The 57,671-nt window shown below is 28.9% G+C and carries 57 protein-coding genes and 2 other annotated features (2 of these 59 running past the window's edge); of the genes, 9 read left to right on the top strand and 48 right to left on the bottom strand.

Features of this window, described 5'->3' with window-relative positions:
• The 8 genes from pheT to infC form a co-directional block, all read right to left on the bottom strand.
• Window positions 1-942: the 5' end (the start) of a phenylalanine--tRNA ligase subunit beta gene (gene pheT / locus JNUCC81_RS02090; RefSeq protein ID WP_454095101.1), read on the bottom strand. The gene continues 1,449 nt to the left of window position 1, outside the view; only the first 942 of its 2,391 coding nucleotides appear in the window; it begins with the start codon at window positions 940-942; its stop codon lies off the left edge, out of view.
• A gap of 16 nt (window positions 943-958) precedes the next feature.
• On the bottom strand, window positions 959-1,978 hold the full coding sequence (gene pheS, locus JNUCC81_RS02085; protein WP_454095100.1) for a phenylalanine--tRNA ligase subunit alpha: 1,020 nt from the start codon (window positions 1,976-1,978) through the stop codon (window positions 959-961).
• A 135-nt stretch (window positions 1,979-2,113) separates the two neighbouring features.
• Window positions 2,114-2,343: a binding site (T-box leader), on the bottom strand.
• Between the two features lie 52 nt (window positions 2,344-2,395).
• The gene (locus JNUCC81_RS02080; protein ID WP_454095099.1) at window positions 2,396-3,193 is read right to left on the bottom strand and encodes a TrmH family RNA methyltransferase; all 798 of its coding nucleotides are present in this window, start codon (window positions 3,191-3,193) and stop codon (window positions 2,396-2,398) included.
• 2 nt (window positions 3,194-3,195) lie between these two features.
• On the bottom strand, window positions 3,196-3,867 hold the full coding sequence (locus JNUCC81_RS02075) for a potassium channel family protein (RefSeq protein ID WP_208334731.1): 672 nt from the start codon (window positions 3,865-3,867) through the stop codon (window positions 3,196-3,198).
• Between the two features lie 43 nt (window positions 3,868-3,910).
• On the bottom strand, window positions 3,911-5,245 hold the full coding sequence (locus JNUCC81_RS02070; protein WP_454095098.1) for a TrkH family potassium uptake protein: 1,335 nt from the start codon (window positions 5,243-5,245) through the stop codon (window positions 3,911-3,913).
• A gap of 319 nt (window positions 5,246-5,564) precedes the next feature.
• Complete coding sequence (rplT, locus tag JNUCC81_RS02065) at window positions 5,565-5,921, bottom strand: 50S ribosomal protein L20 (RefSeq protein ID WP_042277013.1); 357 nt, start codon at window positions 5,919-5,921, stop codon at window positions 5,565-5,567.
• Window positions 5,922-5,975: 54 nt separating this feature from the next.
• On the bottom strand, window positions 5,976-6,170 hold the full coding sequence (gene rpmI / locus JNUCC81_RS02060) for a 50S ribosomal protein L35 (RefSeq protein WP_042277016.1): 195 nt from the start codon (window positions 6,168-6,170) through the stop codon (window positions 5,976-5,978).
• A 27-nt stretch (window positions 6,171-6,197) separates the two neighbouring features.
• Entirely contained in the window at window positions 6,198-6,677 is a 480-nt protein-coding gene (infC, locus tag JNUCC81_RS02055) for a translation initiation factor IF-3 (RefSeq protein WP_454096363.1), read from the bottom strand.
• A 503-nt stretch (window positions 6,678-7,180) separates the two neighbouring features.
• Here infC and JNUCC81_RS02050 point away from each other — a divergent pair.
• Window positions 7,181-8,581, top strand: a complete 1,401-nt coding sequence (locus JNUCC81_RS02050) for an ATP-dependent metallopeptidase FtsH/Yme1/Tma family protein (RefSeq protein WP_208334730.1) — start codon at window positions 7,181-7,183, stop codon at window positions 8,579-8,581.
• Between the two features lie 42 nt (window positions 8,582-8,623).
• On the opposite strand, the gene thrS is transcribed toward JNUCC81_RS02050, so the two are convergent.
• The 13 genes from thrS to queG form a co-directional block, all read right to left on the bottom strand.
• Window positions 8,624-10,543, bottom strand: a complete 1,920-nt coding sequence (gene thrS, locus JNUCC81_RS02045) for a threonine--tRNA ligase (protein WP_454095097.1) — start codon at window positions 10,541-10,543, stop codon at window positions 8,624-8,626.
• 58 nt (window positions 10,544-10,601) lie between these two features.
• Window positions 10,602-10,829, bottom strand: a binding site (T-box leader).
• A 53-nt stretch (window positions 10,830-10,882) separates the two neighbouring features.
• Complete coding sequence (locus JNUCC81_RS02040) at window positions 10,883-11,485, bottom strand: DUF445 domain-containing protein (RefSeq protein ID WP_454095096.1); 603 nt, start codon at window positions 11,483-11,485, stop codon at window positions 10,883-10,885.
• Window positions 11,486-11,659: 174 nt separating this feature from the next.
• Window positions 11,660-12,460, bottom strand: coding sequence for a sporulation protein YtxC (gene ytxC / locus JNUCC81_RS02035; protein ID WP_454095095.1), 801 nt, complete (start codon window positions 12,458-12,460; stop codon window positions 11,660-11,662).
• A gap of 196 nt (window positions 12,461-12,656) precedes the next feature.
• Complete coding sequence (locus JNUCC81_RS02030) at window positions 12,657-13,592, bottom strand: ABC transporter permease (protein WP_454095094.1); 936 nt, start codon at window positions 13,590-13,592, stop codon at window positions 12,657-12,659.
• Window positions 13,592-14,683 (bottom strand): ABC transporter permease, encoded by a 1,092-nt coding sequence (locus JNUCC81_RS02025; RefSeq protein ID WP_454095093.1) that lies wholly within the window; start codon window positions 14,681-14,683, stop codon window positions 13,592-13,594. Before JNUCC81_RS02025 ends, JNUCC81_RS02030 begins: the two co-directional genes overlap by 1 nt.
• Window positions 14,683-16,245 (bottom strand): ABC transporter ATP-binding protein, encoded by a 1,563-nt coding sequence (locus JNUCC81_RS02020; protein ID WP_454095092.1) that lies wholly within the window; start codon window positions 16,243-16,245, stop codon window positions 14,683-14,685. The genes JNUCC81_RS02025 and JNUCC81_RS02020 overlap by 1 nt, the downstream gene beginning before the upstream one ends.
• A gap of 318 nt (window positions 16,246-16,563) precedes the next feature.
• On the bottom strand, window positions 16,564-17,616 hold the full coding sequence (locus tag JNUCC81_RS02015; RefSeq protein ID WP_454095091.1) for a BMP family lipoprotein: 1,053 nt from the start codon (window positions 17,614-17,616) through the stop codon (window positions 16,564-16,566).
• A 263-nt stretch (window positions 17,617-17,879) separates the two neighbouring features.
• Window positions 17,880-18,725, bottom strand: coding sequence for a DegV family protein (locus JNUCC81_RS02010; protein WP_454095090.1), 846 nt, complete (start codon window positions 18,723-18,725; stop codon window positions 17,880-17,882).
• A 44-nt stretch (window positions 18,726-18,769) separates the two neighbouring features.
• Window positions 18,770-19,240, bottom strand: coding sequence for a tRNA (uridine(34)/cytosine(34)/5-carboxymethylaminomethyluridine(34)-2'-O)-methyltransferase TrmL (gene trmL, locus JNUCC81_RS02005; protein ID WP_454095089.1), 471 nt, complete (start codon window positions 19,238-19,240; stop codon window positions 18,770-18,772).
• Between the two features lie 205 nt (window positions 19,241-19,445).
• Window positions 19,446-20,798 (bottom strand): VanW family protein, encoded by a 1,353-nt coding sequence (locus tag JNUCC81_RS02000; RefSeq protein ID WP_454095088.1) that lies wholly within the window; start codon window positions 20,796-20,798, stop codon window positions 19,446-19,448.
• On the bottom strand, window positions 20,785-21,429 hold the full coding sequence (nth, locus tag JNUCC81_RS01995) for an endonuclease III (protein WP_454095087.1): 645 nt from the start codon (window positions 21,427-21,429) through the stop codon (window positions 20,785-20,787). The genes JNUCC81_RS02000 and nth overlap by 14 nt, the downstream gene beginning before the upstream one ends.
• Before the next feature lie 177 nt (window positions 21,430-21,606).
• A complete protein-coding gene (locus tag JNUCC81_RS01990; protein WP_454095086.1) occupies window positions 21,607-23,859 on the bottom strand; it encodes a Lon protease family protein in 2,253 nt (750 codons plus the stop codon).
• Window positions 23,860-24,078: 219 nt separating this feature from the next.
• Entirely contained in the window at window positions 24,079-24,984 is a 906-nt protein-coding gene (queG, locus tag JNUCC81_RS01985; RefSeq protein ID WP_454095085.1) for a tRNA epoxyqueuosine(34) reductase QueG, read from the bottom strand.
• A gap of 64 nt (window positions 24,985-25,048) precedes the next feature.
• Between queG and JNUCC81_RS01980 the strand changes: the two genes are divergently transcribed.
• Window positions 25,049-25,456, top strand: coding sequence for a RusA family crossover junction endodeoxyribonuclease (locus JNUCC81_RS01980; RefSeq protein WP_208332986.1), 408 nt, complete (start codon window positions 25,049-25,051; stop codon window positions 25,454-25,456).
• Window positions 25,457-25,524: 68 nt separating this feature from the next.
• Here the strand turns inward: JNUCC81_RS01980 and JNUCC81_RS01975 are convergent, their stop codons facing one another.
• From JNUCC81_RS01975 to JNUCC81_RS01935, 9 genes are all read right to left on the bottom strand, one after another.
• A complete protein-coding gene (locus tag JNUCC81_RS01975) occupies window positions 25,525-26,520 on the bottom strand; it encodes an aldo/keto reductase (RefSeq protein ID WP_454095084.1) in 996 nt (331 codons plus the stop codon).
• 68 nt (window positions 26,521-26,588) lie between these two features.
• Entirely contained in the window at window positions 26,589-27,431 is an 843-nt protein-coding gene (locus JNUCC81_RS01970; RefSeq protein ID WP_454095083.1) for a deoxyribonuclease IV, read from the bottom strand.
• Between the two features lie 102 nt (window positions 27,432-27,533).
• Window positions 27,534-28,100 carry an ArsR/SmtB family transcription factor gene (locus JNUCC81_RS01965; RefSeq protein WP_208332989.1) on the bottom strand — a complete coding sequence of 189 codons (567 nt, stop codon included), beginning with the start codon at window positions 28,098-28,100 and terminating at the stop codon, window positions 27,534-27,536.
• 82 nt (window positions 28,101-28,182) lie between these two features.
• Entirely contained in the window at window positions 28,183-29,100 is a 918-nt protein-coding gene (glsA, locus tag JNUCC81_RS01960) for a glutaminase A (RefSeq protein ID WP_208332990.1), read from the bottom strand.
• Between the two features lie 94 nt (window positions 29,101-29,194).
• Window positions 29,195-30,862 (bottom strand): nucleoside kinase, encoded by a 1,668-nt coding sequence (locus tag JNUCC81_RS01955; RefSeq protein ID WP_454095082.1) that lies wholly within the window; start codon window positions 30,860-30,862, stop codon window positions 29,195-29,197.
• A gap of 42 nt (window positions 30,863-30,904) precedes the next feature.
• A complete protein-coding gene (locus JNUCC81_RS01950) occupies window positions 30,905-31,666 on the bottom strand; it encodes a sugar phosphate isomerase/epimerase family protein (protein ID WP_454095081.1) in 762 nt (253 codons plus the stop codon).
• A gap of 8 nt (window positions 31,667-31,674) precedes the next feature.
• Complete coding sequence (gene lepB / locus JNUCC81_RS01945) at window positions 31,675-32,208, bottom strand: signal peptidase I (protein WP_454095080.1); 534 nt, start codon at window positions 32,206-32,208, stop codon at window positions 31,675-31,677.
• A gap of 48 nt (window positions 32,209-32,256) precedes the next feature.
• Window positions 32,257-33,048, bottom strand: coding sequence for a hypothetical protein (locus JNUCC81_RS01940; protein WP_454095079.1), 792 nt, complete (start codon window positions 33,046-33,048; stop codon window positions 32,257-32,259).
• Window positions 33,049-33,145: 97 nt separating this feature from the next.
• Window positions 33,146-33,850 carry a PrsW family intramembrane metalloprotease gene (locus JNUCC81_RS01935; RefSeq protein ID WP_454095078.1) on the bottom strand — a complete coding sequence of 235 codons (705 nt, stop codon included), beginning with the start codon at window positions 33,848-33,850 and terminating at the stop codon, window positions 33,146-33,148.
• A gap of 124 nt (window positions 33,851-33,974) precedes the next feature.
• Here JNUCC81_RS01935 and sleC point away from each other — a divergent pair, with 124 nt between their 5' ends.
• Entirely contained in the window at window positions 33,975-35,249 is a 1,275-nt protein-coding gene (sleC, locus tag JNUCC81_RS01930; RefSeq protein WP_454095077.1) for a spore cortex-lytic germination protein SleC, read from the top strand.
• A 94-nt stretch (window positions 35,250-35,343) separates the two neighbouring features.
• Here sleC and JNUCC81_RS01925 read toward each other — a convergent pair whose 3' ends face one another.
• From JNUCC81_RS01925 to JNUCC81_RS01885, 9 genes are all read right to left on the bottom strand, one after another.
• The gene (locus tag JNUCC81_RS01925; protein ID WP_454095076.1) at window positions 35,344-36,717 is read right to left on the bottom strand and encodes a DUF3298 domain-containing protein; all 1,374 of its coding nucleotides are present in this window, start codon (window positions 36,715-36,717) and stop codon (window positions 35,344-35,346) included.
• A 72-nt stretch (window positions 36,718-36,789) separates the two neighbouring features.
• Window positions 36,790-37,452, bottom strand: coding sequence for a hypothetical protein (locus JNUCC81_RS01920; protein ID WP_454095075.1), 663 nt, complete (start codon window positions 37,450-37,452; stop codon window positions 36,790-36,792).
• A 446-nt stretch (window positions 37,453-37,898) separates the two neighbouring features.
• Entirely contained in the window at window positions 37,899-39,260 is a 1,362-nt protein-coding gene (locus tag JNUCC81_RS01915) for a short-chain fatty acid transporter (RefSeq protein ID WP_454095074.1), read from the bottom strand.
• Window positions 39,261-39,341: 81 nt separating this feature from the next.
• Window positions 39,342-40,001 carry a 3-oxoacid CoA-transferase subunit B gene (locus JNUCC81_RS01910; protein WP_454095073.1) on the bottom strand — a complete coding sequence of 220 codons (660 nt, stop codon included), beginning with the start codon at window positions 39,999-40,001 and terminating at the stop codon, window positions 39,342-39,344.
• A complete protein-coding gene (locus JNUCC81_RS01905; protein WP_454095072.1) occupies window positions 40,001-40,660 on the bottom strand; it encodes a CoA transferase subunit A in 660 nt (219 codons plus the stop codon). Before JNUCC81_RS01905 ends, JNUCC81_RS01910 begins: the two co-directional genes overlap by 1 nt.
• Window positions 40,661-40,682: 22 nt before the next feature.
• Entirely contained in the window at window positions 40,683-41,888 is a 1,206-nt protein-coding gene (locus JNUCC81_RS01900) for an acetyl-CoA C-acetyltransferase (protein ID WP_454095071.1), read from the bottom strand.
• 157 nt (window positions 41,889-42,045) lie between these two features.
• Window positions 42,046-42,936 (bottom strand): LysR family transcriptional regulator, encoded by an 891-nt coding sequence (locus tag JNUCC81_RS01895; protein ID WP_454095070.1) that lies wholly within the window; start codon window positions 42,934-42,936, stop codon window positions 42,046-42,048.
• Between the two features lie 91 nt (window positions 42,937-43,027).
• A complete protein-coding gene (locus JNUCC81_RS01890) occupies window positions 43,028-43,876 on the bottom strand; it encodes a DUF3298 domain-containing protein (protein WP_454095069.1) in 849 nt (282 codons plus the stop codon).
• Window positions 43,877-43,890: 14 nt separating this feature from the next.
• The gene (locus tag JNUCC81_RS01885; protein WP_454095068.1) at window positions 43,891-44,388 is read right to left on the bottom strand and encodes a sigma-70 family RNA polymerase sigma factor; all 498 of its coding nucleotides are present in this window, start codon (window positions 44,386-44,388) and stop codon (window positions 43,891-43,893) included.
• A gap of 371 nt (window positions 44,389-44,759) precedes the next feature.
• Here JNUCC81_RS01885 and JNUCC81_RS01880 point away from each other — a divergent pair, with 371 nt between their 5' ends.
• The 4 genes from JNUCC81_RS01880 to JNUCC81_RS01865 all read left to right on the top strand — a co-directional run bounded on the left by JNUCC81_RS01880 (window position 44,760) and on the right by JNUCC81_RS01865 (window position 49,085).
• Entirely contained in the window at window positions 44,760-46,109 is a 1,350-nt protein-coding gene (locus JNUCC81_RS01880) for a dicarboxylate/amino acid:cation symporter (protein WP_454095067.1), read from the top strand.
• Window positions 46,110-46,407: 298 nt separating this feature from the next.
• A complete protein-coding gene (locus JNUCC81_RS01875) occupies window positions 46,408-47,253 on the top strand; it encodes a DUF3100 domain-containing protein (protein ID WP_454095066.1) in 846 nt (281 codons plus the stop codon).
• Window positions 47,254-47,274: 21 nt separating this feature from the next.
• Window positions 47,275-47,745, top strand: a complete 471-nt coding sequence (locus JNUCC81_RS01870) for a hypothetical protein (protein WP_454095065.1) — start codon at window positions 47,275-47,277, stop codon at window positions 47,743-47,745.
• 26 nt (window positions 47,746-47,771) lie between these two features.
• Window positions 47,772-49,085, top strand: a complete 1,314-nt coding sequence (locus JNUCC81_RS01865) for a M20 family metallopeptidase (protein WP_454095064.1) — start codon at window positions 47,772-47,774, stop codon at window positions 49,083-49,085.
• A gap of 57 nt (window positions 49,086-49,142) precedes the next feature.
• On the opposite strand, the gene JNUCC81_RS01860 is transcribed toward JNUCC81_RS01865, so the two are convergent.
• From JNUCC81_RS01860 to JNUCC81_RS01840, 5 genes are all read right to left on the bottom strand, one after another.
• Window positions 49,143-50,429 (bottom strand): transcriptional regulator, encoded by a 1,287-nt coding sequence (locus tag JNUCC81_RS01860; RefSeq protein WP_454095063.1) that lies wholly within the window; start codon window positions 50,427-50,429, stop codon window positions 49,143-49,145.
• A gap of 244 nt (window positions 50,430-50,673) precedes the next feature.
• Window positions 50,674-51,903, bottom strand: coding sequence for an FAD-dependent oxidoreductase (locus tag JNUCC81_RS01855; RefSeq protein ID WP_454095062.1), 1,230 nt, complete (start codon window positions 51,901-51,903; stop codon window positions 50,674-50,676).
• Between the two features lie 62 nt (window positions 51,904-51,965).
• Entirely contained in the window at window positions 51,966-52,514 is a 549-nt protein-coding gene (locus tag JNUCC81_RS01850) for a YeeE/YedE thiosulfate transporter family protein (RefSeq protein ID WP_454095061.1), read from the bottom strand.
• A 24-nt stretch (window positions 52,515-52,538) separates the two neighbouring features.
• Window positions 52,539-52,766 (bottom strand): sulfurtransferase TusA family protein, encoded by a 228-nt coding sequence (locus JNUCC81_RS01845; RefSeq protein ID WP_454095060.1) that lies wholly within the window; start codon window positions 52,764-52,766, stop codon window positions 52,539-52,541.
• 28 nt (window positions 52,767-52,794) lie between these two features.
• Entirely contained in the window at window positions 52,795-53,487 is a 693-nt protein-coding gene (locus tag JNUCC81_RS01840; RefSeq protein WP_454095059.1) for a YeeE/YedE thiosulfate transporter family protein, read from the bottom strand.
• Window positions 53,488-53,725: 238 nt separating this feature from the next.
• On the opposite strand from JNUCC81_RS01840, the gene JNUCC81_RS01835 reads away from it, so the two are divergent.
• Window positions 53,726-54,625 (top strand): LysR substrate-binding domain-containing protein, encoded by a 900-nt coding sequence (locus tag JNUCC81_RS01835; protein WP_454095058.1) that lies wholly within the window; start codon window positions 53,726-53,728, stop codon window positions 54,623-54,625.
• On the opposite strand, the gene JNUCC81_RS01830 is transcribed toward JNUCC81_RS01835, so the two are convergent.
• The 4 genes from JNUCC81_RS01830 to JNUCC81_RS01815 all read right to left on the bottom strand — a co-directional run bounded on the left by JNUCC81_RS01830 (window position 54,622) and on the right by JNUCC81_RS01815 (window position 57,426).
• Window positions 54,622-54,843, bottom strand: coding sequence for a sulfurtransferase TusA family protein (locus JNUCC81_RS01830; protein ID WP_454095057.1), 222 nt, complete (start codon window positions 54,841-54,843; stop codon window positions 54,622-54,624). The genes JNUCC81_RS01835 and JNUCC81_RS01830 overlap by 4 nt on opposite strands.
• A gap of 129 nt (window positions 54,844-54,972) precedes the next feature.
• The gene (gene rlmD / locus JNUCC81_RS01825) at window positions 54,973-56,328 is read right to left on the bottom strand and encodes a 23S rRNA (uracil(1939)-C(5))-methyltransferase RlmD (protein WP_454095056.1); all 1,356 of its coding nucleotides are present in this window, start codon (window positions 56,326-56,328) and stop codon (window positions 54,973-54,975) included.
• A 28-nt stretch (window positions 56,329-56,356) separates the two neighbouring features.
• Window positions 56,357-57,079 (bottom strand): pseudouridine synthase, encoded by a 723-nt coding sequence (locus JNUCC81_RS01820; RefSeq protein ID WP_454095055.1) that lies wholly within the window; start codon window positions 57,077-57,079, stop codon window positions 56,357-56,359.
• 17 nt (window positions 57,080-57,096) lie between these two features.
• Window positions 57,097-57,426, bottom strand: a complete 330-nt coding sequence (locus JNUCC81_RS01815; protein ID WP_454095054.1) for a DUF1904 domain-containing protein — start codon at window positions 57,424-57,426, stop codon at window positions 57,097-57,099.
• A 218-nt stretch (window positions 57,427-57,644) separates the two neighbouring features.
• Between JNUCC81_RS01815 and fba the strand changes: the two genes are divergently transcribed.
• Window positions 57,645-57,671, top strand: the 5' portion of a protein-coding gene (gene fba, locus JNUCC81_RS01810; protein WP_208333035.1) for a class II fructose-1,6-bisphosphate aldolase. Its footprint extends 837 nt past the window's final position; 27 of the gene's 864 nt are visible here — the first part of the coding sequence; the start codon lies at window positions 57,645-57,647; its stop codon lies off the right edge, out of view.

The raw sequence follows: 57,671 nt of genomic DNA, 5'->3' as shown, positions 1-57,671 counted from the left end.
TTGGTTTCCTATTACTAACATATCTGATGTTAATACTCTTTCAACACCATCTAATGTAGTGAATTTTTCATCTTCATCAGCTAGTTTAACTATCATTTTATTGTATTTTATATCATCTAAGTCAAATGCATGAAGTGGTTGACCTAACTCTAACATAACATAGTTTGTTATATCTACTATATTGTTTATTGGTCTCATTTCTGCTTCTATAAGTCTTCTTTGCATCCAATATGGAGAAGGACCTACTTTAACATCTTTTACAACTTTACCACAGTATCTCTTACATAAATCTGTTTGAATATCTATTTCAAATTGCATTTCTTCATTAGAGCCATTTACTTTTATTTCTGGTAACTTTAATTCTGTTTCTAATGTAACAGCGGCTTCTCTAGCTATACCCATTATCGATCTACAATCAGGTCTGTTTGAAGTTATTTCAAATTCGATTAATGCATCATTTATTCCTAAAGCTTCTCTTACATCAATTCCTAACTCAAATGAATCTTGATGATCTAATATATATATCCCGTCTTTTTTATGATCTTCAACATATTGAGATGGTATAGTTAGTTCTTCAGCACCACAGAACATTCCTTCTGATAATACTCCTCTTAACTTACCTTTTTTTATTTTAAAGTCTCCAGGAAGTACTGCACCTATTCTAGCAACAGGAACATAATCTCCAACTTTTATATTTTTAGCATTAGTTACTATTTGAAGAATTTCTCCATTTGCTACTTCAACCTTTGTAACTGTTAATCTTTCTGCATCTGGGTGCTGTTCTATTTCAAGTATTTTACATACCTCAACACCATTTGTTTCTTTTCCAAAGAATTCTACTTTCTCAACTTTTGACCCTGTCATAGTCATCATATCAGCAAATTCTTGAGTATCTTTATCTATATTAACGTAGTCTCTAAGCCATTTTAAAGGTACTAACATATTAAATCCCTCCTAATTAAAATTGATTTAAAAATCTCATATCATTTTCGAATAATAATCTTATATCGTCTATTTCATACTTAAGCATCGTAATTCTATCTACACCCATACCGAATGCAAATCCACTGTAAACTTCTGGGTCTATTCCACAGTTTCTAAGTACGTTTGGATGTACCATTCCTGCTCCTAATATTTCTATCCATCCTTCACCTTTACACATAGGGCATCCTGCACCATCACACTTAAAGCATGTAACATCTACTTCTGCACTAGGCTCTGTAAACGGGAAGTTGTGTGGTCTAAATTTAGTTTTTGTTTCTTCTCCAAATAACTTCTTAACGAACATATTTAATGTTCCTTTTAATTGTGCCATTGTAACATCTTTACCAACTACAAGACCTTCTATTTGATGGAACATCGGTGAGTGTGTAGCATCTGGAGAGTCAAATCTAAAACATCTCCCTGGAGATACTATCTTTATAGGTAACTCTTGGTTTTTCATAGTTCTAACTTGAACTGGAGATGTTTGAGTTCTAAGTAATAATTCACTATTTATATAGAATGTATCACTCATATCTCTTGATGGATGGTCTTTCGGCGCATTTAATGCATCAAAGTTGTTTGCAACAGTTTCAACTTCTGGACCTTCTGCTATTGAGAATCCCATTCCCATAAATATTTCACTTACCTCATCTATTATTTGAGTTATTGGATGTTTCTTTCCTACTAAAACTTCTTTCGCTGGCATAGTAACGTCGATAACTTCTTCAGCTAATTTCTTTTGTTGTTCTATAGCTTTTAATTCTTCTTTTTTAGAAGATATACTTCCTTCTATTGATTCTCTTACCTTATTAGCAACTTGACCTATAACTGGTCTTTCTTCTGCTGATAACTTACCCATCTCTTTAAGGATAGCAGTTATTTCACCTTTTTTACCTAAGTACTTAACTCTTAAGCTTTCAACTTGTTCTATACTAGCAGCATCTTTAATATCATTTAAAGCTACTTCTTGCAAATTAAGTAATTTTTCTTGCACTATTATCACCCTTTCACGTCTTTTTTGTATTAAAATTCGCTTCGCTCATATCGCCAACGACTACGTCCGTTGCTTAAGCTTAGCAGTTAGAAATTATAAATAATTTCTTGTATTAAAAAAAGCCCTTCATCCCTATCTAGGGACGAAAGACTATAATTTCGCGGTACCACCCTAGTAGTTTATTAAATAAATTAATAAACCACCTCTAATAAACTTAACGCGTTTTAACGTTAAAGCCTACTTTAAATTTCAGCTTTAATACTCCAGAGGGAACTTCTTTTGAATTCTTAGAAAGTACTTTCAGCCTTGGTACTTATCTCTGAGCTAAGTTGATTCAAAATACTTTTCTCTTTCATTGTATTTTAAATATACTTTTACATACAATTATATCATAAAATTTACACTGCTTACAATATCCTAAACTAAGTATTTCTTTATCTCATACATTAGTATCGCTGAACTTATAGCAGCATTTAATGATTCTGCCTTCCCATATATAGGTATTTTAACCAATACATCTGAATTCGATACTAATTCATCATTTATTCCATTAGCTTCATTTCCTATAACTAAAGCGACTTTATAATTATATTCTACCTCATTGTAGAAGTTATTTGTATCTAAATAACTAGATACTATATCAAAATTCTTTAGTTTAAGTAATCTTACCGCTTCATCCTGACTTGCATGAATTATATTCATATCAAATATAGATCCCATTGTTGATCTTATAACCTTTGGGTTATATATGTCTACACAACCTTTTAATGCTATTATAGCATCAACTCCAGCTGCATCTGCGGTTCTTATTATAGTTCCCATATTTCCTGGATCTTGTATTCTATCTAATATTAATACAAATCTATTTTCATCCTTTAGACTCATTTCTATATCCCTAGGTTTAAATTTAACAACACCTAGTATACCTTGAGTACTTTCCGTATCTACTAATTCATTGAATATTTTATTTGTAGTCTTATATGTTTTTATCTTTTTATCTTTAAGTATATCTAAAAACTTTACATGCTCTTCTTTATTTTCAAAATCTTCATTTATAAATACATAATCTAAATCAGCACTACAATCTATTGCTAAAGTTAGTATTCTATATCCTTCTATTATAAATTTATATTCTTTATTTCTATTTTTTGACTTTAATAATGATTTAGTGTATTTAACTTTATCATTATCTTTTGCTGTTATCATTATAGCCATGGCTATTTTCTCCTAATTAAATCATTATTTTCTGATGCTATGCTACTTATTTTATTATTTTGACCTATTACAACTAATATACTACCTAATCTAAGTTCCTCATCTGGTGAAGGTGTAACATTTATGTTTTTCCCACACTTTATAGCAAGTACAGTTATTTCATATCTAGCTCTTAATTCTAACTCTATTAAAGTTTTTCCTACCCAGCTAGTTGGTGTAACAATTTCAACTATTGAGTATTCTGGATCTAATTCTATATGATCTAATATATTATCGGATACTAGATTATGTGCAACTCTTACTCCCATATCTCTTTCTGGGAATACCACTCTATCTGCACCTATTTTATATAAAACTTTAGCTTGTAATTCATCTTTAGCTTTACATACTATTTGAGATACACCCATTTCTTTAGCTATAAGAGTAGCCATTATAGATGCTCTTATATCTGACCCTATTGCAATTATTGCCACATCAAAGTTTCCAAGTCCTAATGATCTTAATGATTGCTCATCTGTAACATCTACTATAGCTGCATGAGTAACTTTATCTGCTATGTTTTGAATTACTTCTTCACCTTTATCTATAGCCATAACTTGATGACCTAATAAGTGCATAGTTGTAGCAACCGAAGCACCAAATCTTCCACAACCAATAACTATATATTGTTTCATAATATTCTTCCTCTCAGTACAAAATTAATTATATTAATATATTTTAACCTACTATTATTTTTCCTTCTGGATATCTTATTGGAGGACTCTTTCTTGTTCCTCTTGAGATTATCGCCATGAATATAGTTAAAGACCCGACTCTTCCCATAAACATAAATAACATTATTAAAATCTTTCCTATCCCACTTAAACTTGGACTTCCACCTATACTTAATCCGACTGTTGCAAATGCTGATACAACCTCAAATCCAGCTTCAACTAAACTAAATTGTGGATCAGTTATAGATATAAGTAATGTTCCAGATACTACTACTGATATTCCTATAAAAAATATTCCTAATGATTTTCTTACTGTAGAATCTGATATTCTTCTTCCTAGTACTTCTATATCTGCTTTTCCACGTATGAAACTTCTTACTGTAAGTATTAATGTAGCTAGAGTAGTAATTTTTATACCACCTCCCGTTGATGCTGGAGCAGCCCCTATAAACATTAATATAATCATTATAAATATACTTCCTTGGTGAAGTAGGGTTAAATCTACTGTATTAAATCCTGCAGTTCTTAAGGTTACAGATTGGAAAAATGCTGCTAGTACTTTTCCTCCTGAGCCTAATTCTCCTAATGTATCTGGGTTGTTAAACTCTAAGAAAAATACAGATACCATTCCTAAAACTATAAGTATACATGTTGTAATTAATACTATCTTAGAATGTAAATTCAATTTAGATATTTTTTTATTTCTTATAATATCTAAAATTACTGGGAATCCTAACCCGCCTAGTATTATAAGTAATGATATCGTAATAGTAACTGTAAAGTTATTAACATAAGATGTTAATGATGAAAACTGACCACTAACAGATCCCATTAAATCAAATCCAGCATTACAAAATGCTGATATTGCATGGAATATACTATACCAAATACCTATCGCAAGCCCAAATTGAGGTATAAATACTGTTGATAATAATATAGCGCCTATACCTTCTATAAGGAATGTTATAAGTATTATATATCTCGTCAATTTAACTAATCCTGATAAATCTATTTGATTTAATGATTCTTGGATTAAAAGTCGTTCTTTTAAATTTATTCTTTTTTTCATTAGTAAAGCAAACATTGTCGTTGCAGTCATAAATCCAAGACCGCCAACCTGTATTAGTCCTATTATTACTACTTGCCCAAAACCACTCCAATATGTAGCAGTATCAACAGCAATTAATCCCGTAACGCATACTGCAGAAGTAGCTGTAAATAAAGCATTTAATAAACCTATACTCTCACCACTTCTTGATGATATAGGTAAATTTAATAATAATCCGCCTATTAATATAATTGATGCAAATCCTGCTACCATTATTTGAGTAGGTTGCATTTTATATATATAGGCGGCAATTTTATTGAGTATAGCCTTCACTTTAACGTAGTCCTCCTTTATAGATTATAGTTATTAATTTTATTTTTCATTTTTTTGTATACAAGGCTTTGAATTATTACTCTATTATATTCCAATTTTTATTTAAAAACAACAGCATAAATTATTATATAAATATATATCATAATTTATTAAAAATTATAAGATATATTTATATAATAACCCTTTTTACAGTATAAATATTTATTATTGTAATAAATATATTATAAAACTAAAAAAAGCCATAGCTCATTTGAGCTACAGCTTTTTATCGTTTATATTAAGCTAATTTTGATTTAGCAACTTCTACTAATTTAGCAAATCCTTGCTCATCATGTATAGCCATTTCAGCTAACATTTTTCTGTTAACTTCTATTCCAGCTAATTTTAATCCGTTCATGAATCTTGAGTATGATAATCCATGAGCTCTAGTTCCAGCATTTATTCTTTGTATCCAAAGTCTTCTGAAGTCTCTCTTCTTTAACTTTCTTCCTATATATGCGTTCTTTAACGCCTTCATTACGAATGCATTAGCCGGTCTAAATAATTTACTTCTAGATCCTCTAAATCCTTTTGCAAGTTTTAACACTTTTTTATGTTTCTTACGAGCGTTCATAGCTTTTTTAACTCTTGCCATCGTTATGACCTCCTTTGTTTTCCTCTTTTAATGTTTTTATATTTAATCCGTTTTTTAGTATGGTAATAATTGCGCTATTCTTCTAGCATCACCTTCACTAACTAATCCTGACTTTCTTAATTGCATCTTAGTTTTAGCAGCCTTCTTAGTTAGTATATGTCTTCTGAAAGCCTTAGCTCTCTTTAATTTTCCACTTCCAGTTTTCTTGAATCTTTTAGCAGCACCTCTATGAGTTTTCATTTTAGGCATGTTAATTTCCTCCTCTCAGTTAATCATCTATTTTTTTGGATCTATGATTACAACCATGTTATTACCCTCAAATTTAGGGGCCTTAGCTGGTTCTCCAAACTCTTTTACTATATCTATGAATTTAAGCATTACTGCTTTTCCAATATCTTTATGTCCTAATTCTCTACCTCTAAATCTAAGCTCTACCTTAACTTTGTCACCTTTTTTAAGGAACTTTATAGCATTGTTAGCTTTAGTATTTAAATCATTTTCTTCTATACCTGGTCTAAGTCTTACTTCTTTTACAGTTATAGTCTTTTGATTTTTTCTAGCTTCTTTTTCTTTTCTAGATTGTTCATATTTATATTTACCATAATCCATAAGTTTACATACAGATGGATTAGCATTAGGTGATATTTGTACTAAGTCTAAGTTTTTACTGTTAGCCATTGCTTGAGCTTCTTTAATTGATACTATTCCAAGTTGCTCTCCAGTTTCAGATAAAAGTCTTACTTCTTTATCTCTTATTTCTTCATTGATTGATAATTCTTTGCTAATAGTAGTACACCTCCAAGTTTTTTATATAAAATAAAAAGCGAATGATATAAATCATCCGCTATATAAGTTAACACATTAAAACAAGTTTTATACTAAATGTATAAAAACTCAACTTATATTTACCCAACAACTTACATCGTAAGGTGAGAAGCGGACTTCTTCTTCGTTTTTAATTATTACTCTATTTAATATATCACTTTCTTGTATTAAATGCAAGTATATTTTTATTTTTTTTTTAGATTTTTTTACATTTTTCTCAGTTTAATTACTTTGATTTTTTATTCATTAATATATTCTTATATATATTTTCAAAATTTAACTATATGTAATTATTTATCTAAATTCTGGTTATACTCTATAATGTTACATAGTGTAAATTATTTATAAAAATTTTAATAATAATTAATAATAAATATTAGTAACTTTGGAAAATATAAAATAAATTAACAATTTTATTATTGAGGTGTATGGCTATGAAAATGTTGGACAATTTTTTTAAAAAAGTTAATAAACCAGTACCTGTATTTGCTCAGACTAAAATGGAAAAAGAAAATCCACAAGATGATTCTAATTCCACTAAACCTAAAACTACATTTTGTGATGTTGCAGGTTTAGAAGAAATAAAAGAAGAGCTTTTTGAGATAGTTGACTTTATGAAATCTCCAGATAAGTACAAGAAAATGGGAGCAAAAATTCCTAAAGGGGTTCTTTTTTATGGTCCTCCTGGTACAGGAAAAACTCTTCTTGCATCAGCGGTTGCTGGAGAAACTAATGCCTCTTTCTTTAATGTTACTGGATCCGAATTCGTTGAGAAATACGTTGGTGTAGGAGCAAAGCGTGTTAGAACATTATTTGAAAAAGCTAGAAAAGAAGCTCCAAGTATAATATTTATAGACGAAGTTGATGCTATAGGAGCAAAAAGACATTTAGAAAGTAATAATGAAAAAGACCAAACTTTAAACCAACTATTAGTAGAAATGGATGGTTTCGTAAAAGACTCAAATGTAATAATAATAGGTGCAACAAACAGACTTGATTTACTTGATGAAGCATTACTTAGACCTGGAAGATTTGACAGACATATACACATTGGTTCGCCTAATTATAATACTAGATTTGAAATATTGAAAGTTCACACAAATAATAAACCACTAGACCCTAGTGTTGACCTTGAACTTTTAGCTAAAAAGACTCATGGATTTAATGGAGCTCATCTTTCAAATATAGCTAATGAAGCTGCCATATTTGCAGTTAGAGAAAGTAGTAATGTTATTACTTCTATCCATTTTGATAAGGCAATAGAAAGAGTTATTGCAGGGCTTGAATCTAAAAATTCTAAATTGATAGAAAAGGAAAAAGAAATAGTTTCTTATCATGAAGCTGGTCATGCCCTTGTCAGTGATTTAGTAGGTCTTTGTCCTATACAAAAAATATCTATAATTCCTAGAGGTCAAGCTTTAGGGTATGTTCTTCAACTTCCTGATGAGGATAGATATATTTACACTACAGAAGAGTTAACAGGGAAAATGAAGATTTTACTTGCTGGTAAAGCATCTGAAGAATTAATATTTAACCACAAATCAACTGGCGCTAAAGACGACTTAAAGAAAGTTACTGATATAGCTCATCAAATGGTTTGTGAATATGGAATGAGTAAATTAGGCTTTATGACTATTGATGGAAACGATAAAACTTTCTTATCAGGTCAAATACAAAAAGAAGCTAATGATATAGTTCAAAAATGTTATGATGAAACGTTAGAATTATTAAGAGATAACATAAATGACTTGCATATAGTTTCAAAACATTTATTCGAAAAAGAAACTATGACTCATGATGAATTAAAATCTTTAATAAGAAAAGAAATGTGTTAAAAAAAACCTTAGATTTATATCTAAGGTTTTTTTTATTTAATATTATGCTTGTATTACATTAGTTCTTTCTTCAACTTCTTGTAAAACAGTAGCCATGAATTCATTTAAGTCAAGACTTCCTATTTCACCTTTATCTCTACTTCTTACAGATATAGTCTTATCAGCAGCTTCTTTTTCTCCTACTATTACCATATATGGTATTTTTTGAAGTTGTGCTTCTCTTATTTTAAATCCAGTCTTTTCTGCTCTATCATCTATTTCAACTCTTATACCTTTAGCAAATAAAGCTTTTTTAACTTCATTAGCATAATCATTGTATTTATCAGATATAGGAAGTATTCTAACTTGAGTTGGAGCTAACCATACTGGGAATTTACCAGCATAATGTTCTATTAATATTCCTATGAATCTTTCTATACTACCGAATGCAACTCTGTGTATCATTACTGGTCTATGCTTTTCACCATCTTGACCTATATAAGTGATATCAAATCTTTGAGGTAATTGCATATCTAATTGAATAGTACCACATTGCCAAGTTCTACCTAAGCAGTCTCTTAAGTGGAAATCTATTTTAGGTCCGTAGAATGCTCCATCACCTTCATTTAACTTGTATGGTAAATTAAGTTCTTCTAAAGCTTCTCTTAAACCATTTTCAGCTGCTTCCCACTCTTCATCAGATCCCATTGAATCTTCTGGTCTAGTTGATAATTCTAAGTGATATTCAAATCCGAAAGTTTTATATACAGTATCTATTAATTTTACAACACCTTTTATTTGGTCTTTAATTTGTTCTGGTAACATGAATATATGTGCATCATCTTGAGTAAAAGCTCTAACTCTCATAAGTCCATGTAGTGCACCAGATAATTCATGTCTATGAACTCTACCTAACTCAGCTATTTTCATAGGGAAATCTCTATATGAATGTGGTTTAAAGTTGTAGAATAACATTGAACCTGGGCAGTTCATTGGCTTTATAGCAAAGTCTTGTTCATCTATTTGAACTGTGTACATATTCTCTTTGTAGTGATACCAATGTCCTGAAGTTTCCCATAACTTTCTATTTAATATTATTGGAGTTTCGATTTCACTATACCCATCTTCTCTGTGGATTTCTCTCCAGAATTTTAATAATTCATTTTTCAGTTCCATACCTTTTGGTAAGAATAATGGGAATCCTGGCCCTTCTTCTGGTATAAAGAATAAATCTAATTCTTTACCTAACTTTCTATGGTCTCTCTTTTTAGCTTCTTCAAGCATGTGTAGGTATTCTTCTAAATCTTTGTTCTTTTCAAAAGTTATACCATATATTCTTTGAAGCATTTTGTTCTTTTCGTCTCCACGCCAGTAAGCACCTGCTACACTTAATAACTTAACTGCCTTAACTTTTTTAGTTGAAGGTAAATGTGGTCCCCTGCATAAATCTGTGAAATCCCCTTGCTTATAGAAAGATATTATTTCTCCTTCTGGTAATTCTTCTATAAGTTCAACTTTGTATATTTCCTCATTTTCCTTAGCCCAAGCTAAAGCTTCTTCTCTTGGTAATTCGTATCTTTCAACAGCTATATCTTCTTTAGCTATCTTCTTCATTTCTTTTTCTAATTTTTCTAAATCTTCATTTGTTAATCTATGCTCTAGGTCTATATCGTAGTAGAATCCATTTTCTACAGTTGGCCCTATAGCAAATTTAGCATCTGGGTATAATCTCTTTATAGCTTGTGCTAGTATATGAGCTGATGTATGTCTAAATACATCTTTCCCTTCTACATCATCAAATTTAAATAAGTTTAATTCACAATCTTCTTTAACTATGTGATTTAATCCTACCACTTTACCATTTACTGATGCTGCAACTATAGCTCTAGCTAAACCTTCACTTATAGACTTCGCTATATCCATAACAGAAACTTCATTTTCAAATTCTCTTACTGATCCATCTTTTAAAGTAACTTTTATCATTGCTTTTCCTCCTCAATTTAATTTTTTTTATAAAATAAAAAACTCGTCCCAAAATATATTTTGGGACGAGTATTAATTCGCGGTTCCACCCAAGTTGGTCTACAAATGTAGGACCCTCTTGATGACTATAAGGTAGTCAACCGAATACTTTCACATATATAAAATATGCTAATAAATTCTGCTCCAAGGTAGTTTTCAAATAGTCATATTTAAACGGGCTTTCAGCCGGTGACCCATTATCTCTGAAAATTGTTTCTGTTTTACTCTTCCTTTTCATAGCACTTATTTTTAATTTAGTATCATTATATCAGATAGTTATATCTGTAGCAAGAATAATAATTAGATAAATATAATTATAATTCCTTGTATGATTCCTATCAAGAATCCTAGTACTAATCCTAATACCTCTATATGCTTTAACTCTTTCTGAGCAATTTTAAGTATTATATCTTCCAATTCATATAAATCTAATTCTGTAATTTTATTTTCTACCATTTTTTGAATATTTATACGCTCATTTGCTTTAATTATTAAATCTTTGCTTAAATCATCAATACTATTTTTTATTTCTACCTCTACAATATCTACAATATATCCTTGGATAAGATTTTTTATAGAGCTTGGAGCTAGAGACATTTTCTCATTTATTATAAGCTTAACTTTAATTTTTATATATTCTACAACATTTTGTTTATCTTCTTCTGTAATAATATTATCTAAAATATCTTCTAAAGAAAGAAATTCTTCTTCTATTACCATTCCTATGTTAGCTGCTATCTCTGCTTTTCTTTTTGGAATCAACCCTATTATTTCTTTATTTATTAAAGGTATTTTAATAGGTTTTATTGGCCTAAATATCAGTTTTATAGCTATTATGTTAGTTATATATCCAATTAGTCCACCAATACTTGCTAATACTAGTATTTTCAAAATATTGTTCATTGTAAGTTCTCCTTAGTCTATCTTATTAGTAAGTTTTTAAGTTATATACTATTATAAATCTTACTTAATAATTAAAAAAGTAGTTTTTTAAGTTAACAAACAATAAATTGAATTTCTTGTATATAATAACCTATGATAATTAGACCTATTTGTTACACAAAATTCCCTTAAATTTTAATTTTGATAAATTACGCTTACTCTATTGTCAAAAATAGATGATATAGTGTTTATTATTTCTTTTGACGAGTTATTATTTAATATATCTAAGATTTCTATTTTTTTAGGACATAACGTTAATAGTGTACTTATAAGAAAATCTTCATAGTTTAAGTTTTCTTTTATTGCCATATTTATAATTTCTTCGTCATCAATACTATCTATTTTATTTCCATGTTTATCATATAGAATAAAGGAATTATCATTCATAATATGTACTCTAAGTAAATCCATTTTTTCCTCTTGGATATCTATAAAATATTTTAGTACATTTATAAATTCATCTTGATCCTTTTTTATAAGATATTCCTCTAGTGCTGCATCCCCTATAGCTGATAGGTATTTAGTAAATTCTTTCATTCTAAATTTTACAAATCCATCTATGTTTATATAGTTGTTGCTTAATATGTAGTTATAAACCTTTGTATTTATAGAATTTTTGATAATCATCTCTTTTTGATTAAATAATTCTATAGACTTTAAATAAATACCATCTTTATCATCAGTATATATTTCACTATATTGCTTATATATATATTCTTTTAGTATATTATCCTTAATTACATCTATTATTAGATTTGTTATTTCTTCAGCTATTTCTTTGTTATCCTTGATACCTTTATTGTCTATTCTCAGTAATATTTCTATAAGCTCACCGTCATATCTTAATTCCTTTTCAAAATTATTATTATTTAAAAATTTCATTACAGATATTTGATCTTCTTTAGGTAAACTTAAATGTATATCTTTTTCTGTCAAAACTATCGCTCCTTTCTCATTATAAGAGGAACCATGGATGTATAGATATATTTTAAACTTGTTATATCCTATAGATTTTATTATTTCTATATTTCTTTTTTTAATTCATATTATGAAGAATTCTCTTCACTCAAATTTCTTCATAATAATAGAAATTTAGGCATAAAAAAATGATAGCTTAGCTATCATTTTTTTATTATCTTTCACCCTTTTTATATGAGCTACCTAAAGCTGCCGGAGCCTTAGAACTCTTAACAAATAATACTAATACTACTAATGTCACTATATAAGGTATCATTGATAATAAGTTTTCATTTATACTAAATGGTAACTCTGGGTTTCCAAAGAATACTGATAAAGCTGTAGAGAAACCAAATAATAAACACGCTACCATAGCCCATTGTGGTCTCCACTTACCAAATATTACTGCTGCCATAGCAATATATCCTTGTCCAGATATTAATGTAGGTCTGAATGAAGAAACAACAGCTAAACTCATTGATGCTCCACCTAAACCTGCTAGTATACCAGATATTATAACAGCCATATATCTTGTTTTTGCAACATTTATACCTAATGTATCTGCTGCACCTGGATGCTCTCCAACTGCTCTTACTCTAAGACCGAACTTAGTTTTATATAATATATACCATACTACAACTACTAATACAAATGCTAAAAATACAGTTGCATATGAGTTGAATATTGTATCTAATATGCTACCTTGTGGGAATAAACCATTTAACGGTCTTGGTATTTTATTTTCCATTGGTATTGTTGGAGTCATTGTAGCTCCATCAAACATTATTTTAGATGCAAATAAAGCAACCCCTGGAGCTAATAAGTTTATTGCTACCCCAGAAATAGTGTGGTCAGCATTACAACTTATTGTAGCAAAGGCATGGATTAATGCGAACAATCCACCTGCTAATCCACCTACTAAGAATGCTATCCATGGATTTCCTACTAAAAACCCTGTTGCTGCAGCTGCAAATGCACCTATAGTCATCATTCCTTCTATTCCGATATTAACTATACCAGAATTCTCTGAGAATACACCGCCTAATGCTGCAAATATCAGGGGTGTAGAGTACATTAAAGTTGTGCTAATAATTAAAGCTAAATCTTCCATTATGCATTACCCCCTTTATTTTTTTTATCTCTCATTTTTACATATAACATTCTTAAGACACTACTTAAAGCTATGAAGTAAACTATTGATCCTATAACTATATTTACAACCTCTGAAGGAGCTCCTATAGATTGCATCTTAGTTCCACCATATTTAAATGCTCCGAATAATAATCCTGAGAATATAACTCCTATTGGGTTACTGTTAGCAATAAGTGCAACAGCTATACCATCAAAACCATATCCTTCTTGTGCTGCAAGTATTGTTATGTTGTGAGACACACCCATAACTTGTATAGCACCAGCTACACCTGCAAGTAAACCTGCTATAGCCATAGATTTTAATATAGAGCTATTAACATTTATACCACCGTATTCAGCACCATATTTATTAAATCCAACTCCTCTTAATTCGAATCCTAAAGTTGTTTTAAATAATATAAATGCTATTATTAGTACAAGTACTATAGATATTACTATACCCCAGTTTACTTTAGTAGCAGGTCCTACTAATCCATTTAACCAGTGTATTCCTATACTAGCACTTTCATGTATATTTATTGATGCTTCACTATTTTCTCTAGCTAACCAACTAGTCTTTATCATAAAGTTACTTAGATAGAAAGCTATCCAGTTAAGCATTATTGTAGCTATAACTTCATTTATACCAAATTTAGATTTTAACCATCCTGCAAATCCACCCCAAATAGCTCCACCAAGTGCTGCCATTAAAAGTACAAATGGTACATGTATTATTGCAGGCAATTGAACTCCTGCACCAACTATAGTTGCGACTAATGAACCTATTATAAATTGACCTTCTGCACCTATATTAAATAGTCCCGTCTTAAATGCAAATGCAATAGATAAACCTGTTAATATAAGCGGTGTAGATCTTATTATAGTCCATGCTATAAATTTAGGTTTTCCAAATATACCATCTATCATAGCTGCATAAGCTTCTATCGGATTATGTCCCGCTATAATTAAAGCTATAGCTCCAACTATTAATCCTAATACTATAGATACTAAAGAGAATAATATAGTATTATCTACTAGAGAGACTTTTTTCTTTTTTGCTTTATCGCCCATTATTCGTCACCTCCTGCCATCATTAATCCTAATGTATTTTCATCTGCATCTTTCGCATCAACTATTCCTACTATTTTTCCTTCATATATTACTGCTATTCTATCAGATACGTTCATAACTTCATCTAATTCTAAAGATACTAATAATACTGCATTTCCTTCATCTCTTTGCTTTACTAATGATTTATGAACAAACTCTATAGCTCCAACATCTAATCCTCTTGTAGGTTGAGTTGCTATTAATAATTGCGGCTCTCCTGTAGCAGCTCTTGAAACTTCTATATTATCAACTTCTCTACCTATTATAACCTTTTGCTGGTTACCTCCAGATAAAGCTCTTGACTTTACAGTATGGTCTGTTGGTCTAACATCGAATCTTTCTATTATTCCATCAGCATATTTTTCTATTGCTTCTTTATTTAATATTCCATTTTTAGAGAATCTAGGATCTTTATAGTTTTGTAAAACTGTATTTTCAGCAACAGTAAAATCTAATATTAATCCTCTCTTATGTCTATCTTCTGGTATATTCTTTATACCTTTTTTAAACACATCTTTTGGAGTATTATTTAAAACTTCATGCCCATTGATTTTTATGCTTCCTGATTGAGATTTTCTAAGTCCAGTTAAAGCTTCAACAAGTTCTGATTGACCATTACCATCTATACCAGCAATACCTAGTATTTCACCAGCTTTTACATCTAGTGATAATCCATCTACTACTGATATCTTTCTATTGTCTTTGACTATTAAGTCTTTTATTTCTAATACCGATTGCTTTGGCTTCGCTTCAACTTTATCAACTTTAAAGTTTACTTCTCTACCAACCATCATTGCAGCTAATTCATCTTCAGTAGTTTCAGATACTTTTACAGTATCTATATACTTTCCTCTTCTGATTATTGTACAGTGATCTGCTGCGGCTTTTATCTCTTTTAACTTATGAGTTATTATAATTACAGATTTACCTTCTTTAGTTAAGTTTCTTATTATTTGTATAAGTTCTATTATTTCTTGTGGTGTTAAAACTGCTGTAGGTTCATCTAGTATTAATATCTCAGCTCCTCTATATAAAGCTTTTAATATTTCTACTCTTTGTTGCATCCCAACAGTTATATCTTCAACCTTGGCATTTGGGTCAACATATAATCCATATTTCTCTGATATTGCTTTAACATCTTCTATAGCTTTGTTTATATCTACAGCGCCTAATCCTTTTGTTGGTTCAGTACCAAGTATTATGTTTTGAGCTACTGTAAAAGGTTGAACTAGCATGAAATGTTGATGCACCATACCTATTCCATTTTGTATAGCCACATTTGGATTATCCATATTAACTAATTTCCCATTTATATGTATCTCACCTGATGTTTGGTGATATAAACCATATAATATGTTCATTAGAGTAGATTTTCCTGCTCCGTTCTCACCTAAAAGAGCATGTACTTCACCTTTATGAACAGTCAAGTCTATGTTATCATTCGCAACGAAGTTTCCGAACTTTTTAGTTATCTTTTTCATTTCTACAACTTTTTTGCTGTAGTCGACATTACTATTATTCATCGCTCTTTTTATCCTCCTTAATTTAATAGTCAGCATTTTTATTATACTAAAATACCGCTAGCATAACAAACCATTTTATATATTTTTTTCATTTTAGCTTGTTTTTTGTGTTTTTTTGTCGAATTTTAATAATTAATCCTTATTTTTTTAACTAATATGCCAATATAATTACTTTGAATTCATATATTTTTATTCTTTCCAAAACCTCATAAAATATTTTATTATACACACTTACTATTAATTTAATTGTGCTATATCTTTAAAAGGCTTGTCGCAAAAAAAGCTATCCTAATTTTAGGATAGCCCTTCATTATTTAATTATTTCTTTAATTCCTTATATTCTTTTTCATTTTCAGGAACTTTTATTTCATCTTTTTTAATCTTTTCAGCTATTTCATTAACGTATTTTAATATATCTGGTTGAACATTTTCTGAACTAGTTTTAGCTATACCAACTCCACCCATATCTAATGTATTAACTATAACTTGTCCTGGCTTATATTTACCTTCTATCATAGACTTAGCTGCATCAAAAACAGCAATATCTATATTTTTCATTGCTGAAGTTATTACGTTATCTGGAGCTAATTTATTTTGATCTTGGTCAACACCTATAGCTTTTTTACCATTTTCTTTAGCAGCTTCTATTGCACCTATACCACAAGCACCAGCAGCTGTAAATATTACGTCAACTCCGTCTTTATGCATTTGGTTAGCTATCGACTTTCCTTTTGCCATATCTGTAAAGCTGTTTGTATATTGAACACTTACTTTTGCATTTGGATCAGTTGCCTCAACACCTGCTCTAAATCCATAGTCAAATCTATCTATAACTTCACCTGATATACCACCGATGAAACCAATTTTATGACTTTCACTCATCTTAGCAGCAATTACTCCTGTTAAGTATGATGATACGTGGTCTTCAAATAATAATGATGTTACATTTGCTGGTTGCTTTTTATACGCAGCATCTACAAGAGCAAATTGATTGTCTGGGTAGTTTTTAGCTGCTTCTTCTATAGCATCTGCTAATTTAAATCCTACACCTATTATTAAATCAGTATCTTCTTCAACTAATGTTTCAACGTTAGGTACGTAATCAGCATCTTGCTTTGATTCTAAGTACTTAACTTTAACTTTATCTTCACCAAATTCTTTTTTTATCTTTTCTAATCCAGCCCATGCAGATTGGTTAAATGATTCATCATTAACTCCACCTGTGTCTGTAACCATAGCTATCTTGAATACCTTTTTTTCTCCATCTGCACTCCCAGCCGCTTCTTTTTTCTCTCCTGAGCTACATCCAACTAGCACACTAGCACTCATAACTGTAACTAATGCTACAGATAATAACTTTTTAAGTTTCATAAGTATCCTCCTCAAAACCTCATATATATTGTGTAATAATTATCTTTATTTTACTACACTTTATATTATTTTTCTATATTTAATTCAATATTCATGATAAAATTTTTGACTTTTATGTAATATCTTGACATTTACATATAATATAGTGCATCATATTAGGTATATATGCTACTCTATTTTAAAATAAAATTAAAATTTCATTTTATATTTTATTTTATTAAAAAAACTTTCAAATTATATTTGAAAGTTCTTTATTCTTAAAGTTATTTTTTAAAACATACTATTCCAGTTAAACCTGGGCCTGCGTGAGAGCCTATTACAGTTCCAATTTGGAAATATTCTATACTCTTAGGATTAAATTGTTCTTTAAGTGCTTCTGTTAATCTATCTCTTTCTTTAAAATCGTCACTATATGCTATGTACATAGTTTGATCCGAAAAATCTGTTCCACAATTTTCCTTTATAATCTCTACCATTTTTGATATAACATTTTTCTTGCCTCTTACTTGGCATACAGGCGCAACTAAACCATTTTTTATATCAAGTATTGGCTTTATATTTAAAATACTACCTATGGCAGCTTTAGTAGATGATATTCTACCACCTTTTTGTAAATATTCTAATGTATCAACAGAGAATAATACATAAGTCTTTTCTCTTAATTTATCTATTTCAGAAATTATTTCCTCAATTTCTTTTCCTTCTTGGGCCATCTGTGCAGCTTTAACTACTAATAATCCAACTAGATAAGTTAATGTTTGAGAGTCATAAGTGTATATTTCTCCCTCTGTATCATTCTTTGCCATTACAGCACTTTGATATGTTCCTGTAGCTGCTGATGAACCTGCTATATAAAGTATTTTTCTTCCTTCATTTACATACTTGTCGAAAACCTCTTTAAATTGTGCATATGTAGCTTGTGAAGTTTTTGGGTATGCATTTTCTTCTCTTAAGATTTTGTAAAAATCATCATTAGATATATCAATTCCATCTTTATATTCGTTTCCATCTAATATAACTGTAAGTGGAACTACTTCTATATCGTATTTTTCTATCAGTTCTTTAGGTATATCTGATAAACTATCGCATATTATTTTTAAATTTTTCATTAAAACACGCCCCCTTCTAAAAACAGTGTTTCGGATATTTAGGATTATCTCATATTAGGATAACCTAATTGTCTTAATGCTTCATATACAACTATCGCAACTGAATTAGATAAATTCAGTGATCTAGCTTTTTCTACATTTATCATAGGTATTCTCATACAAGTTTCTAAATTTGCTTTTATTAAAGTCTCTGGTAATCCTTTAGTTTCTTTTCCGAATACTATAAATGAGTTATCAACAAATTCTACATCTGAATGTGATTGATTTACCTTTGTTGTAGAAAAGAAAAATTTTCCATCAGGATTTTTCTCAACTACTTCTTCGAAACTATCATAATATTGTATATTTGCTAAGTCCCAATAGTCAAGTCCACTTCTTTTTAAATACTTATCTTCTAATGAAAATCCTAAAGGTCTTACTAAATGTAAAATCGTTCCTGTTGCTGCACACGTTCTTATTATATTACCTGTATTTTGAGGTATTTCTGGCTCTACTAAGACTACATTTAATGACATATCCATCCTCCTTAAATATTTCTATTTGTATTCTATAGTCAATTAAACTATGTAAAATCTAACAATTTTATATTTTAATATTAGTCCAAATACAATTATATCAGAAAATTACTTTTCTAAGAACTCACTTTCAGAAACTTCTTAGATATATGTACAATAAATGAAATCTTCTATCTATATTAATATAAATAGAAGATTTCATTTATCAAATAATTTCTTTATCTATATTGTCTATAACTTTCTTTTTAGTACCGTATACAACTACCTTATCCATAGGAGGATAATAGCTTTCACTAATAAATTCTTTTGTTTTGCCTTTATCTCCTTTATAAATTCTGAAAGTATTTATTTTATATCCAACTCTCCCATTTTGTGATATTGTCTTTTCTCCTTCAAAGATTTTTTCACTAGTTTCTATTTTTACTTTATTAGGTACTGATTTTATAATTTCGGTTGTTACTTCTATTTCTTTCTTATCTTCCTTATTACCATATATAGTTGTTACTATTTTATTATTATATATTTTGTGAGTAACAAGTATAGGTGTATTATATTTATTTTTAAATCTAAAATCTAAATTTCCTGTTGCAACTGTAGCATCTCTTCCTTTTGAAACATAAGCACTTGGTATACTGTGATTTCTTACTTTTGTAATTTCAAGACCTGCATAAAGTGCTGCATTATACATAGTACTTGATACTTGGCATATACCTCCACCTAATCCTTGTTCTAATTTTCCATTGATTATTACTGGAGCATTTTTAAACTGTGATTGAATACTAGCATCATTAACATAATGATTAAATGAAAACTCTTCAGATGGCTTAACTATTACATTATTAGTAGCTCTAGCTGCAACATCTATATTATTAACTCTATTTTCTAGCTTATGATTAAAATTAGTTTCATAAGTTCCAAGTACTGTATCTATTTTGCTTAACTCATCATATATAAAATTAGGTCTTATGCTTATTGTTGGTATTTTTTCGTCATTAGAAAAAACTTTATTTATATCTAATATAATTGCTTTTTTTAGTTTATCTACATCTATCTTTATTCCATAAGTTTCTTTTGTATAATTAAATCTATTATCTTCTAATTTTATAGTTGCACTTATAGGTTCTATATTAATATTTTCATTTAAAAAATTTATATATTTATCTAAGTTTTTTTCATTATAGCTACACTTTAAGCCAATAGTTTTATTTTCACCTAAATCTAAGTCTATTTTTGTTTTAATATTAGATATTATATCTTTATCACGACCAATATTATATGCCTTTTCTACAGCATCATCAATGCTATAAACTATTCCTAAGTCTTTTTTATTTAACTTATAAGTTTTGTCTTCAAATATTAAGTTTATTTCATTATAGTGATTTATAGTTTCTTCAACTTTTCTTTTTGCTTCATTCTTAGTTAATCCTGATATATCTATAGACATTATAGAAATATTTTTGTGTATTTTTCCTTCCCTTGTTATTGCTTGAGATAAATTTGTACTACCTAAAAAAAAGATTCCTACTGACAATAATAATATCATCTTAAGTCGTTTCAATTTTGTCATCCCTCTCCTTATAGTAATTACAGTCACTTTTTATAGGGCAAATACTACATTCTGGATTTCTAGCTTTACACATCCTCCTTCCATGGAAAATTAAAAGATGATGCGAATGAGACCATCTATTCTTCGGTATTGCTTCCATAAGGGCAAACTCTGTTTTTTCTGGAGTATGTGTATTAACTATACCGATTCTATTTGATACTCTAAAAACATGTGTATCTACTGCTATTGCATCTTGTCCAAATGCATTACTTAAAACTACTCCTGCAGTTTTCCTTCCTACTCCTGGAAGTTTTACAAGCTCTTCTAATGTGTCTGGCACTTCTCCATTATAAACATTACATATGGTTTGTGATGTTACTTTTATCTTTTCAGCTTTACTTTTATATAATCCACAACTTTTTATTTCTTTACTAATTTCTTCAATACTTAACTTAGAAAAAGCTTGCGCGGTATTATATTTTTTAAATAATTCTCCTGTTACCTTATTGACTCTTACATCTGTACATTGAGCTGACAATATTGTTGCAATTAAAAGTTCAAAAGGAGTTGTATAATCTAACTCACATTTGGCATCTGGGTAAAGTTCTTCTAATGCATCTAGTATTTCATTAACATTTTTCATTTAAAATCCCCCTAAAATTTAAATTATAATAATATTATCTATCATAATCAGCAATATATAACAAATTATTATTGCTAATTTTATTATATTTTTTTATATTAAATAAAAAGAAAGCAAAAGCTAATTAGCTTTTGCTTTCTATCATTATATAAATACCCAGAATATAAATCATTAAAACTATTTATATTCTGTTTTTTGCGCTTTTGAAAACTTTAATAATCTTTCTTTTACAAGTTTTTTAATTTTCTCAAATTTCATATCAGTTAATATTTCTATTGCTTCTTCAACTTTAGATACTGTATAAACCTTGAATTTTCCATCTTCAATTGCTTTGTTTACTTCATCAGATAAAACTAAGTTTCTGCTATTATTTTTAGGGATTATTACACCTTGATTGTCATTTAATCCTTTTTTCTTACATGCTGAATAAAATCCTTCTATTTTTTCGGTGATTCCTCCAACTACCTGTATTTCACCTTTTTGATTCATTGACCCTGTTGCTGCAATATTTTGTTTCAAAGGAACATTACTTAGTGATGATAAAAGTGCATATAATTCCGCTCCAGTCGCACTATCACCTTCTATTCCTCCATAGTTTTGTTCAAAACAAATATATGCATTTAACGATAATGGGAATTCTTGAGCAAAGTTTTCTGCTAAATATCCACCTAATATTAATACACCTTTATTGTGTATAGGCCCACTCATCTTAACTTCTCTTTCTATATTAACAATTCCATCATTACCAGGACTAGTAGTTACTGTTATTCTTGAAGGTCTTCCAAATGAGTATTCACCTGTATTTAAAACTGATAAACCATTTATAACTCCTACTCTACTTCCCTCAGTTTCTATAAGAGTAAAACCATTTTCTAATGATTCATCCATTCTATTTTCAATTCTATTTAATCTTTTTCTTCTTTCATTTATAGCTTTTTTTACATCTTCTTTATCTACATATTCTACATTTCTAATTTTAGCATATGCATCTCCTTCTACTATAACCTCCATAATTTTATTAAATTTTGTTGATAACTTATAGCTATCTCCTGCAATTCTTGTGCTAAATTTAACTACTTCGGCAACTGCATCATATGTGAAATGTTTTAATTTTCCCTTATTGCATTGAAACGCTATAAATCTTGCTATTCCATCTTCATTTACCTCATTTTTTTCCATCTCATCATCAAAATCAACAAATACCTTAAAGTACTTACTAAAATCTGGGTCATAACTATATAAAGCATTGTACATATGGTTATCTCCTATCAGTATTACCTTCATATCTATTGGCATACTTTCTGGCTTTATAGCTGTTTGAGTATCTACTCCCATTTTTCTAGACTGTATAGCTCTCTTTAGCATATCCCATGATAGGGCATATCTTAAAAGTTGATCTACATATAAAACTAAATAACCACCATTAGCTTTATGAACTGCCCCTGGTATTAGCTTAGTAAAATCAGTTTTTATATTTCCATTATAGTAATCATATTCAGCTTTACCAAATAAATTAGCTGGACTTGGATTTATCTCAAATATTACAGGCGCTGATGAGTTTTCTTTATCGCTACCATTATCTACAAATAAATTTACTTTATATTTTATAAAATGTTCTTTATCATACTTATCTTTTAAATCTTCTTCATCTAAGTAAAATAGATATACATATTCTAATATATCTTTTCTTATATTATTTAAATATGTTTCTACTTTATCATAATCCTTATATTTTTCAATTAAAGATTCAATATGAGGGTCTATTACAAACTTTGCTACTTCCTCTTCTAAATCAAGTAAAGCTTCTTTTGCAGCATCTTCTAAATCTCTTATTTTATATACAACCTGTATTGCCATATTTTCTAATTCTCTTTTAACTTTATAAAATTCCTCGTCTGCTTTTTCGTCATCTTCATCTTTATCATCTTTTTCGTCTTTTATAGGTATAAATACCATCCCGACTTTACTATTTTTTAATTTAAATCCTTTTTCTTCTCCATATTTTTTAATCTTTTTAAGTAATGCATCTTTCTCTATTTCATATTCCTCAACAACCTGATTTTTTCCTATTTCAAAATCTTCACTTTCAAATGTGTCTCTTAACTCATCTAAGAGTGCTTCAATTAATTTTTCAATATCTTTTTTAAAAGTTCTTCCTAATCCTTTTTCTAATCCAATTATAATAGGTTCTCTACTTTGTTCAAAGTTATATACATAGCACCAATCTTTATGAGAATTCTTTTTAGATGCATACTTATTTAATGCTTTTGTAGCATATGTTGTTTTCCCTGTACCTGAATCTCCTGCTAGGTATATATTGTAAGCTGGATTATCAATTTTTAATCCAATCTCCATAGCATCTATAGCTCTTTCTTGACCTAGTATGCTTTCTAGAGGTTCTATTTCAGATGTATTTTTATAGTTTAACAATAGACCTCACCCCTTCTCCCCTTTTATAATATTCTCTGTTACTAAATTAATTTGTTATACTATTTAATATATGTCAGCAACACCTTATACTTGTTGTTAATTTAATATATGAAAGTAATTATTTATTTTTTTCATAAATAATATATATTCTAATTTTATTCATATTCATTTATTTTGTGATTTGTCTACTTATTTTTATATATAAAAAACAAAGGGTTATTAATCCTTTGTTTTTTCTGAAATTAAATCTAAATTTCTTTTTATTATATTTTTTCCTCTCCAACTAAACGCTTTATTTCCGTATCTACGTTTAAACTCTTTATTTGAAATAGAATTTATTTCCTCAATATCTAAACTTGTCATTATATTAGTTTTAAATTCATTAATATTTGTTATTGGTATATTTTTATTGTGAGGACATACATCTTGACATACATCACACCCAAATACTTTATTCTCACTTTGTAATATCCCTATTTCTTCTTCTGTCAATTCTCCCTTTTTTTGAGTTATATATGACAAACATCTCTTTGGATTCATTTCAAAATTTCCTAATAATGCATTTCCCGGACAATATTTTACACATTTCCCACATTTTATGCATGTTTTTGGTAAAGGCTGATCTGGATGAAAATCATAGTTATTTATTATATATCCTATAAATACATATGATCCATATTCATCTGTGATAATATTATTATTAATTCCAAAGTATCCTATTCCAGATAAATAGGCTAAGTGTCTATCCACTAGAGGACCATTATCTGTAAAATATTTATACTCAAATCCATCTATATTTTCAGTTAAGTAGTCGCAGATTTTTTGAAGAATATTTTTTATAACTATATGATAATCTTCTCCATAGCAGTATTTTGATAAATTTCCATCATTCTGATTTCCACTGTAATATGGAAACGCAAATACTATTATTGATTTTGCATTTTCCATTGTATTTCTTGGATCTATTCTATTTTCTAATACTGGTTCTTCCATTCCAGTAACATATCCATTTAATAATCTATGTTTTATTACTTGTTCTAAATTGTGATACGGTCCGATTCCTGCAATACCTACACATTTTAATCCTATTGATTTACAGAATTCTTTTAATTTTTCCTTATTCATAAAATATCCTTTCATTAATATTGTATTAGCTTTATAATAACTAAAGTGTAAGGATGGTGATAATTTGATTAAATTAACAATACCAGGTAGACCTATAAGTAAGTCTAACTTTAAACTTCATAATGTTCATGGACAAGCATGGATGCCATCAACTGGTAAACATTCTAAATACTTAGCCTATGAAAATATGATTGCAGGTTATATAAATCAGCAATACCAAGGAGATACAATAGAAGAAGATTTAATTACTGTCTTAAAACTATACTTCCCAAATAAACGTATGGGAGATTTACATAACTATCCTAAAAGTATTTGTGATGGTATAGAAAAAAGTGGTATCATCAAAAATGATAAACAGTTAAAACCAGTATTATTATTTGATTTTATAGACAAAGAAAATCCTCGTGTAGAAATAGAACTTTATCCTCTTTCTAAATATGATGTATCTTATAATATTTTTCCAAGAGAATAATAATAAAGAGAACTTACTTTACCTAAGTTCTCTTTATTATTATCTGTTTTAAGTTATACAATTCTATTTTACCCAAGCTTAGAAACAACATCCTTTAACATTTCTCTTATAGGAAGTTCATATGGACATTTAGTTTCGCATAATCCGCAACTTACACATTCATTAGCTTTTCCATTTGAAGCTGCATATCTTTGCTTAGCCCAGTCCTTTAAATTGTATCTAGTATAATATCCTTCTAGTAAAAAGTTTGCTGGTATATTTATACCTACAGGACATGGAAGACAATATTCACATCTTCTACAGAATCTTTTCCCTAGGTTTTTTCTTATTTCTTCTATTTTTATATTATCTTCTTCTGTAAGTTCTAAATTTTCTAGTACTTTGGTATTTTCTTTAACTTGTTCTACACTATCCATCCCTGGTATAACTACATCGATGTAATCTTTTGAAAGTATATACTTTATAGCTAAAGTAGCATTGTCTATTGCTCCTCCTGCTAAGGGTTTCATAACAATTATTCCGATACCTTTTTCATTAGCTTTTCTAAAAGCTTTATCAGCTTGTCCTTCTACTATGTTATATGGAAACTGTATTGTTGTAAACTTATCACTCTCTATTGCTTTTTCTATTGTTTCTAATCCATGACTAGTTATTCCTATATGCTTTATCTTACCTTCTTGTTTTGCTTCTAATAATGCTCTGTAAGCTTTATCTTCATCAAATATTAAATCATACTCTTCTGGCTTAACATTATGAAGTTGATATAAGTCTATATAGTCTGTCTTAAGATTTTTCAAGCTTATTTCTATATCTTTTTTCATATCTTTATAGTTTCTTGACATACTTTTAGTAGCTATAAAAAACTTTTCTCTTCTTCCATACAGGCTATTTCCTATATATTCTTCACTTATTGTGTATCCTCTGGCTGTATCTATAAAATTAACACCTTGCTTTTCTAATTCATCAATAACTTTATTTGTATCTTCTTGAGTTATCCTTTGAATTGGTATTCCTCCAAATCCAACTCTTTTTACATTCATATCACTTTTTCCTAATAATCTCATTACTTTCCCCCGTCATAAATTTTTATCTAAGCAACGAACCTGATTTATAGGTCATTATCGATACAAGCTTAGCAAGTTTTATTATCTAATATTTCTTTTATCATAGCAATCTCTCTTTTATGACCTTCGTCTTCAAGAGGAGTTTCTAAGAAAAATGGTAGATGGCTTATTTTAGGATGAGTCATAAAGTTGACTATAGCCTCTAATCCTATTTTACCTTCTCCAATTACTTCATGTCTATCTTTCTTATCTCCAAATGGCATCATACTATCATTTAAATGTACTGCCTTTAATCTATCTAGTCCTATTATTTTATCAAACTCTTCTAATACCCCATCTAAATCATTAACTATATCATATCCAGCTGAAAATACATGACATGTATCTAAGCAAACCCCTAATTTTTCATTGTGCTCAACACTATCTATAATTTCTTTTATTTGATTAAAGTCAAACCCTATTTCCGTTCCTTTTCCAGACATAGTTTCAAGAAGTAAAGTTAGATTTTCTTTTCCAGTTAAAGCTTCATTTAATGCATCTGATATTCTCTTTATTCCAAACTCTATACCTCCACCTACATGACTACCTGGGTGGAAACACATATATTCTATTCCTAAAGAATCCATTCTTTCTATATCTTCTTTTATAACTTTTCTAGCAAATTCATACACTTCATCCTTTGCTCCACCTAAATTCATAGTATATGGTGCATGAGCTAGTATTTTTCCAAAATTATTTTCTTCTCTTATTTTTTGAAACTTTGCTATATCCTTTTCATCAAATGCCTTAGCATTTCCTCCTCTTGGATTTCTGCTAAAAAATTGGAATGTATTAGCGCCTATTTCCACTGCTGTTTGTGCTGCTTTAAAAAAACCTTTTGCTATTGAAATATGTGGTCCTATTACAAGCATGTTGTAAATCCTCCTTATTGTCGATTTTATTATATTTATTTATAAACGATATTATACTTTAATTATACCCAAAAAAATAAGTATCAACAAAATTGATACTTATTATATATTGTACTCTTCCTCTTTTGACAGCGGCACAGCTAGTATAACTAGATCATATGCAGCTTCTTCACTAATTTTTTCTTTCTTACTTAAAATCTCTTTTAATTTTGATTCTATTGTCTCATTAAGTTCATTTAATTCTTCTCGGTTAAGATAAATGTTATTATAATCGATTATATTATTATTCTCTAATCCATCTTCCTCTGCAGCTTGGTAAAATAGTTCACTTATATTTTCAAATTTAGATATATACAATTCTTCACGGTCACATTCATCATCTAAAGAAAAATCTATAACATTTTTACCAATTACTATGTGCTTTGCTTTTGGATAATAATACTTTTCAACAATACCTGATTTAATTTTTTCCTCAACTAATTCTAAAATTCCTACTTTATAAAGTGTTTTTATATGATAGTTAATCTTAGCATGAGGTTCATCTAATAATTGAGACAATTGCTTTGCTGATAGCGGTGATTTATTAAAAGTTTTTAGTATATCTATTCGTCGAGGATGTGCTATTGCCTTTATGCACTCTAAATCTCGTAATACTAATACTTCTTTCATCTCTCCCACCCCCATAAAAAATTTATTTTAATGTAAGTTAATTATATATGAAGTAGTGTAAGTTGTCAAAAAATTCCATAATTTAAAATATATTTAATTTTAGTTTCTGTGATAAGTCTTCTAATATCTTAACTCCAGCCACACTATTTCCTTTTTTGTCTAATGCCGGACCGTAAACTCCTATTCCCATTTGATTTGGAACAGATGCAAGTATTCCTCCTCCGACACCCGACTTTGCAGGTATTCCGACCTTTATAGCAAATTCTCCTGATGCATCATACATACCACAAGTTACCATAAATGTTTTTACCATTCTTGAAACACGTTCACTTATTAATCTTTCTCCAGTTTCAATATCTACTCCATAACTTGCAAGATTAATTCCTATTCTTGCTAAATCTATTGCATCTATTTCTATAGAACATTGCTTAAAGTATAAATCTAGTACTTCTTCCACATCACCTTCTATAAATCCATCATTTTTTAATAAGTAAGCCATAGCCCTATTTCTATCACCGCTCATTTTTTCTGACTTATATACATCATAATTTATTCCTATATTATCATTTTTAGCTAATCGTCTAAAAAATTTTAACATTCTTTCTTCTTTTTCAACTATACTACTACCTTTTATAAGAGATGTTGTAACTATTGCTCCTGCATTTATCATTGGATTGCAAGGTTTTTTCGTATCATTAGTCTCTAGCTTCATTATAGAGTTAAACGGATCTCCACTTGGTTCCATGCCAACTTTAGAGAAAACATAAGACCAATCATTGTCCATAAGAGCCATCGCAAGCACTATTGTCTTTGATATACTTTGTATAGTAAACTTAGTATTACAATCTCCTGCTTTATATATATTATTATTTTTGTCTATTATGCATATCCCTAAATCATCTATACGCGCATTCTTCAATTCCGGTATATAACTTGCAACTTGTCCATAGTTTGTGTATTTTCTATTTCTGTCTAATATGTCATGTAAGATTTTTTCCATATTATTACCTCCCTATTTAGTTATATTTCGAAATATATAGTACTACTATAATACAAAAAGTCCTGATATTATGTCAATATCAGGACTTCTATATCTAATCTACTATTTTACTTCCACCTATAAATTCTCTTATTATAGAAGTTAAAGGTATATCGGATATGTCTTCTAACTCGACAAAATATTGTAGCAATTTTAATAATCTATTAGCCTCTATATATGCTTCATTGTCTCTTGTTATTTCTTCTAATAATGGTTTTGCGTATTTTTTTAGAACTGATAGTTCATAAACGCATGCAGAGTTAAATATCACATCCGCCTCTTCTTGATATGGGAATATATTTTTATTTTCTCCTCTTCTAACAGATTGCCACTGCATAATTGTTTTTTCTGCACTGTATCCTCTAAAATTATAATCTCTAACCATTCTTCTTATAAGTCTTAAGTCAGTAGTTGGTATTCTATTATGATCATCCAAATTTATTTGAGTTAAAGCACTTATATATATTTTAAATTTATCTTCATCTTTTATTGATGATGTTAACATAGGATTTAATCCATGAATTCCTTCTAATATTATAGGTTGATTTTGTTCGATCTTTAATTTCTTACCTGTTTCTTCTCTTTTACCAATTTTAAAATTAAATTTAGGAAGACTTATCTCTTCTCCATTTAATAATTTCTTTAAGTCTGAATTAAATCTTTCTAAATCTATTGCATATATAGATTCAAAATCAAAATTTCCAAACTCATCTAACGGTGTATCTTCTCTATTAACAAAATAATCATCTAATGATATTGATACAGGTTTTAAGTTATTAACTCTAAGATGTATAGATAATCTATGAGCAAAACTAGTTTTACCTGATGATGAAGGCGCTGCTATAAGTACTACTCTTTTTTCTTGTTCTTTTATTGCATCTGCAATTTGAGACAACTTCTTCTCATGTAAAGCTTCTACTGTTCTTATTATTTCTGGATATTCTTTATTTTCTATAATTTTATTAAGTGTTATAACCTTATCCACTCCTAAAAGATTAGACCACTGCTCTGCTTCTTGATATACATCTGCTAATTTTGGCTGTGGCTCAAATTCAATAGCAATATTTTTATTTTGTGGACTTGGACCTAATACTATTACACCATTTTTATATAATTTAAGATTAAATGTTTTTATATATCCTGTTGATGGAAGCATGTATCCATAAAAATGGTCTATCATTCCATTACACTTATATATTTTCACATCATCATACTCTTTATATTCTAGAAGTTTAGCTCTTTCATACATTTTATTTTCTTCAAATATTTTAATTGCTTCTTTCTTTGTTGTAGATATTTTTTCTATTTTATAGTTAGAATCAATTATTTGTTGCATTTTTTCTTTTATATTCTCTATATCTTTTTCAGTTAATTCTCTATCTATATGCACATCACAATATAAACCTTTTGATAAAGAATGTTCTACTACCACTCTTTTATCTCCAAATAGCTCTTTGCATGCCATTATAAATATAAAAGACACAGTCCTAGTATAAACTCTACGACCATCCATATCTGTTGTATCTAAAAACCTAAGATCACATTCATCATCAATTTCATATGTTAATTCTCTTAATTTATTATTTACAATTCCCAAAGTTATATATCCATTGTATTTATCACTTACTTCCTTAGCTATATCCTCTAATAATATACTTGAAGAGTTTTCCTCTAAATTAAATTTTTCAACATCTTTATTTACATATAAATTTATAGTTTTCATAGTAATGATCCTTTCTTCCCTATATATAGGAAAAAGAGGTATTTATACCTCTCCCTTAATAGCATTTAATTTGTTTATAGTTTCTTTTATATGTTCATAATTAATTTCTAAAATTAAATATTTAGCTTCTATTCTAAGCACTTCTTTTATGTGCTTCTTTTGTAATATACCTCTGCCTATACCTATATGTATATCATCTATACCATCGTTGTCACTTAAATGAATTACTTTTATTTTGTCTTTTAGAGACTCTATATAATCATCCTTATTAATCAAATAATGTCCTGTATCATAACAAAACCCTACATTATTATTTTTTATCACTTTAAATATATATTCAAAATCATAAACTGTGTTACCTACATTTGAAAAATCTCCACAATTAGAATATACATTTTCTATAGTTATTTCATAATTTATCTCTTCACATAGTTCTTTTAAAAATTCGGTGCTATTATCTAAGTATCTTTCTTTATTTTTCTTTAGTCTATTACTTATTACATAGCCTAAGTGAAGGTTAAAATATTTTATGTCAAAATCCTTTAAATCATTACTAATATTTTTAGTAAAATTTATCCATGATTTTCTTATATATTCTACATTTTCACAAGTGTTTAATTCCATAGGTAAATGTATGCTTAAAGATAATCCTAACTTTTCGATTCTATCCTTATATTTATAAAGTTTAGTACATTCATTTAAATTATCGATACCTAATTCTATATGTTTTATATCAGATATATTCTCACATAAATCTAAAGCTTCTTCTATATTAAATAATAATGCTGAAATTCCTATTATCATATCAACACCTATTTTATTGTTCCAATTTTATTAAATGGAAATAATCTAACCATTACTTTTCCCATTATATCTTTTTCATCAACTAACCCTACATCTTCATATCTACTATCTAGACTTTTTTCTCTATTATCACCCATAGCAAATACCTTTCCTTTTGGTATTACCATGTCTATAGCTCCTTCTGTATAATTGTCATGAATATATGGTTCTTTTATAAGTTTATCATTTACATACACATTAGAATTTTCTATTTTTATATGATCTCCTTCAACAGCTATTACTCTTTTTACTAAATCTTTCGCACTCCCATCATCTTGTAATAAAGCTGTACTAAATACTATTATATCCCCTTGCTTAGGCTCTCCAACTCTATATGACATTCTATTTATTATAAGATAGTCATTTTCCTCCAGTGTTGGATACATTGACTCTCCTCTTACTAATGTCGGCTTTATAAATTGAGTTATTATAAATGCAAATACTAGAGCCGTAGCAATTATTTTAATCCATTCTATTGCTTCCTTCTTGAATTTGTCACTCATCCCTATCATCTCCTCTAAATTTAAGTTTTATTGAAATAAGGTAAATTTTTAATAGCTACCTATTAAATGTATTGCTACCTCATTAATATTATCATACTTGTTCATTTTAATGCCTAAGTCTAATAGTTCACAGGCTTTAACTAAATCTTGTATGACTTCCATAGGATCACCATATATTTCTTCAATGTCTTCTTTACTTACTCCCTTAAAGCCATGACCAACTGGACTTTCATTTCTTAGTTTTATTAAATTTTCTAATCTATCACTATTTAATATCTCAACTACTTTTTCCATTCTTTTAGTCTTTTTAACATTTCTATTTATATAATTGGTTACTCCATGTATTAAATTTCCATTATATATATTATACTTCTTTTTCAATGTATATAAAATATTTTTCTTTGATACCATGTACCCATACATACATACTTTATAATTCTTTGATTCTTTGCTACTTACAAATATATATTTAAATAATGCCTCTTTTAATCTATAAAGTCTTCCCAAGTAATCAATATACTCTCCCTTTACAACTTGAATTTTTATATTTTCTATTAACTCCGATAATATATCCTCAGGTTCACCTAATTTTAGATTTTTTAAATTTTCCATTAACTCATTTATCTCACTTCTAGACGTTATTTGACCACTCATTTGTTCTATAAATTCTAACGATTTTTTAAAGTCAAAATTTAAAGCATATTTACATGATTCCATTAATAAATATAAATCTCCATCTATTACTCCTGCTTCTTCTAAAACCTCTAATACTGCATCATAGTCATAACGACTTAAAAATTTTGATATTAAATATTCATGATTTTTGTCTAAAGAACTCACAATATAATTCCTCCTAAATACTTTTAACTAAATGTACTTACAAGTTATTATTAAACTATATCAACAATAAATATACCTTCTCTAAAAAATTCTATTTTTATTTTTTACGTCTTTTGAAAAATCTTTTTCTAGAGTTTTTACTATATTCATCTACTTTATCTAAATTAACTTTCCACAAAAGTACTATATAAATGAAAAAAACTACAAAGGAAAAATTATATTTTATCATTGCTATAAAATCAAAAGTCCCATGTAATAAAATAGGAACTAAAATAGCCATAAATATATATTCTCTCTTTTTAATAACCTTATTGCTAAACTTATACTTAGAAATATAGTATCCCATTGTAATTGCAAACATAATATGTGCTGGTACAGATATTATGCCCCTCACCATTCCTACTTCAATTGCAGTTTTGGATTCTTCAAAAAATATATAAATTATATTTTCAACAGTTGCAAACCCCAAAGATAAAAATATAGAATAAATAATTCCATCTAGTTTTTCATTAAAGCTTTTTTCTTTTAATAAATTCGGTATTAAAACTAAAGCCTTAAGGCCTTCTTCTGTCAATCCTGCTACTATAAATGACATATATAGCAAGTTAGAGTATCCACTATATCTATTTATGCCAATTAAAAAATCTTCTGCTATTATAGCAATCACACTTATAAATGCTCCTAGTATAAAAAATTTACATAAAATAATTATGGGCTCTTTATCATACTTATCTTTTAAATAACACCATATTATAAGTGCTATTGTAGGCGCGATAGATAATATTAATAGGTTCAATTTCATAAAGTTAATGTCCTTCTCTCTTATATTTTATATATATTATTTCCATTTTTCTTAACAAAATAATAAACTTATTCATACTATAAATATAAGAGATTACTAAATTGTTAAAAGAAAGGGTGATTACATGCAAGATGGATTCTTAACAGTTAGTGTTATTGACAGTTCGAATAATAGACCAATTGTAGATGCTACAGTAAATATTTATTCAATTCCAGGACCCGGAGAAACTGCTACACCAATTCATCAAAATTTAAAAACTAACATATCCGGTCAAGTCACAAACTTAGCTCTACCAGCTCCAGATATTGATTATTCACTAGATCCAAACGCTCAGGTTAGACCTTATAGCGAATATCTTGTTGAGGCAATTGCTGATGGCTATGAAACTGTAATTATCAACGGTACTCAATTATTGCCTACAATTGGCGCTAGACAAACCGTTCCTATGCCACCAAGAAGTAGAGCTAGAGGTTCATATTCTAGACAAAATGAGGAAGTTTTCATTATTCCAGATCATACATTATACGGAGACTACCCTCCTAAGATACCTGAAAGTAGCTTAAAACCTCTACCACCACCAACTGGATTTGTCGTTTTAGATAACCCAGTTGTTCCAGAATTTATAGTTGTTCATGATGGACTTCCTGAAAATACATCTGCTCCAAATTATTGGATTCCATTTAAAGACTATATAAAAAACGTAGCATCTTCTGAAATATATTCTACATGGCCTACTCAGACAATTTATGCAAACGTAATAGCTATAATTTCATTTACATTAAACAGAGTGTTCACTGAATGGTATAGAAATAAAGGATATAGCTTTACCATAACTTCAACTACAAACTTTGACCATAAATTTATGAAAAATAGAAACTTCTTTGATCCTATAAGCATTGTTGTTGATGACATATTTAATACTTTTATAAAAAGACCTCCTACTTCTAGACAGCCATTGCTTGCTCAATATTGTGATGGTAAAAAATCTCAGTGTCCTAACCAAATGACTCAATGGGGAAGTAAGGATTTAGGAGATCAAGGAATGGATTATGAGTCTATATTAAGATATTTTTATGGAGATGAAATTATTTTTGAAAAAGCACCTATAGTTAGCGGTGTACCTATATCTTTCCCTGGCGAAACTTTACAGGTTGGGTCTAGTGGTAAAAATGTTAGAACTATACAAAATCAACTCAATGCAATATCAAACTCTTATCCTGCTATACCAAAGGTTAGAGAAGATGGAATATATGGTGAAAGTACTGCTAGTGCAGTTAAAACATTCCAACAAATATTTGGATTACCTCAGTCAGGAGTTGTAGACTTTAAAACTTGGTACGAAATATCAAGGGTTTATGTTGCAGTAACTAAAATAGCATCTTTAAACCCAACTATTTAGTAAAAAAAGTGTCTCAAAATAATTTAGCTATTATTTGAGACACTTTTTTACTATAAATATTTTAATCTATATTTTTAAATATATTGCTAAGTAGTTATTTGAAAATATCTATATATTCATCTTTAATTATATGGCTTATGGTATTTATATTTATTATATATTCTGGTATTCCTGCTGCATAAGGAGCTATTTCGTATAAATCAAAGTAAATAATTAAATTGTCATCTTGTATATAAAATTTTTGAGTATCTTTTATTCCTTTAAATTGATAAACCCCTTTAGTCTCTGGATCCTTCTTACCTAAATATTCTATTTGTTTTCTAATTTCATTATCTATTACTTTTTTATAATTTGATTTTTCTTTAAATAGATCATTTAGTACTAATATTTTACCACTCTTTATATCTATATTATAAGTTATATCTTCATAATAACCATGGGCCCCTCCGCTATACTTGTAGTATTTTACCATTATACTTAACATATCATCACTATTTTTCTTAACTTCAAAATCTACATTTGCTACAAATTTATTTTGCTCATCTGGCATACCTTGAAAATAACTTTCAGCCTCTTTTTGAGATACATCATAAAATTGCATTATATCATTTCTAATCTTTTCATTTATACCATAATCTATATCTTTATTCGAAGTCATTATTATAGGTATATTAATTACACTATTAATATATTTATTATTTTTAGTTATAGTTTGAGTATCTACATTTGCTACTATTTCATCCGTTTCTATTATCTTTATTTTGTTTTTAAATATTTCGTATGGTATTTTAAATTCATAAATCCCTTTTTCTTTACTATCTTTATAAGGATTAAAATAAACTGAAATACCTCCATCTGTGATTATATAGTTAGTATACTTATTGATATTTATTTTTTCTTTATCTATCTTTAACTTATTTTTATCTATATAATTATCTATATAATTTTTAATCACTTCATCATAGTCACTATTATCTTTTAAAAAATTATCTATATACACCCTCTGCCCAGTTTTTAAATCAAATATATAGCTATCCTTTTCAAGTTTAACATCTTTTTGTTTTTCATTTGTATTTCTATATATTACTATATTAAGTAAATTACTATCTTCAAAAGCTACATGATAATTTATACTAATATCCCTCTTCTTTTTTTCTTTTCTTAATTCTCCTATTTGTCTTTGATGATTAACAAATTCATTTACACTTTTTCTTATATATGCGTTTATATATCTTTCAACCTCATAATTTTGGTAATGAATTTTTGGCATTTTTATAGCTATTGAAGTATTTTTACCATCTATCTTGATTTTCTCTCCTGTTACCTTCACTGTTCTTAGTCCTTGGTATAAATTTGTTTGCATTATATCTTTTATATTATTAAACTTGCCTTGTTTTACTATTGATATTATTAGTATTCCTATAGTTATTATAGTTATTGATTTTAAGAAATTATTTGTATGCTTCATATATTGTTCCTCCTAAATACAATTCACCTATTATATTTAGAGTTTTTATATGTTTTCATACATAGTATTTTATTAAGATAGCGCTATATCTTTTTTAGATTTATTTGCCATAGCTAATATAAGTCCAAGTGCAATAGATGCAAATGCTGATGCTATTACTCTATATTCTGAAGGTAGCATAAATACTATTGTGTGACATGGAATCCAAAATAAAGGAATTGTTTTTAATAAAGTAAAACTAACATATCTGTACCAATCTATTTTTTTAACTAAGTATGATAATGAAACATCCTTTTTATTAGTAAGATAAATCTCATCTATATATGTATCCGTAAATCTGTGGAATAAAAATATAACTGGAGATTGCAATATATTCATAACTATACTAGTTAATAATGCATGAGAGAATAAAGAACCTCTAAAAGGCAATTTGCCAATTTCTTGAGCTTTTTCTACTCCAGCTGGAAACACAGTTAAAGCTAATGTTGTTACAACTCCAATAAATCCCCAAATTATAGCTTTATAAATAATTCCATTTGGCTTTTTCCAATAGCGATTTATAATTCTTACTCCAAGTAAATCTCCCATAGTAGCTAAAATTAAAAACTTAAAAAAACCTCCCATATATGGATAGCTTTCTGTTGTTGATATGAAAATTTCCCTAGACCTTGGCTCAATTAGTATAACTATCCATAGTATAAGTACTCCAATCCAAATAAAATCTCCCTTTTTCACAGCATTTCTCCTTTTTATTTATAATAAACTTAATCAATCCTTCTTCGCACAATTCCTTTATTCCTCTATAAATTTATTATTTTTATAAAACAAAATAATAAATTTATACAATTACTATCTTAATATTACTTTAACTATAAAGAATAAATGAAATTATATATAAAAAAATATTATTAATTGTATATAGAATGTAATACTGATATATTCTCTTAGAGATAAAAAACTTGGAGATATATACAGTGTAGAAGTTGGACTAAAATATGGGTATAGTGTGGGATATATTTTTATAGGTATATGTTCTCTTGTTTGCTTTTTAGCAACTATCCAATTGATAACATTATTAAGAAAAAAATAAAGTACTTTAAATTAATACATTTTATTGCGCCCATTTTTATACTAACAAAATAGCCTAAAGTTTATACTTTAGGCTATTAATTGCTTATTATCTACATTCCTATAAACATTAGTCCCATTGATATTATTATCCCTGAGTATAATAAATCTATTAAACAAAAACCCATAATATCTTTTGCACCAAGACCTGCAATTCCTAATGCTGGCAATGCCCAAAACGGTTGTATCATATTCGTCCATGCATCTCCCCAAGCTATGGCCATTGCAGTTTTAGCTGGATCTACCCCAAGTGCTGCTCCAGCTGGCATCATTATAGGTGCCTGAACTGCCCATTGACCACCACCTGATGGTATAAAAAAGTTTACTATACCAGCACTTAAAAATGATAACATTGGGAATGTAACTGTTGTTGAAATTTGAACAAAGAAATTAGATATTAGTATTGCTAAAGAAATACCTTCAGCATTTACACCTGTCATCATTCCTATTATTCCTGCATAAAATGGGAATTGTAACATTATTGGACCTGCCCCTTTAGCTGCTCCTCCTAACGCATGCAAAAATCTTTTTGGAGTCTTATGAAGTGCTATACCTGAAAATAAAAATATAAAGTTTACTATATCTAAATTTAAGTTAAATCCATTATTAATAAAGAAATATATTATATATGCAAAACCCATTATTGACATTATTATAGTAACTATTTTACTATTCTCTAATTTATCCGCTGGAGTCATTTCATTTCTTTGCATTTCTATAAATTCATCATCATCTTTTAATAAATCTTTCTCTATAACTACTACTTTTTCTTTTATTGGATGCATTGCTTTATTTAAAAGAGGTAGTGTTATAACTAATACACCTACTATGGCCATATTAGATAAAGAGAATATAGTTTTACTTGTAGAAATACCTTCAGCTCCTATAATTCCTGCCGTAGCAGACACAACTGCTTCTCCACCTGATGCTACTGTTAAAGGAATTGACCCTGAAAGACCCGCATGCCATAATAAGAAACCTGAATAAGCTGATGCTATAAGTAATCTGTAGTCGACTCCATCCACTTCTTTAGCTAATTCTTTAGCAAATATTGCTCCTATAACTAGCCCAAATCCCCAGTTTATTAAACATGCTACTGATGATATAAAAGTTACCATTAATATAGCTTGAGTTGGAGACTTTGGTATTCTCGCTAATGATTTAAGTGCATTTTTAAACATTGGAGCACTTGCAAGGGTATGACCTAATACAAGTACTAATGCCATTTGCATTGTAAAAGCTAACAAACTCCAAAATCCACTAGTCCAATGTAAAACCATATCCATAGGACCCTGACCAGTAAATATAATTCCTGAAATAAATATTGCAAAAGTTATTATAATACAAAATAAAAACGGATCTGGTAAGTAATTTTGGACAATATTAACACAGCCATTTGTAAATTTTTTGAACACACTATTTCCCCCTTTTATTATGCTTTTAACTAATAGCCTAAGATATTAAACTTAGGCTATTAGTTACTTTATAAAACTTAATTAATCTTCCATTATTTTTAAATTATCACTTATTATTAATTGTGCTTCTGTGGCATTTTTTACATCTTCTATGGTAAATTCTTTATTAATTTCTGTTAAAATTAACCCCTCACTTGTTACCTCCATAACACCCATTTCCGTTACTATTAAATTCACTTGACCTTTAGCTGTTAGTGGTAGTTTACATTCTTTTAAAATTTTAGCTTTTCCTTTAGCAGTATGTTCCATTGCAATTATTACCTTTTTCGCTCCTACTACTAAATCCATAGCTCCACCCATTCCTGGAACCAACTTTCCTGGTATCATCCAATTTGCAAGATTACCTTGTTCATCAACTTGTAGTGCTCCTAATATTGTTATATCAACATGGCCTCCTCTTATAATTGAAAATGATGTAGAGCTATCAAAGAATGCTCCTCCCTCATTTATAGTCACAGGTGAACCACCTGCATTTACTATATATTTATTTTCTTTATCTTTATCTGGAGTAGGTCCAATTCCTATAAATCCATTTTCTGATTGAAGTGTTATATCTATATCTTTTGGCAAATAATTTGGTACAAGCGTTGGTAGACCTATTCCTAAATTTACTACATCTCCATCTTTTAATTCTTTAGCTACTCTCTTTGCTATAAATCCTTTTATTTGACTTCTATCCATTACTTCACACCCCCATCAATTATATAATCTATGAATATATGTGGCGTCATTACATGTTCTGGATTTATATCTCCAATTTCTACAATTTCATCAGCTTCAACTATTACTGTATCTGCTGCAGTTGCCATTACTTGTGCAAAATTTCTACCTGAGCCACTGTAGTATGCATTACCTTTTTTATCTACTTTACTAGCTCCTATTATAGCTATATCAGCTTTTAATGGTTTTTCTAATAAAAATTCATTCCCGTCTATGTTAATAGTTTCCTTACCTTCTGCTACTAATGTTCCTATTCCTGTTGGTGTTAAAACTCCACCAAGTCCAGACCCTGCACTTCTTATTCTTTCAGCCATAGTTCCTTGTGGTATAAGTTCAAATTCCGTTTCTTTATCATTTAATTGTCTTATAGCCTCTGGATTTAATCCTATATGAGTAGCCTTTATCTTGCTAAATTGATTATTAACAACCATTTTACCCACTCCATAATCTACAAATCCTGTATCATTGCATATTAAAGTTAAATCTTTTACACCTAATTTAACTAATTCATCTATTATTTTATGAGGGCTTCCACACCCCATAAATCCACTTACCATAACTGTCATAGAGTCTTTAACTAAGTCCCCTAAATTACTTAAATCTATAATTTTATTTTTCATAATTTATATCCCCCATTCTTAATTAAATTGACTTAATTATCACACAAGTACCCATTCCTCCGCCTATACAAAGTGAAGCTAATCCATGTTCTAAACCTCTCTTTTTCATTTCATGTATAAGAGTTGTAATTATTCTTGCTCCTGATGCACCTAATGGATGACCTAATGCTATAGCTCCGCCATTTACATTAGTTCTTTCTTCAAACCACTTATCATCTACATTGTGACTTTCTTTAAGTTCCTCTATAACTCCTAAAGATTGAGCTGCAAATGCCTCATTTAGCTCAACTAAATCTATATCTTCCATTTTCATATCTGCTCTTTTTAAAGCTTCTTTTATTGCAGGTACTGGGCCTAACCCCATAACCGCTGGATCAACTCCACCTTGACCAACAGATATTATCTCTGCTATTGGATTTAAACCATACTCTTTAACTGCTTTTTCAGACGCCACAATTATTATACTTGCTCCATCATTTATTCCTGAAGCATTACCAGCCGTAACCGTTCCATTACTTTTAAATGCTGGTCTTAACTTAGATAACGCCTCCAATGATGTACTTCTATTTGGATATTCATCTGTATCAACAATAGTAGATCCCTTTCTACTTTTCACTTCTATTGGAACTATTTCTGACTTAAATCTTCCTCCATCTAAAGATGTAATAGCCTTTTCCTGAGACTTAATAGCAAATAAATCTTGTCTTTCTCTAGATATGTTATATTTCTCAGCTATATTTTCAGCCGTTATACCCATATGATAATTATTAAATGCATCCGTAAGTCCATCATTTATTAAACTATCTTTAAGTTGCATACCTCCCATTTTATTTCCTAGTCTAGCCTCTATACCTGTTATATATGGTGCTTGAGACATAACTTCAACTCCACCTGCTATTATTAAATCTGCCATGTTAGCCTTTATTTGAGAATATGCTGTCATTACTGATTTCATTCCACTTCCACAAATTATATTAACTGTATAGGCTGGTACTTCATTAGGAACATTAGCAAATATTGCTGCTTGTCTTGCTATGCCTTGACCTTGACCTGCTGATAATACATTTCCTAATATTACTTCATCTATATCACTTGGATTGATTTTACTTTCTTCTATAACTGACCTCATAACTTGGGCTGCTAATTCAGCCGCTGATACTTTAGATAAGCTTCCTAAAAATTTTCCAATTGGACTTCTTTTAGCATTTACAATATATATTTTAGACATTAATACTTCCCCCTAAAAATCTTATTTTAAATTTTAAACTTATGTACACCTGCTCTTTAAGATTAGTATAGTTCTAGTATTCTCCTTTGTGAAATTCCATAATTTGACATACTTATAACTTTAAGTTATAAATAAAAAAGACTGATTTTTATAAAAATCAGTCTTTTTTATTTAGCTTTTTTTCTACATATTTTATAAAAGTTTTTACACTTTTTGAAATATATTTATCTTTTTTAACTATAAATCCTATGTCCCAACTTATATCAGGTTTTTTTATCTTTATAGTTTTTATATCTTTAGTTTTAAATCTTTCTACGATAGGTTTTGGCATTATAGTTATGCCTTGATTAAGTGCCACAAGTTCTATTATAAAGTCCCACTGAGATGTTTGTATTATTATATCAGGGAAAAATCCCGATGATTCACAAGCATCTATTATTTTATCATGCATCATAAAGTGTTCATTAAAAGTTATGAATTTTTCCTCTTTTAGCTCTTCTATATTTATCGATCTTCTATTTGATAACTTATGTTTTTTGCTTACAATTAACATAACCTCTCCATCTGTAACTGGAGTAGTTACTAAATTATTTGATTCTACTGGAAGTATTACTACTCCTAGTTCTATTGTTTCATCTTCAATTTTATCTTTTATGTTATTAGACCCTTCTTCTAATATTTTTACTTCTATATCTGGATATTCTTCTTTAAATTCAGCAACTATAGATGTAAAGTATACACTCCCTATAACAGGTGGCAACCCTAGCGTTAAGTGCTTTTTAGATGCTATCAAACTATCTTCTAATTTGTATATTTCTAGATTTATAATATCTAATGCTTTTTTTGCATTTACATAAAATATTTCTCCTTCATCCGTTAGTTTGAAACTTCTAGTGTTCCTTTCTATTAATTTTGTATTAGTTTCATATTCTAAAATTTTTATAGCTTTACTAAGTGCTGGTTGTGAAATATGTAAATTATTAGCAGCTCTTGTAAAGTTTCTTTCTTTAGCTACTTCTATAAAATAAGTTATGTCCTTTATATTCATGTCCATCATCCTTTTAGTTATATATACCTATATTATAGTTTAATGGAATTTAAAAATCCCCACTAAATTGTTTTTTAGTGGGGACTTTATTTTATTTATTTTGTAAGCTAGCTACAATATCATTTGGTATTACAAATTCTTGTACTCCCATATATCCTGGACCTACTTCATATTTATCAAAACAAATTACTAATTCATTATTTTTATTTATATAGAACTTTTGATCTTTACTTATTGATTTAAAGTTTTCTGCCATTTCATCATCTAGCCAATAAGCTTTATCTTTATCTTGTTTCATTCTTTCTTTCATTTGCTCTTTAATGTTTTCGCTTATTGCATTTACATAATCTGATCCATTAAACATACCTTCTAAAGTTAATACTGTTTCATTTTCTTTGTCTATAGTATAATATTTACCTTCAGTGTTAGACGAAGCTTGAGCATGATAAGTATATAGTGCTAAAGATAGTATTTTATCATTATCTGTCTTAACGTCATACCAAGAATCAACCATTTCTCTTCCTTCTATACCCTCTTTTTTAAGCTCTTCTATTTCTTTTAGGTAGCTATTATATAAGTTTTTACCTTCACTTTCAAATGCTTTATTTAGTTTATATTCTAGCTCTTTATTTTTTAAGCCTTCAATTTTAGGTGATTTTATAGATACATCAAATCCATTATCTTCTATTCTATAGTTAGCTAAATTTACAACCTTAACTAAACCTCCTATTACAGGTACTTTCTCTAGTGTGTTTGCAAATGATGGGCTTAAATTTATAGATACTACAATGATACCGAATGAAGCAGCTGCTGATACCCATTTAAAACTATTTTTTACTTTTTTACCTAATGATTCATTTACTACATCTTCTAATCTATCAGGTATTTCAATATTATTATATTCATTTTTTAATTGTTCCATTTTTTTATTTTCTATCATATTTTCCATCCTTTCTAATTTGTAATTTCCATTTTTAATTTTTTTAGTGCTGAATATAGTCTGGTTTTTACAGTATTTACATTCTCGTCTAATATGTCTGCTATTTCTTGTATCTTCATGTCCTCAAAATATCTTAATATAACTATAGTTTTATAATCATCATGTAATAAATCTAATGCTCTATGCAAATCTATATCTTTATAGGTGTCACTATAAGTGTGCCTATTACTTATGTCTTCTTCATCTAATGCTAGATATTTTTTATTTTTTCTTATATAGTCAATAGCGCTGTTTGTTAGTATTCTATAAAACCATGGCTTAATATAATTTATGTCTTTAAGTTCACTTATTTTAGATAGGCCTTTACATATAGCGTCTTGAACAACATCTAATGAATCATCTTCATTTTTTGTGTAACTATAGGCCATTCTATAAAATGAATCCTTATTTTCTACTATATAGTCTTTAAGTTCTTTTTCTTTATTCTTTTTACTTGAGCTCAGTAACTTCATTCTAAACTATCACTACCCTTTCTAACTTTAAAGTTACATATATATAGACGATTTTAATATCTTTAAAAGTTTTAGTTAATATCTATATTTATTTTTTATTTTTATAATCTAAATTTATAATTATATTATTTTTTCTTATATTTGTTTATTAATATTCGCACTGTATGATAATTATTGTCTTATTTTGTAGAAAATATTCCGTGAATTATTGACACACAAATATTTCTCATGTATATTTAATTTCATAGGATACCTTTAAGATAGTCCCGTGAGACTAATAAGGAAATATACATAACGTAGTATTTTACCTTAATATCACTATCGGTATTAAGGTTTTTTGGTGTCCTAAATTAAAACCTATGGAGGATACTATGAAAACTCAATCTATAAAAAACAATTCTAATCAATTAGCTGTCAAAATGGCTTTTGCTCTAATATTAGGGCTTATCGCTGGAACTTCATTTATTTTCTTAAGAGAGTATCTAAACTCTAGCGGAAACTCTGAAGCTTGGTCTTTAGTTAATAAATTATTATTCCAAGATATAAGTAGCAATGATGGAAACGGCGCAATAGGAATCTTTTACATAGCTGGCCAGCTATTTATCAATTCATTACAATTAGTTATTGTACCTATGGTATTTACATCTATAACACTTGCCATGTGTCATATAAGTGATACTAAAAAGTTAGGTCGCATCTCATATAAAACAATATTAGGATTTTTAGCTACATCTGTATTTGCATTAGTTTTAGCTGGTGTATTCGGACTTACAGCCCATAAGCTTGGATTATTTAATGTAAGTATTAACGATATAGCTTCAAGCCAAGGGAACTCAGGTAACAACCCATTGCTTGTATTTGTTCAAGCTATACCTAATAATATAGCTTCTGTCTTTAGTGATAACGGACGTGTATTATCTATTGTTTTCCTAGCAGTTGTTACAGGACTTTGTATAAATACTTTAGGCGACCAAATATTAATTTTAAAAAATTTATTACAAGATATCAATAAAATAATAACTACATTTTTAACATTTATTATAACTAAATTTGGTCCTATTGCAATATTTGTGTTAATAACAAGAACTTTTGCAATATACGGAGTTGATCACTTAAAACCAGCTCTTGCATATGTTCTAACTGCTACAATAGCGCTATTGATATTTTTAACTTTTGGATATGCATTATTCATATTCTTAACTACGGGTCTAAATCCAATTATATTTATAAAGAAAATAGCTAAAGTAGCATTATTTGGATTTTCTACATCTTCATCAGCAGCAACCCTACCTTTAAATACTAAAACAATAGTTGAAGAGTTAGGTGTTAATGAAGAAATAGCTTCTTTCACACTTCCACTTGGAATGACAATTAATATGAACGGTACAGCAATAATGCAAGTTGTTGCCGCAATATTTATAGCTTCAAGCGCTGGATATAATGTAACAGTTGGAAATATATTAATAATTGCTTTATTAGCATTAATAGCTTCAATAGGAACTCCTGCTGCACCTGGTGCTGGTGCAATTATATTATTTACTGTATTAACAGGTATGGGATACCAAAATGATGCTGCAGTTTTAGCATATTCATTAATACTAGCTATAAATAGACCTATTGAAATGTTAGTTACATCTCTTAATGTCGTTGGTGATGCTGCAACTGCTATATTTGTTGCTAAATCTGAAAATTGCCTTGATGAAAAAATATATAATAGTTAAATTTTGAAGAGTGTGCCTTAATTCACACTCTTTTTTATAATAACATTCGACACTTATACCCATATTTTTAAAATTAAAACATATTTTTTTATTTTCTTGTTGACAAAAATATACATATAATTTATTCTCTAGTTAAGGACATATTTATGACATGTCAAATATTAAGAAGTACTCTACTTTAATTATTAATATTTTTCATGTTTATATTTTTTCAAGCTTAGGTAAACGTTTCTTAAGCTCACAAAGGAAAACCTATTCATAATTATGTCAAATACAATTTTATATTTTGGGAGGAAATATGGAGAACAATAAAAATCTTATCAAATTAATGATTACAGCTTTCGTTATAGTTGTAGCTTGTGAATTCATCGGTGAGTATACAGTTAATATCGGCCCTGTAGCTTTAGTTTTATTCCCGATGTTATATGCAGTTATAGTAGGAATTATAATTACACCAGATTTATTAGGTAAAAAGATTAAAGCTTTAAAAGAAATGATTGGCGAAAAAGAAATCAACATTGCTGGTGATGTTGTTGGTATAGCATTAGTTCTATTAGGTATAAAGTATGGATCTACTGTTGGCCCTAACTTAGCAAAAATAATAGAGGCAGGACCTGCATTCTTAGCTCAAGAATTTGGACATATTTTAGCTCCGTTAGTAGCACTACCTTTAGCTTTATGGTTTGGATTTAAAAGAGAAGCTGTTGGAGCTTGTTCTAGTATAAGCCGTGAGACTTCTTTAGGTGTTATATCTGAAAAATATGGTATAAATTCACCAGAAGGTAGTGGAGTTTTAGGTACTTACTTAATGGGTACAGTTATCGGTACGATATACTTCTCTATATTAGGTTCAGTTTCAATATATACAGGACTTCATCCATATGCATTAGGTATGGCAACTGGAGTTGGTAGTGGTAGTATGATGACCGCTGCATCAGCTGCACTTACAAAAGTACCTGAAATAGCATCTAATCCTGAAATGGTTGATACTATACTTTCTTATGGTGCTACAAGTAACATGATGTCTAGTTTAACAGGACTAATATTCTTAGTATTTATAACTTTACCATTAACTAACAAATTATATACTATATTAGAACCAAAACTTGGTAGAAATAGTAAAAAAAATAATAAAACAGCATAATTGAAGAGAGGTGCATTTAAAATGTTTAGTAATATAAATTTAAAAAGAACTGGATACCAATTTGTAGTTATGTTAATAGTTGGAGCTATGATACTTATAGGACAATTTATAAGTAGAGGTACTTCTATAATAACAGCTCTTCCTGGTATGTTAATAATGATATTTGCAGCTATGATAGCTATGATGTTAAAAGATTTATTTCCTAAATCAATATTCCCAGCTTTTGGATTTGCAACAATAATAGGATTAATACTTAGCGTACCAGGTAATCCTGTATCTGATGTATTTAATGCTCAAGTTGCTAATATAAACTTTATGGCTATAACTACTCCACTATTAGCTTTTGCTGGTATATCTGTTGGTAATAAGATAGAAGAGTTAAAGTCTATGTCTTGGAAGATAGTAGTTATATCATTAGTAGTTTTCACAACTATATTCTTCGCTTGTGCGTCTATAGGACACATTGTGTTAAAGATACAAGGTGTTATATAAATTTAAATTAAACTTGGAGGGTTATTATGAATAAGCAACAATTAAAAAATTTAATTATAAAAGCAATAGATGATAATAGAGATAAAATAATAGAAGTGGGTCGTGGAATATACGAAACTCCAGAATACGGATACAAAGAGTATAAAACAACTGAAGCTGTAGCTAACTTCTTACATAAGGAATTAGGATTGGAAGTTGAAAAAAATATAGCTGTTACAGGATGTAAGGCTATTTTAAATAATGATAAAAAAGGTCCTCATATATCTGTATTAGGTGAATTAGATGGTATATCTTGCAAGGAACATAAAGATGCTAACGACATAGGTGCTTCTCATACTTGTGGTCACAATATACAAATAGCTGGTATGCTAGGTGCTGCTTTAGGATTAGTTAAAAGTGGAGTACTTGATTCATTAGACGGTAAAATATCTTTCATGGCTACTCCAGCTGAGGAATTTATAGAATTAGAATACAGACAACAGTTAAAAAATAATGGGGAAATAACTTATTTTGGCGGTAAGCAAGAACTTGTAAAAAGAGGTTATTTTGATGATGTAGATATGTCTATGATGTTCCATTCATTAGATATGGGTGAAAATAAAGCATTAGTTGGTCCTGAAAGTAATGGATTTATAGGAAAGAAAGTGCAATTTGTAGGTAAGGAAGCTCATGCAGGTTCTGCTCCATATGACGGAGTTAATGCTTTAAATGCAGCAATGTTAGCTATAAATAATGTAAATGCATTAAGAGAAACTTTTAAAGAATCTGAAAGAGTTAGGTTCCATCCAATCTTAACTAAAGCTGGTGACATAGTAAATGTTGTTCCTGCTGATGTTCAAATGGAGTCTTATGTTAGAGCTAGAACTATAGATGGAATGATAGATGCAAGCGAAAGAATAAATAAAGCATTAATAGCTGGTGGTATGGCTGTAGGTGCTGATGTTATCTTAACTGAAATACCTGGATACTTACCAATATTACGTTACAGAAGTATGGACAACTTATTTAGCAGTAACTTAGTTGAATTAGGTATAGATAGCGAAAAAATAGTTGATGGTGGAGATTTCACAGGTTCATTTGACTTTGGTGATATATCTCACTTAATGCCAACGCTTCATCCTATGATAGGTGGTGTTAAGGGCGCTCTTCATACTAGAGATTTTGAAATAGTTGATGAAGATTTAGCATATATAGTTCCTGCTAAGTCAATGGCTATGACAGTTGTAGATTTATTATTTGATGGAGCTAAAGAAGCTAATAATATATTATCTGATTTTACTCCAGTAATGACTAAAGAAGAATACTTAGGATTCTTAGCTAAATATGATAGAACTATATAATTAAATATTTTAATAAAAATAGGAACTTCTAATTAGAAGTTCCTATTTTTATTAAATCTAAAACAATACCTCTATAAGATTTTTTGGTCTTCCTCCACCTTTGCTACTCTCTTTTGCATATATTCTTCCTAAATCTGCCGATACAATTTTATTTAATATACGTCTAGAGCTTCTCTCACTTATATCTAAATAATTTGCTAATTCTTTGGTATCATAAATTTTACTTTGTCTAATTTCATTTATTGCCATTAATTTAGCTACAGATTCACAGCTTAATCCGGTCCTGGTGGCTATATCCATTACTTTTTCATTAGATGATACTAAAGAATAATTTAACTCATTGTCAAGACCTAGTGGACCTTTTATAAAATCATTTTCATCAACTGAGTATATATAAAATTCATCTGAATCTTTACAACGTTTTAATGCTTTATATCCGTTAGCTTCTGCTTGATAAGCAGTAACACCTATTCCTATTCCTACCCCTAAAGAAAACCCTATATTTTTTATATCTTTTTGTAATTTAAATAACTTGTTATAATTATCTATATTTTCTACCGCTCCCTTATGAGCAAAAACTATATACTCATCTCTACCAAAATTAAATAAAGACCCTTGAATACTTCTAACATATTCAACTATAAATTTATCCATTTCAGATTTTTTAATCATGTTTGAGTAATAGTTTTCATTATTACTCTTATAGTCAGCTAAGCTCAATACTTCTACTGCTATTTGCGAATACTGTGCTTTATTTAATTCAAATTCGCTTTTAATTTTTTCATAGCATACTTTTATAAGAGGTCTTGTTACGTGTAGTCTATATACAGGGTAACCTTGCCTTTTTATTTCATTATACACCCCAGCAAAACCTGTTAGAATTACACTAATCTTATTTTGCTTATATAAATTTATATGCCATTTTGCATATTCCATTTCATCTATTTCATTAGAAAATGGTAATGAAAATATTTCTTTATGGTTAATATCTACTTCTTGTAAAATATCTTCTAAAATTTCATTTTCAACTACATCTATACTAAATCTATCTAACTCCATATTATCTTCTTTTACTTCCCAAAATGCCTTTAGTATACTAGTTCCACCCCTTGATACAAATCCATTTGGTTTTTTAACTTCATGTTTAGATTTAACAGCTTCAGAAACTCCACATCCTGTAAATATAATTACATCGCATTCTTTCTCACAAATAGATATCTTATCTAGAGTATCTACCACTCTCTCACCTATATATAATTTGATTTCTATCTCTCTGTCTAATTGGCATAAATATTCATATATTTTTTGACTGGAGTCTAAAGGTCCAATAATACCTACTATCATTAATTTATCACCTTAATCTTTTATATATTTATAAACAATATATATCATAATTTTCCCTAATTGTAAAATATATATATATTTAATTAATTTTACTTGTTATAAAACTTTCATTTTTAAAGTTTGAAATATATCATAATAAAAATTTACCTCAATTATGTTTCAGCAATATACCTTATCTATCGTGTAAGATACATACGTTGCTCAAAATATAAAAAAACCTTCTGCAAATAGCAGAAGGCCCTTTTTATATTTTATTAATTAATTTTTCAATCGTCTCAGTTTTTATATCTTCTGTAAGTACTCCTACAACTTTTTTTTCATTAATAAATATTAATGCTGGAAATTTTCCTACTCCTAAGCGATCTGCAATCCCTAGGGACTTATAAATATCTACTTTTGTAACCCTTATACTTTCACCATACTTTTTCTCAAAACTTTCTATTATCGGTAAAAGTTCACGGCATACTGGATCTGTTGCATTCCATAAATATACAACAGATGTTTTCCCTCCATTTAATATTTGATTTTCATAAATTTCAATCTCTGCAATGTATTTCTCTGCTCCATATCCTGCAATGGCTCCGTCTCCTACTGCTGTTGAAACTTGTTTTAAGAATTTATCACGTACATCACCTACTGCAAATACACCTGATATATTTGTCTCCATTTTTTCATTTGTGATAAGGTAACCGGCTGAATTCATATCTAATACACCTTTGAAGAATTCTGTGTTAGGTATGTATCCTATAAAAAGAAAACAAGAATCTACATCTACTGGCATTAATTCATTTGTTTTTGTATTTTTAAGAACTACCCTTGAAAGATTACCTTCTCCTTCAAAACATTCCACTAATGTATTCCACATAAAAGACATCTTAGGATTATTAAGTGCTTCAGTTTTTGCAATTTCATTACAATCCATCTTTCCTGGATCGTGCATTACAGATACAATAACTTTTTTTGCAAATTTAGTTAAAAACATACCCTCCTCTATTGCTGCATCACCACTACCTATTACCATAACTGTTTTATCTGTGTTAGCTGCCGCGTCACATGTTGCACAAAAAGATATCCCTTTATCATATAAATAATTTTCTTCATTTTTGGCACCTGTTAGGCGTGGCTTTCCTCCACTTGCTACAATAACTACTTTTGCTTCATAGTTTAATCTAAAAGTTTCAACAACTTTTTTATCTTGTTCTAATCTTACACCTTTTACATCTGTTAATTTAAACTTCACACCAAATTTTTTAGCTTGCTTATGAAATAATCCCATTAATTCAAGCCCTGTTGTTCCATCAGGAAATCCAGGATAGTTTTCAATTTCATTTGTATATGTTGCAAGCCCACCTACCAATGATTTTTCTATAATAAGTGTTTTTAATCTAGCACGGCCACAATAAATAGCTGCTGTAAGTCCTGCAGCTCCTCCCCCTATTATTACTACGTCAAACTGCTCTACCTTTTTTTCCATAATATGTGCCCTCCTTTATAAAAAATTTGCAGGGTTACTATTTTCATAGCCCCTGCTTTTATCTACATAAAATATCTTGCTAATAATTTACTTCCTATAGATGCTCCTCCAAGTAAGAATATTCCAAAAATCCATCCTGAAAGAGAAAGAGACGCAATTGAAGTAAATAATGCACCTATGTTACATCCACCTGCAAGTCTTGCTCCATATCCCATTAGAAGTCCACCAAGAATAGCTGCTATTACTTGTTTAAAAGATTTAATCTTTTTAAATTTAAACTGAGATGCGAAAAGTACTGCAACAAAAGCACCTACTATAATACCAAGATTTCTAATAGATCCCCCGTCATTCATAAACCCTGAACTTAGTGTTTTCTGTGCACCTTCTGAAGCAAAATAAGACCAGCTACCTGCGTCTCCACCTAAAGCATTGTATATCCACGCTCCCCAATTGGCAAAAGTACCTGTAACTCCCCATCCACTATCAAAGATAGATAAATGCGCAATTTGAAATATACTAAGTAATACTGCACCAGCCACATATGTAAGTGGCTCTTTTAGTAATGTCTTATATATTTTATTTTTTCCGACTTTAATCCAAAATTCTTTCAACGTTCTCACCTACTTTATGGATTATTATTTATTTTTTTGAATTACTATTTCCCACTCACCATCATCTACTTCTTCAATTTCTACATTATGTCCTTGCTTTCTTGCCCATTCTGGTACATTTTTCATTGCACAACTATGATCTATTTCTACTATAAGGATATCTCCTACGTTTAATTCACTCATTTTTTTCTCTGTTTTCATTAATGGTATTGGACAAGCCTCTCCTAAACAATCAAGATTATATTCAACCATCTTAAATTCCCCCTTATTTTTTATTATTTTATTCTCCTGTTCCCATTTTCTTTTCTTGCCACTTAACAGCAGCTATATAAAGTAAAACAAGAATAATTGCTTGAACTACAAGTGCTCCTAACCATCCAAACACATCTGGTAAAAATACTTTTGGTGCCTTTTCATTAAATGTAGGCCCCCAAAATCCCATATCGTGCGCTCCCCATAAAGAACCAATTACGAAAAATATTAATGATAGCATTTGCATTGAAAAACCTTCTCCAACTCTCATTAATGTTCCAGATGCACATCCTCCTGCAATAACCATACCAATACCAAAGAGAATTGCTCCCACTATAAGAGGTATTCCAATAGGTGATACTGCACTCATTCCTGGAATTTCATTTCCTTTAATTACTGCACTATATTTAATTGCAGTAAATCCTATTGTTGTTAAAGTTAGTGCTACAATAATTGCCCTTGTAACAGATGTACTTCCTGTAATACAAGGATCTCTAAAAGCTGCTGTAAAACAGAATCTAGACCTTTGTAATATATAGCCAAAACTAATCCCAAAAATCCAATAAATTACAAGTTTTGTGTTATAAGTACTTAAGTAAATTCCAAATGCTACTATTATAGCTGTAACAATAAGAGCAATAGGAATTTGACTCTTTTTAGCTTTACGTGGTGAACGTGATTTACGTATAGATTTAATTTCTGCTTCATTTACACTAGACATCTTGCTACCCCCTTTGCACAAAAATTACTTTTTAACTTGCTTTATATTTAAATCTAGACTCTTATAAGAATGAGCCAAGAAAATATAAACCTTATACTAGCTAATTCCTCTTTATATAAATTATTATATCACTAATTGTTATTTTTTTATCATTCGTATAATTAATGCTACATTAGTAAAATCTTATAGCAAATTTTATATCTTATGATAAAATCAAATAAAAGGGGGGCGTTATGAAATGAATTTTAACTATCTCAGTCAATTTGTTGATGTAGTCAAACTCGGTAGCATCTCTAAAGCAGCTGAAAAAAATCATATATCTCAGTCAGCTCTTAGCCAACAGATTAAACTTATGGAGCAATTTCTTGACTCAACTTTGCTTGAAAGAAGTAATAAGGGAGTGTCTTTAACACCTCAAGGCAATATAGTTTATAATCAATCTCTTCAAATCATTACACTATATAATAAAATGCTTCAAGATATTGAAAAAATGCAAAGTCAAGATAAAGTACTTGAAATTTTTTCAACTGCTTCTATATGCGATTATGCTCTACCTTGTACGCTTTATCATATCAAGAAAAAGTATCCCCAGCTTACTATCAAATTATCTAATATGTCTAGCCAACTGATTGAGGAGCACATGGCTTGTGGCCAAGGTACCATTGGGTTTATATCTGGGAAACCTAAAAATAAATCTCTTATAAGTAAAAAAATTTTTTCTGATAAGATTTGTCTTGTAGCAGGAAATGATATGAGCGTGCCTGACTATTTAAGTAAAGAAATGCTTTATGATTATCCCATAATTATGTTAGATTCATCTAAATATATAAGACATCAACTTGATAAATACTTAAAAAAAATAGATATTGATGTATCAAACCTTAATATTCTATACTCCTTAGATTCAATAGAATCTATTAAATCTTCATCTGCAAGAGGTTTTGGTCTTGCTTTTTTACCTTATATGACCATAAAAAAAGAACTATATAATAAACATCTCAAAATTATTGAAATGGACGATTTTAAATTAGATAATAATTTTTATACTGTCACTAAACCTTTAGACGATTCCTACGATAAAGAAATATATAAACTAATAAATTACATAGAAAAAACAATTTCTAAGACCATTTGCTAAATGGTCTTAAATACTTTTACTTCCCAAACGCCATTTATTACTTCTTCATAGTTATATCTAAAATTATGATTTTTACAAAAATCTTTAATCGAAGTTAATGTGCAACTATGATCTGTAATGATTATAATAGTTTCTCCTTTTTCAATTTTCTTAATGTGATTTTGTAAATGAATAATTGGAATAGGGCAAATTTCTCCTAAACAATCAATTTTTTTCACAACTCTCTCCCCCTTTTTATAATTTATAAATAAACTATATCATACCTAAGGAGTCAAGATGATTTAAAATACTAGAAATAAAAATAGAGTAGAAAGAATTTTAATTCTAACTACCCTATTATAAAAATATTATTTCTTTTTTAATTTAACTACAGTCTCAACATGAGGAGTGTTAGGGAACATATCCATACACTTAACTTTTTCTATTTCATATCCATAATTTTTAAATTCAACTAAATCAAGAACTAAAGTCTTAGGATTACAAGAAATATAGATTATCTCTTTAGCTCCAAACCCAGATATATCTCTTATTGCATCTTTGTGAACACCTGGTCTTGGAGGATCAACTATTATTAAATCTGGTTTAACTTTAAAGTTTTTAACAGTTTTAGCAACATCCCCTGCAACAAACTCACAGTTAGTAAGTCCATTTAATTTAGCATTTTCGTTAGCAGCAACTACTGCTTCTTCTATTATTTCAATACCATAAACTTTTTTTGCAGCACCTGCCATAACTTGTCCTATAGTTCCAGTTCCACTATATAAGTCAAATACAACTTTATCAGCATGATCACCTATAAATTCTCTAGCCATAGTATAAAGATCTTCTGCTCCTTTTGTATTAGTTTGGAAGAATGAGAATGGAGATATCTTAAATTTAAGACCTAAAACTTCTTCTTGTATATAATCTCTACCATGTAATACTCTAAGCTCATCACATTGAACTGCATCAGCTAATCCATCATTTACAGTATGTAATATACTTACTAACTCAGATTCTAATGGAAGTTCTAATAATATATTTTTATACTCAGTCATATCAAAATCTATTTGAGAAGACGTAACTATATTTACCATCATCTCATTAGTGTTAACACCTTTTCTTACAACAAGGTTTCTTAGGTACCCTTTATGATTTACAGTTCTGTAGTAAGGAAGCTCTTTTTCATTAAAATACTGTACTGTTTTAGTTAGTATTTGTATAAAGTCATTATCAACTAATAGACATCCGTCAACTGTCATTATATCTATGTGTCTTCCTTTTTTATGAAGACCTAATGTAAGAGGGCCATCTTTCATTTCATCTCCGAAAGTATACTCCATCTTATTTCTGTATAATCTTTCTAATGGGCTTCCTTTTATACCTTCAAATTTAAATCCAAATAAATCTTGGTTTAAAAATAAATCCATTACTTGCTTTTCTTTTATTTCTAATTGTTTTTCATAAGGAACTGATAATATAGAACATCCTCCACATTCTCCAAAATGCTTACATGTAGTAGCTGTTTCTATTGGTGAATTTTCTAGTAATTCTAACATTTTAACATCCGCTTTACCACTTCTAGTTCTCTTAACAGCTGCTCTTACCTTTTGACCAGTTATTCCACCTTTCATATGAATATCTCTATTTCCGTATAGACTTACAGATGTTCCTCCAAACTCCATTTTGTCTACTTCAAACTCTATAATATCTTTTTTCTTCACTAATGTTACCTCCGCTTAAGTCTATTATCTATCTTTCTTCCATTAATCTAATTTCTTCTTCAGTTAATTCTCTATATTCTCCTAAAGCTAAACTTTCATCTAACTTTAATTTACCCATAGACAGTCTTTTTAAGTATACTACTTTTTTACCTACACTCTCAAACATTCTTTTTACTTGGTGGAACTTTCCTTCATGTATAGTAAGCTCTATTTCTGATAGTTCTTCGCTTTTTAGTATCTTTAATTGAGATGGCATAGTTTCATACCCATCATCTAAAATTACACCTTTTTCAAATGCTGTTATATCTTCTTCAGTTACTACGCCTTCAATTTTTGCATAGTAAGTTTTTGGTACATGTTTCTTAGGTGATAATACTCTATGTGAAAGTTGCCCATCATTTGTTAATATTAATAAACCTTCTGTATCTTTATCTAATCTACCTACTGGAAAAGGTTCAAATACAAGATATGATGGATCTATTAAGTCTAAAACTATAGGATCTCTCTTATCAAAAGTTGCAGATATATATCCATCTGGTTTATTTAACATTATATAAACGAATTCTCTGTAGCTTACAACTTCTCCATCAAATAAAATTTCATCATTTTCAGTGTCAACTTGAAGAGCCGGATTGTTTACTACTTTTCCATTTACAGTTATTTTTCCGTATTTACAGTATTTTTTTATTTCCGCTCTACTTCCACATCCTATATTTGAAAGTACTTTATCTAAACGTAATTTTTTAGCCATATCTAAATTTGACTTCCTTAGAAGTGCTCTCCATTTTCATAGTATTTTTCTTTTTCAAATACTGTAAATGCAAGGTCCATATTTTCTACGCTTAAATTATTTCTTATGCTATCAGTTATAATTTTAGCTACTATATCTTGAACCTCTTGACCTCTATCAAACCACGCTATTTCTACAAATGGATAAACATCAGCTATTTTTCCATCTCTTATTGCAACTGATTTTATACACTCTATTTCAAAATAGTCTCTTGGACATTTGACAGCTTCAACTAAGCTATCTATCATATTTTCACTTATTTTTAATATTTCATTTTCATGTATTCCTCTTATTTTAATTTGTGGCATTTTTTTCTTCCTTTCTATATTAAATACTATTTTATATTTTAACATAGCTTAAAATATAAAACGTTTATTTTTGATGTACTAATTATAGATATTATTATACTTTTAATTTCATGTTATTACAATTTACTATATACTTTTTTTGTATATCCGTTATAATATTAAGTGATGGGTAAATTTTATAAATTTTTAACAATATAATTTATTTGGAGGTTTTACGTATGTTAGTTTCAGCTAAAGAAATGTTA

It is taken from the genome of Faecalimicrobium sp. JNUCC 81, assembly GCF_053667625.1.
This window is presented reverse-complemented; position numbering and strand designations above follow the sequence as displayed.

Coding starts and splice junctions, on each gene's coding strand:
- JNUCC81_RS02080 (WP_454095099.1), bottom strand. CDS start 3,193: ATGGCTATAATGATAACAGCAAAAGATAATGATAAAGTTAAATACACT.
- JNUCC81_RS02075 (WP_208334731.1), bottom strand. CDS start 3,867: ATGAAACAATATATAGTTATTGGTTGTGGAAGATTTGGTGCTTCGGTT.
- JNUCC81_RS02070 (WP_454095098.1), bottom strand. CDS start 5,245: ATGCAACCTACTCAAATAATGGTAGCAGGATTTGCATCAATTATATTA.
- rplT (WP_042277013.1), bottom strand. CDS start 5,921: ATGGCAAGAGTTAAAAAAGCTATGAACGCTCGTAAGAAACATAAAAAA.
- rpmI (WP_042277016.1), bottom strand. CDS start 6,170: ATGCCTAAAATGAAAACTCATAGAGGTGCTGCTAAAAGATTCAAGAAA.
- JNUCC81_RS02050 (WP_208334730.1), top strand. CDS start 7,181: ATGAAAATGTTGGACAATTTTTTTAAAAAAGTTAATAAACCAGTACCT.
- thrS (WP_454095097.1), bottom strand. CDS start 10,543: ATGATAAAAGTTACTTTAAAAGATGGATCAGTAAGAGAATTTGAAAAT.
- JNUCC81_RS02040 (WP_454095096.1), bottom strand. CDS start 11,485: ATGAACAATATTTTGAAAATACTAGTATTAGCAAGTATTGGTGGACTA.
- JNUCC81_RS02030 (WP_454095094.1), bottom strand. CDS start 13,592: ATGGAAGATTTAGCTTTAATTATTAGCACAACTTTAATGTACTCTACA.
- JNUCC81_RS02025 (WP_454095093.1), bottom strand. CDS start 14,683: ATGGGCGATAAAGCAAAAAAGAAAAAAGTCTCTCTAGTAGATAATACT.
- JNUCC81_RS02020 (WP_454095092.1), bottom strand. CDS start 16,245: ATGAATAATAGTAATGTCGACTACAGCAAAAAAGTTGTAGAAATGAAA.
- JNUCC81_RS02015 (WP_454095091.1), bottom strand. CDS start 17,616: ATGAAACTTAAAAAGTTATTATCTGTAGCATTAGTTACAGTTATGAGT.
- JNUCC81_RS02010 (WP_454095090.1), bottom strand. CDS start 18,725: ATGAAAAATTTAAAAATAATATGCGATAGTTTATCAGATATACCTAAA.
- trmL (WP_454095089.1), bottom strand. CDS start 19,240: ATGTCATTAAATGTAGTCTTAGTAGAGCCAGAAATACCTCAAAATACA.
- nth (WP_454095087.1), bottom strand. CDS start 21,429: ATGAAAAATGTTAATGAAATACTAGATGCATTAGAAGAACTTTACCCA.
- queG (WP_454095085.1), bottom strand. CDS start 24,984: ATGAATAAGGAAAAATTAAAAGAATTCTGTAAATCAATAGGATTAAAA.
- JNUCC81_RS01975 (WP_454095084.1), bottom strand. CDS start 26,520: ATGAGATTATTAGGAAAAAGTGATATGAATGTAAAAAGAGTTGGATTT.
- JNUCC81_RS01970 (WP_454095083.1), bottom strand. CDS start 27,431: ATGCTTGTAATAGGACCACATATTTCAATAGCAAAAGGTTTTTTTAAA.
- JNUCC81_RS01965 (WP_208332989.1), bottom strand. CDS start 28,100: ATGAAAGAAGTATTAGTATTACGAGATTTAGAGTGCATAAAGGCAATA.
- glsA (WP_208332990.1), bottom strand. CDS start 29,100: ATGGAAAAAATCTTACATGACATATTAGACAGAAATAGAAAATACACA.
- JNUCC81_RS01955 (WP_454095082.1), bottom strand. CDS start 30,862: ATGAAAACTATAAATTTATATGTAAATAAAGATGTTGAAAAATTTAAT.
- JNUCC81_RS01950 (WP_454095081.1), bottom strand. CDS start 31,666: ATGATAATAGGAATTTCAGCATTATTATTTAATATAGAAGAAGCTTTA.
- lepB (WP_454095080.1), bottom strand. CDS start 32,208: ATGAGTGACAAATTCAAGAAGGAAGCAATAGAATGGATTAAAATAATT.
- JNUCC81_RS01935 (WP_454095078.1), bottom strand. CDS start 33,850: ATGAAATTGAACCTATTAATATTATCTATCGCGCCTACAATAGCACTT.
- sleC (WP_454095077.1), top strand. CDS start 33,975: ATGCAAGATGGATTCTTAACAGTTAGTGTTATTGACAGTTCGAATAAT.
- JNUCC81_RS01925 (WP_454095076.1), bottom strand. CDS start 36,717: ATGAAGCATACAAATAATTTCTTAAAATCAATAACTATAATAACTATA.
- JNUCC81_RS01910 (WP_454095073.1), bottom strand. CDS start 40,001: ATGGATAGAAGTCAAATAAAAGGATTTATAGCAAAGAGAGTAGCTAAA.
- JNUCC81_RS01905 (WP_454095072.1), bottom strand. CDS start 40,660: ATGAAAAATAAAATTATAGATTTAAGTAATTTAGGGGACTTAGTTAAA.
- JNUCC81_RS01900 (WP_454095071.1), bottom strand. CDS start 41,888: ATGTCTAAAATATATATTGTAAATGCTAAAAGAAGTCCAATTGGAAAA.
- JNUCC81_RS01895 (WP_454095070.1), bottom strand. CDS start 42,936: ATGAATATAAAGGACATAACTTATTTTATAGAAGTAGCTAAAGAAAGA.
- JNUCC81_RS01890 (WP_454095069.1), bottom strand. CDS start 43,876: ATGATAGAAAATAAAAAAATGGAACAATTAAAAAATGAATATAATAAT.
- JNUCC81_RS01885 (WP_454095068.1), bottom strand. CDS start 44,388: ATGAAGTTACTGAGCTCAAGTAAAAAGAATAAAGAAAAAGAACTTAAA.
- JNUCC81_RS01880 (WP_454095067.1), top strand. CDS start 44,760: ATGAAAACTCAATCTATAAAAAACAATTCTAATCAATTAGCTGTCAAA.
- JNUCC81_RS01875 (WP_454095066.1), top strand. CDS start 46,408: ATGGAGAACAATAAAAATCTTATCAAATTAATGATTACAGCTTTCGTT.
- JNUCC81_RS01870 (WP_454095065.1), top strand. CDS start 47,275: ATGTTTAGTAATATAAATTTAAAAAGAACTGGATACCAATTTGTAGTT.
- JNUCC81_RS01865 (WP_454095064.1), top strand. CDS start 47,772: ATGAATAAGCAACAATTAAAAAATTTAATTATAAAAGCAATAGATGAT.
- JNUCC81_RS01860 (WP_454095063.1), bottom strand. CDS start 50,429: ATGATAGTAGGTATTATTGGACCTTTAGACTCCAGTCAAAAAATATAT.
- JNUCC81_RS01855 (WP_454095062.1), bottom strand. CDS start 51,903: ATGGAAAAAAAGGTAGAGCAGTTTGACGTAGTAATAATAGGGGGAGGA.
- JNUCC81_RS01845 (WP_454095060.1), bottom strand. CDS start 52,766: ATGGTTGAATATAATCTTGATTGTTTAGGAGAGGCTTGTCCAATACCA.
- JNUCC81_RS01840 (WP_454095059.1), bottom strand. CDS start 53,487: ATGTCTAGTGTAAATGAAGCAGAAATTAAATCTATACGTAAATCACGT.
- JNUCC81_RS01835 (WP_454095058.1), top strand. CDS start 53,726: ATGAATTTTAACTATCTCAGTCAATTTGTTGATGTAGTCAAACTCGGT.
- JNUCC81_RS01820 (WP_454095055.1), bottom strand. CDS start 57,079: ATGGCTAAAAAATTACGTTTAGATAAAGTACTTTCAAATATAGGATGT.
- JNUCC81_RS01815 (WP_454095054.1), bottom strand. CDS start 57,426: ATGCCACAAATTAAAATAAGAGGAATACATGAAAATGAAATATTAAAA.